The organism is Enterococcus sp. LJL98, assembly GCF_054871745.1.
In genome coordinates, this window is the sequence record NZ_JBTXLU010000005.1 from 1 (window position 1) to 57,671 (window position 57,671).

The window sequence follows — 57,671 nt, forward strand, 5'->3', positions numbered from 1 at the left end:
CGGGGATAGCTTGGTAAATAAGAGAAACCGCTGTTAGTGAAGAAATAAGCTATCAAGTATGCTCTATTCCCAAGAAGCTCCCACTTCAAGCGTTAAGAACCTTCAGGTTTAGCTAAGTGGTGAGTAGCTCACGTATGCAGGTACGACATACAGAGTTGCATATGAGATAAAAGAGAATACAGTCATACCGATATTACTTTGTGGTACTCACGAAAATTTTTATGAACAGCTAAAAGGAGCCGTGACATAAGTAGTCCCTTAAAGTAGAAATCAAAATAAAAAATGGTATGGATTTATAATTTCTTTCGAAATTTAGATCCATACCATTTTTTTCTGCCTCTTAGGTTATTCCTTTCTCGCTCTAACTGCTAATTTATGCATGTTCAGAGCCATAATTAGAATCCCTGTTTCTTTTCTTACCTTATCAATCCCTCGTAACATGAATCGATTGAACCCCAAAGAAGCTTTCATCCGTCCAAACACCGTTTCAACATCGATTTTTCGACGTGCGTAAATAGAAGCGGTCTCCTTGGATGAAAGAAGCCTCTTTTGTTTTGCTTTAAAATACTCAAGTTCTGGATTGACCTGTATCAATCGAACGTTTCCTGATTTCGTCAGTGATTGCGGGATCAACTCTTGTTCTTCATTATATTTTTCAGCTTTGTATTCTTTTAAGTATCGCATGAAGCCATTTTTATCTTTGCGTTCTCGGTAGGCATGAAATGTAAAACGCACACCTAGTGAATCAATATAAAAATCATCTTCGGGAAAGTAGTCCCAATTCATGACCTTCTTTTCATCCGTTTGCCATTTCTTACTTTTTTCTTTTAGCATGGTTGAATATGGAATGAGGGCCGTGTGCTTAGGAAGCATATCTTCCAGATAGCGATAATTACTTTCTGAACCATATCCTGCATCTGCGACAATATATTTAGGTGCTTGTTCTTTTAGTTTCATTCGCTCTAACAATGGGATAAGAGTACGAGTATCCGTCGGGTTTTGGTAAATATCATAGCCTAGAATGAATTGATTACAAGTAGCGATTTGTAAATTATACGCAGGTTTCAATTGACCATTCATCATCGGATCTTCTTTTACGCGCATAAAAGTGGCATCATGGTCTGTTTTGGAGTAACGATTACGAATGCCATAAATGGATGATTGTATCTTGTGTTCGACCATTTTATTTCGTCGTTCATTCAGTTTTCTTGTCTGTTCCTTGAGATAACGACGTTCTTGTTTCCAAGGGTTAGGAGAAATTTTATTTGTTTCTTCGACTTCTTTTTCTAAATCCTCTAGACGTAGTTCGAGACGTGTAATGATTTCATCTAGAAATTCTAAGGTTAGATTTGAGCCCTCTGGAATATGTGAAGCCTGATGGGCTTCCTTTAGCTCAGTTAAAAGTGCATAAATCTTTTCACGATTCATTTGATCAAAACGAATCGTATTTTTCTTCCATACGAAACTATATTTATTTGCATCCGCCAATATTTTTGTGCCATCAATGAACAGTGCATCATCAATTAACTGTTCTTTTCGTAGATAGGCTGTCAGATGGTCAAGTCCTTTATTAATGAGCATCTCTAAGTCATTCGATTCTCTGAAGCGAGCAATTGTCCGATAGGTTGGTTGGCTTTCTTGGGTTAACCATCGAGCAGGTAAGCTTTCTTCCGCTAGCTGTTCGATTTTCCGACTACTAAAAACACTTCGAGTGTAGGCGAAGAGCACCAATTTTAGCATCATACTCAAACTGTATTCTCTTGGACGGCCAAAAAGATAGGCTTCACTAATTTCTAAATTTTCCATGAGTTCATTGATGAACCAAGCGGTGTTTTCTTTTTTAGGTTCATCGCTCGTTGAAATTTCTAAAGTTATTTGATTTATGTTATAATTAAGTTTCATTTGTATCATCCTTTCGAGGGTGGTTAATTAGAGTGCGGGAGTAGTGATCCTGTGCTCTTTTTTATTGTACCAAAAAACCCAGAAAAGCGGATAAAATATCCTTTTTCTGGGTTTCTTCTGGGACTTATGTCACAGTCTCAATTTGACAAATCATATTATAAAAAATTAGTGTCAAATGAAATGAATTGTTGTATAATAGACATAAGGAATCCCCCCTGGAGTACGTGCCTGTTTGGGCAACCAAATTGTACCATATGGAGGGATTCTTTTTTTGTGGTTTCATTGGGATAACATCTGGGGCTAAGCAGCGGGTATTTCACAAATCGAGTCTTTTACTCACGTGAATATCCATTTTTGTTTCAATATTTTCATGAATAAAGTGATGTTTATCTAAACGTCTGATTGTTTCACTATAAACATCTTTTTCTTTTGAAGGATCAATTATAGAAATTATTAAACAATAGTCAGTGCTTAGATTTTCACCATTGTTTTGATAGTGTTTAGTTACAAAATCTCTATATTGTCCTTCTAAAAATAAATACCAATTTCTTTCAGCGCTTAAATATTTCTCATTCGCATCTCTTAATTCACTTAAGTCACAATCATATTTTTTTATAGGATAATATTTATCTCCAAACTTGATTTGTAACCGTTCAGTTCCATATGAGATGTTTTGCTTCATTTTATTTTTTGCGTACAGCTCAGTATTTAATAAATTCTTTGCATCTAGTCTCCCAATGGGGTTAAACAGGCGATACCTTCCTTCTCGATCGAACTTTTTTGAAAATGTCCCAAATTTTAAAGATAAATTTGATTGACAGTATTCATCACCTAATCCTGAACTTAAAATTGGATCGTATACTAATGTGGCTTTTATCCGACCAATAAACTTCCCATCTGAAACTAAGTTCCCAGGGAATGGAAAATCCATAATATCAATATTTCGACTTTTTTTAAGGTTTCCTCGAAGTAAAAGAGTTGCAGAATGGTCTTCTTCTCCAAGAATAAATTCTGCATTTTTAGGTTTTCCATACCCGAGTTTTTGTAATTTTTCTTCCCATTTAATCATGGGTGACTCATTGTATCCTGCGGAATGGACAAGTAAGGCTTTGATTAGAAGTGGATCAAACTTTTGTTCTAGCAGCATATCAATCTCAGCAGCTGTTTTTGCAATTTTTGGAGTAGAGAAGCTTGTGCCTACCTGCCTTTCTTCTATACAATCACCAGAAAAGCCAATCTCTCCAATCACTTCAAATTCATTTTTCGCTGATGGATTTTCTTTTAACGCAAATACATCGCCACCATAACCAACTACATCAGGTTTAATGATATTTGCTGGCCCTCGTCCTATTCTAGAATAGGGTGAGGGATATTCTGCCAATGTGTGACCAAAATCATCTGAAGTTCTATTAATAGAACCTACAGTAATCGCTCTAACGCTATCAGCACCAATGCTTAGTTTACCAGCTATTCCACCTGAATAAAACGAAGCGTCATTTCCTGCAGACTTAAAAATTAAAACTCGATATTCACCTTGAATACGATCTAATTCAACACCAAAATCTGAGAATTGATCATTTTGAATTTCACCAGCTAAACTAATCGATAAGTTCCAAATATTAACATCAGGGTTATTTTTAATTGCATCCTCAATATTTCTAATAAGTTCAGGACCAGATATGGGTGTACTAGGAACTACAGGAACATCCACAATTTTACATCCCATTACAACCGAATCACGATACCCATTCAATTTATCACCATGAATCAGTAAAGATGCGATATAAGTTCCATGATCTGTATTAAGATCGTGCTCCGGATAGTTTGAACCTTTTCCTTTGATTACCCATTCTTTTGTAAATTCATTTAGTTCAACACCTGAATCGAGTAAACCCACAATTGGATAAGTCTTATCATTTTCATAACTCACAAAATTGTCCTTTATCGAGAAATCAACGCTTAAAAGTGGAAAGGGAGGCAGCGTTTCTTCCAATGGTTCAATACTTTTAATGGGTAGATTTTTAATGAATTGAAGCTTATCTAAATTACTTTCTCTTATCAAAATGATTTCTGAACGACCGTATTTTTCTAAATTAAAGGGAATACTACTTTCTTTTAGCATTTTTAAAGTATAATTTTTTGCATTTAGGTTTAACTCTTTATTTCGAAAATCCAAGAACGACATTTTGTGTATTGCTTGTCTTGTAAGGACTTCCAAATGTGGTTTGTATTCTGAAATTGTATCAATAGCAGAGATGACAATATCATTTTTTTCGATATCCAAAATTCGAGAATGAATGACATCCATATCTTTTGAGTCTGGAACTTTCAAAATCATTGAATATTCAGAATTCATCCCTATTTGTACTAGGCTTCCCGTAACTGAGAATAAATCAATAATTTTAGATTGATGTGATTTTGCCTTAGCTTGCTTAATAAATTCGACTGTAACTACCTTAGGCACGCCCATCACTTCATTCAAATCCCATAAACGATTTATTGAAGCGATTTCTGAACTAAGTCCTTGACTATGAGCTTGTAGCTGTTCTCCTGACAATACCCACTTTGGTTTTTTTGTGTCTCCACCTCCCGGAGTTTTTCCGTTGTCTACTTCTCTTTGTTGAAAGCGGATGATTGGGTGTTTATCTGACATGTTATTCCTCCTTTAATACATTTCTTATTTTCCTTAATGAGACATTTAAGACACTTGCAACTTCTTTTTGTGATACTTTGTGTTGCAACAAGTACTTTATAGATTCATCTATCGATTCCTTTCCAATGCGTTCTCTAAGGAAGATTTCATAGAAAAGTTGTGAGTAGTTTAAAATGTCATCATTTCGTATTAATGTTTTTTTTGCAGCTGATAGAACGACATTTTTTATATCTGCTGGAGAGTATCCCTCTGTAACATATGCTAATTCTGTCACTTTTTTTTGATCATTAGAGAAATTAGTCTCCATAATACTTGAATATTCAAGTATTAAATCTTTTCTTAACTTGTCATCCGGTAAATCTAATTTGATAATTTTATCAAATCTTCGCCAAACCGCTTCATCAAGTAATTTCTCATGATTTGTGGCAGCTATCAAAATACTGTTTTCATTAAAACTATCCATATTTTGTAGTAAGCTGTTCACAACTCTTTTCAATTCTCCCAATTCATTCTTATCATCTCTAATTTTAGCTAAAACATCAAATTCATCTAAAAACAAAATACATGGACGTTGAGAAGCATAATCAAATACTTTACGGATGTTTTTTGCTGTATTACCTAAAAGTGATGAGACAATCCCGTCTAATCTTGCAGTAATAAGTGGTAATCCGGTTTGTAAACTTATGAATTTAGCCAATGAGGTTTTTCCAGTTCCTGGTTTTCCGTATAAGAGTAAGTGATTATTAAAATCAATGTCTGCCATTATAAGCTTATCTCTATTTAGATACGAAGCGATAAAATCTAGGACCTCATTTTCCACAATTTCATTAAATATCAAACTTTCTTTTGATTCAGTGGGCATAAAAATATCAACCATCTCTACCTTAGTGTCTTTATCAAAAGGTTTTGAATTTAACCCGTCCAAAGTTGACAAATGTGTGTTATTTTCGGCAAGAAGCCGATTAATTTTATTTCCAATATTTTTTTGACCATCTTCAATAAGATAATCAGCTAATCTTTTTGAATAGTTAATGACCTTTTGTTTGTCATTTGAGATGCCACCTTCAATAATTTTTAGAATTTCAGAATACATATCTATCCCCCTCCGATAGACCGTAATATACCATATTTGTTACTATTTATCAATATATCGAGTGGTTTAATCAGATATTCGTTATCTATAATTGTTTTTGTGTAATCCAAATCATGATAAGTGTGTTTTTTTGGTTTTGGATTTGATCGTTTTATGCTAGAATGAAAAAAAGGATAGAAAGAAGGGGATATTTTGTCCAATTTAATTAAAACAGCGATACCAACTGATCAAAAAGCAATTGCATTTCTAAAGTCAACTCCAGAGAAATACCCAAGCCTTGATATAACTCCTTTTGTTGCAAAAGAGTTGTATAATACTTATATTTTTAATAAACGTCATTTTAATTGCCCTACTGATGGGTGTGATGCACCAGTCACTTGTCGGTCAATTGACCCATCTAGCAAAAACAAACCTACATTTGTCAATCAATCACTTTTAATTAATAAACATTCATCTTGTTGTCCTTATCACCCAAATAATTATGAATCAAACGTGACCTACACAACTTTCTTAGGGGAGTCTCTTAAATCTTACAAAAGTGGTGAAACCATATTTGACTTATCTTTAACTCGTGGATTTCAACCATCAGATCATTCTACAATTAAAGGGATACACAATTCAGCTCAATCTATATTAACTACTAAGAAAAAAACAAACAAAACAGGAACGTCAAAAGCTACTAAAGAAGGAAAAAGCGTAAGAAAACACTTGAAATCTTTAGTAGAACATGTCGAAATGTATAAACATAATCCGGACTTTTCTATTCTTACTAACAAGTCTAGCCATCCAATTCCAATTAAATATATGTTTAAGTATTTAAAAGGAAATGTCGAATTTGAAGATTTAAGTGCAGTAAGATATACATATATTTACTATAGTCAAGCTTTTTTATCAAAAACTAGGAAACCTTCTGTGCTTAGACTATCTTTCAAATGTCCTATAGCTGTGGACGGTCTAATTATGTATCCATCTTTAATTATTTCTAAAAAACATATTGAGAATGAATATCCTGATATTTATTCTCAATTTGTTAGTGGCACAGAAACAGAGTTCACAGTTTTCACAACGTTACCTTTTTTTAAAAAATACCTTTCGCCTGATGAAGTATATATTAACTTTTCTTCTTTTCTCGAATCGACCGAGATTGATCCCTTTAGTGATGAACTATTTTATAATTTATCTATTCGTCGATTGTAAAATTAAGCGAGACAAATAAAAAAACATTTATATCACACTTAAATTGTTATGCCTGCTAAAAAATACAAGGAGAATGAACACAAATGATCGACACCCATCCTACGGCGATGATAGTGACCTATTTACATCCAGAAATACCCGCTGCTATTGTTACCAGAAAGATCAAGAGTGACAGACAAATGGTTTGCAATGCCTACGTTTTTTTAGTAATACAAAATAAAAAATGGTTGCTTTATTTGTGTTTAGAATTAAACAAACGATTGAAATACAGATAGAGATATAGCACGTACTCGATAGGAAAAATTTTGAAAGTAACTAGGTGTCAAGCCAAAAACGTTGAGAGATTGCTAGACGAAAACATTCCCTCGTCTTGGGAAAGTTATTACCAATCGTTGAAAGAACACTTAAGGTCAATTTGAGAAATAGGAACTTTTAAAAAAGACTCATCAAAATGAACGTCTGAAAGAATCTTTTACTGCAAATAAAAATAAATACGACTATAATAAAAGAAAAAAACAGGTAAAAGATGTCTACGATGACCCCAAAATATCAAGAGAGTATTTCGTCAGAAGTAAGAAGAGAGGCGCTCATGCGGATGTTGCCGCCAAATAAAGAAAGTGTGGCAAAAATCAGTCGAGAGTTAAATATTCCTGAAACCACACTTTTTAGGTGGTGTAAAGAAGAAGGAGGCGAGTTGTTTTTGGAAGTGGCATCGGAGTCGGAAAAGAAGTTTTAGATTATATACTGTCATTGGTAAATCTTTATGGTATGGTGTCTATGAACCGGGTCGTGAATACCTATAACAAACAAAACAAGCTCCCAATTGAAAAAGAAGCCGTTGCAAAATATCTGGAAGAGTTACCTAGTTACCTCTCGAACCATCATGTTTACGTTTATGAAGATTACTTCGTGATGGAGGCCATCTATCTGTTTGACCAAATGGAAGAAATGTTGGGTGAAAAAGCAGGGAAACCTTACTATTTGCCTCCGAAAGAAGAATTGTTGAAGTATTGTGACGATCAATATTTTGAAGAAAGTGAAGCCTATAAGCAATTTTCTTTGAAAATGCATCAGTTATTTCCTCGAATGCATCCGGTCAGACTCGACGAGATGATTTTGGAAGCACGTGATCTCTGCGCATTAAACGAAGAACTTTCACGTGTTCTAGATAGTCTGGAGATGCTAGGACTCTCGTTGTCGAACATGAAAGTCGTCAATCAGGTAGCTCAGGAGGTTACTGAGTTAGCGAACCATACACGGTTATGGGAAAATAATGGCTTTACACCGAATGAGCTTTTTGAAATTGTAGAGAAAAAATCATTGAAACCTTTGCCGGCGCAACCTTTTATTTTTGGTCAACCACCAGCTCAAAAAAAACATTCAAAAAACAAAAATAATTGGACGTGATGATCCTTGTTCTTGTGGCAGTGGGAAAAAATACAAAAAGTGCTGCTTGAAATGAAGGTACTGCTTGTCATCAATTCACCGAAGCCAAATCCCTGTCCTTAAAAAAGACATAAGAAAAGCATCCAAAAGCTTTCTTTCGATTGTAATCTTCTTTAAAGCATGCTATTCTATGTGAGTAGTATTTCTTGATATGTAAATGAAGCATTGGTCATTCAAAAGAGTCACCATTTACCCTTCCATTCACACTTAAGTTGGTATTGCAAAAAAATAAGCACACTTGGTGTGTCAATTGGAGGTAACGTTTATGAATAACGGTACAGTAAAATGGTTTAACGCAGACAAAGGTTTTGGATTTATCACAGCAGAAGATGGGAAAGATGTTTTCGCACATTTCTCAGCAATCCAAGGTGAAGGATTCAAATCATTAGACGAAGGTCAAGCAGTAACTTTTGATATCGAAGAAGGCCAACGCGGTTTACAAGCAGTAAACATCGTTAAAGCTTAATTAAATTTAAAAGTGAATCGGTCTTACGAGGGTCTCCCTCGTAAGGCTTTTTTTGTCATTCACAAAAAATGTAAGAGCAGCCACAAGTTTCTTTTAGCTGTTTTTTTCTTTCTTCTGACCAGGAAAGGAATTGAATCTTTTTAATTGATAATCATTCTCAATTAGGTTATATTATGAGGAACAATGAAAAGGATGGTGTCATATGGAAATTTATTGGACGGAGATTCAAAAGGTGATTGAAGAAACACCCGAGGTTCGAACGTATCACTTAGCGTGTCCCAAGGGCGTTACTTGGGAAGAAGGCGCACATATTCATCTGGCGTTGGCAGGGTTCAATGCAGGGGACAAGCCCAATCGTGCCCTTGTTCGTCATATGTCGATTTCAACAACCATGGCAGAAAAAACCATTGGAATTACGACCCGAATCAAGGAGGAGTGTTCCGAGTTCAAGTCGATTTTACGTCAACTTCCGCTTGGCGAAAAAGTCGCATTGTTTAAAATCAACAGCAACCTCGCCTTAAGAAAAGAAAACCGCCCGATTTATCTCCTGTCATCTGGTGTCGGACTGGCTTCTTTTCGTCCCTTAACCTTACAATATTTTGCCGATCAAACAGGCGTCCCAGCCGTGCATTCCCTGAACGTCTCGGTTCCTGGAGAAGACACCTTATTTGCAGACGTGTTTAGGACACAAGCAGACAAACATTTTCAATCGGAATTTGTCAACTCTCGCCAAGCTTACTATCAGGCGGCAGCTACCTTAGCCAACGATCAATCCGGATTGTTTTACTTAGTAGGTAGCGATGAATTTTTACAAGAAAACATTCTATTCTTACAAGAACGCGGCATCGCTTTCGACCAAATCGTTATCGACAAACATCCCGACCGTCGGACCGCTTTCTTCGAAGCAATGACGCCAACTGCGGCAATAAAATAAATGGGAATGATAGATAGAAAAAGCAAAAACCTCTTTCTCAAAGGTTTTTGCTTTTTTTGATGGGGGAATTGGACTCAATGAAGTCGTTTCCTAGTTGAACTTTAATTTGTTGATGTTTAGAAAGTTTTGAGCCGCTAATGCAACACCGCCAAAAACAATCGATTTCTCGCCTAAAGAGCTAGTTGTGATTTTGATGTTATTCGAAAATTTTCCTGAAAGATTTTGTTTAACAATTTCTATCAGATCAGGGATGTTTTCATAAATTTGGCTATTGATAATAATTGTTTGCGGACTTAAAATACTCGAAATATTATTAATACCGATACTTAGCAAATAGGCATTTTCCTGTAGCGTATTTACAATTCTTTCATTTTTTTGCTCGTACATTGTCTTGATTGTAAGATTGTCAAATGGCTTGTTGTGAAAGAGTGGCGTCAATTTATTATAAAGCGCGCTAGTCGATGCATATTGTTCTAAACATCCTTTGTTTCCGCAAGGACACTTTATTCCATTTGGGAAAAGAATTGAATGTCCAATTTCTCCGGCTTCACCGTTGACTCCTTTTTGCAATAGTCCATCAATGACAATTCCAGCACCAATTCCGCTATGAATGCTAATTCCCACTAAATTTTGGGTTTCTGGTCCGAAACAATAAGCACCGAGAGCGACCAAGTTGGCTTCATTTTCAATAAAAATGGGGCAAGGGTATATCTTTTTTAAGGTGTTGTAAAGGTAAAACCCAGTTAAATCATAGTATGGGGTGAAAAGAACCTCATTGTTATGAACGACACCATGGACTCCGATGGTAATCCCACGGAGTTCTTCGTAAGAGCCTTGCGTAATTTCGCTAATAAGTTGGTTGATTAGGTCGACAACGTTCTCTCGATGGATACGAATATTTTCTTTTTTTATCCATCGAATTTCTTTCCCATCCAAATAAGCGGAAATACCACTAATATAATTGATTCCTACATCAATTGAAATAACAGTAGCAATTTTAGGATTGAATTCTAATAGGACAGGCTTTCTCCCCCCCACAGAACTTGCATGACCAATGCCGGTTTCAAAAACGAATTGTTCTTCAATCATTTTTTTTATGATTGCCGAAACAGAGGCTTTGTTTAGACCAGTCAGTTTGGATAGGTCTGCTCGAGAGATATTTTTATGATCAATAATTGCTTTTAAAATAACGGATTCATTTTGTTGACGAATGTCAAACTTATCAGAAATCATTTTTTTCTCCAATCTTAAATTATTATTTATTATAAAAAATAACGCCACATTAAAGATGTATTGTTTGTAAGAATATGTAAAAAACAATCAATCTTTTTAATTATACGCGACAAATAATACTCTTGACAATGTGAAAGCGGTGTTTTATACTCAGGTACATAAGTTAGTTTAGCGAACAAACAAACTAAAAGCAAGAAGATTGTATCATGTTGATTGTATTTTTATCATTTTAGTGAAAGCGTTTCTAAAATGAAGGGAAAGAATCAAAACGTTACAGGAAATTATTAGCAAAATGTTTAATCAATCGATTGATTAGTAAGGGGGATAATAATGATTAGGATTCACGAAAGTTATATTGAAAAAAAATATGACAATGAATTATTAAGAATTGATGCATGGGGGAAAGACGGTTTTAGAGTTCGAGCTTTTGCTGACCGGAAATACAAAGATGAAAACTTTGCCCTATTAGATCCTGAAGAAATTCAAGGTCATAAGATCGAGGTGCTTCATCACAATGGTAATGAGATTACTGTTCAAAACGGTAAGATAAAAGCCGTGATCGACCACCGTGATCGTATTACTTTTTATGATGCGAAAGACAATATCTTATTGCGTGAGTACATCCGTTTACGTGCGGTAAAACACGATGATGGTGCTGAGGACGTTGGGACGATTGAAATTACCAAAGATTTTAACTCCACACTAAAATTAAAATCTAGGGAATTTAAAGCAAACTATGGTGGTTTGTTCGAAACAACGACGCGATTTGAATCTGACGAGAATGAAAAAATATTTGGCATGGGGCAATACCAGCATGAATTTTTAGATTTAAAGAATACGAAATTAGAATTAGCGCAAAGAAACTCACAAATGTCTATTCCGTTTTATATTTCGAGTTTAAATTATGGCTTTTTGTGGAATAATCCGGGATATGGTGAAGTAACATTTGCTAAAAACTTGACTGAATGGAATATGAAAGCGACAAGCTCGATTGATTACTGGATTACAACCGGCGATAGCTTAAAAGAAATCTCTAAAAACTATGCTGAAGTAACTGGTACGGTACCATTAATGCCTAAAGAAATGTTAGGGTTGTGGCAAAGTAAGTTAAGATATCGCACGCCAGATGAAGTGTTAGATGTCGTGAAAAAATACGATAGTAAAGGAATTCAATTATCAACCATTGCGATTGACTATTTCCATTGGCCAAAACAAGGGGAGTACCGCTTTGATGAAGATTTTTGGCCAGAACCAGAAAAATTAATTAAGGAATTAAAAGAAAAATACAAGGTAGAACCAATTCTTTCTATTTGGCCAACTGTACAGTCAGATGCAGCAAATTATGAAGATTATTTAGAAGGTGGCTACCTCATTAATGTGAATCGTGGTGTTCGACTCACAATGTTAATTCAGGGAACCACGGTATTCTTGGACACAACAAATCCTGAAGCAAGAGAATATGTATGGGATCGGATTAAGAAAAATTATAAAGATTTAGGAATTGATTATTACTGGATAGATGTTGCAGAGCCAGGCTATGCTGTTTACGATTTCGATAACTATCGATACGATAGTGGGTCTGCACTTGAAACAGCCAACCTTTACCCAATTGGTTTCCTCAAGATGGTTCATGATGGCATGAATACCAAGAATCACTCGGTTGTAACATTAGTTCGAGGAGCATGGGCTGGTGCACAAAAATATGGTGCATTAGGATGGTCAGGGGACATTGATTCAAGCTTTGAAGCCTTTAATCACCAAGTAAATACGGGACTAAACGTCGGAATGGCCGGTTTACCATGGTGGACGACTGATATCGGAGGATTTCATGGAGGGGATCCAGCTGATGTGGAATTTAGAGAGTTAATTGTTCGCTGGTTCCAATACTCAACATTTTCACCAGTATTACGAATGCATGGCGACCGCTTGCCACATAGTGCGCCGCTATCAAATAGTGGTGGTGGTTCAATGCCAACAGGTGCTCCGAATGAAATTTGGTCGTTTGGTTCAGAAGTAGAAGAAATCTTAGAAAAATATTTACAAGTAAGAGAATTACTTAAAGATTACATTCATGGATTAATGAAAGAAGCACATGAAGATGGCTTACCATTAATGAGAACATTGTTTTATGAGTATCCAAACGATAAAGAGGCTTGGGAAGTTGATAACACCTACCTCTTTGGTTCGGACTTATTAGTCGCACCAATTATGAATTATAAAGATCGAACAAGAAACGTTTATTTACCTGAAGGTGAAAATTGGATTCACATCTATAGCAATCAAGAATATTCAGGTGGTGCTTCTTATGAAATTGATGCGCCAATTAATCAAATTCCAATTTTTGTGAAAAAATCAAGTAAGGACGACTTTGCTGACTTGCTTACGTACACAACCAAAGCGTTTCAATAATTTAAACAAAGTGTAGGTGGGATTTGGATGTTTTTGAATAAAGATGTTGAAGTAACACAGAATTCATTTATTGTACGAGATGGCGATCAAAATTTGATTGTTCAAGAATGGGGTAAGAATACGGTTCGAATCACTTGTTCTCGAGATGAACTGAACAACATTCATAAAAGTCAAAGAATTGAAGAGTTGAACAAAAATATTGAATCAAGTTCTTCCATTTTGAAAGAAGAAAACCAAGTAACCTTGTTGAACAATGATTTAAAAGTAGTCTATGACGAAGAAAAATTAGTATTTTATTATAGAGAGAAACAAGTGTTAAAAGAATTCTCTCGAAAGCAAAGTCAGGTTAGGAGGACAATCGGTATTGATGATCATATACCGATTGTCGATGCACCATCTTCTTCACTGAACCTTTCTCCAAGAGAGTTTCGTTTTCGTTCCCCAAATACATATCAAGCGACACTAAGATTTGAAGGGGACGAACATGAAAAAATCTTTGGACTGGGGGGCTATCAAGAAGAAAACCTAGACAAAAATTTAGGTTCTTATGAGTTAATGCAAAGAAATTCTCAAACGTCGATCCCATTTTATTTATCGAATAAAAATTATGGATTTATTTGGAACGATGCTTCGGTTGGGGAAGTGAATTTTAGTAAAAACCAAAAAAAATGGACGAGCTTTTCGACAGATGCCATTGATTATTTGGTGACAGTGGGTGAAACACCTAAAGTGATTCTCGAGAGTTTTACTGAGATGACAGGAAGAACACCTGAAATGAATCGTGATTTATTGGGATTATGGCAAAGTAAACTAAGGTACCAAACGATTGATGAAGTAAAAGAAGTTTATGAGCAATACCGAAAAAGAAAAATCAACTTATCTGTTTTAGTCATTGACTATTTTCACTGGACTGCGGATGGTGATTTTGAGTTTGACTTCAATTACTGGCAAGGAATCAAAGAACTTTCAAAAATACTAAAAGAAACAAACACTCAGTTCATGGTTTCTTTATGGCCAACGGTAACCAAGGAGAGTAAACACTACAGAGAGTATGTCAATAATCAGATGATTATTCAAGCAAAGGAAGGATCGAGTGCCTTATTTGATGGAAAAGACATTTTAGATTTTTCGAACCCAAAGACCGCACTGAAGCTTCAATCTTTGCTTGATAAAAATTATCGCAAAAATGAGATTGATTTATTTTGGGCAGATCAAGCGGAACCTGAAATGGATCAGTATGAACATCATAGGTACTCAGTCTATGAAGGCGATTTCTCAAAAGTAGCCAGTCGTTACCCTTATCATTACTTAAAAGCTGTTCAATCAAGTCATTCGTCGGCTAAAAATATGAATCCAGTTTTAATTCGTTCTGCCTGGTTTAACTCTCAAAAATACGGTGCACTTGCTTGGTCAGGAGATATTGAAAGCTCTTTCGCTTCTTTAAGAAAGCAAATTCAGATTGGGCTTAATATGGGGATGAGTGGCATCTCGTGGTGGACTAGTGATATTGCCGGATTCCATAGTGGAAACAGTGAAAGTTCAAGTTTTCAAGAGCTAATGATTCGCTGGTTTCAATTTGCAGTCTTCAGTCCTATTTTACGAATGCACGGTGACCGTCAACCCCATACCCAACGTATTGGGGAAAGTGGTGGTGGCGTTCGAACAAGTGGTGGCCCGAATGAGATATGGTCATTTGGACCGCAAGTTGAGCGAATTTTAACGAAGTTTACTCAAATCCGGGAGAATTTAAAACCCTATATCGCGTCTGTCTACCAAGAAAGTACGGAATATGGCTACCCACTAATGAGAAGTTTGTTTTTTGAATTTCCTGAAGATAAAGAAACTTGGAGTGAAACGACAAATTATATGTTTGGAAGCTCGTTACTGATTGTTCCTATCGTTGAAGAAGCGTTAACAGAGGTTGAAGTTTATTTTCCTGAGGGGCAGACTTGGATTGATGTCTTTTCAAACGAACGTTTTAATGGGGGACAAACATACAATATTCGACTATCTTTAGAACAGATACCTGTTTTTTGTAAGTCTGGAACGCTATTGGAAAAAGAGTACATAGAGCTATTTGATGTGAAGTAATTTGATTTTATTTTATAGAAAGAAAGGATTGTTTTAAATGGGAGTAGTTATTGCAAGAATAGATCAAAGATTAGTACATGGGATTGTTGTCACACAATGGGCGAGTTCAACAAAAGCTAAACGAATTATGGTTGTCGATGATGCCGTTGCGAATGACGAGCCAAGAAAAGCCGCTATGCGAATGAGCAAGCCTGCTGGAACTGGAATGTCATTGATTGGTAAAGATACAGCAATTGCGAATTTTAATGAAGGAAAATATGATAATCATAATGTTTTATTGGTTGTAAATAATGTTGCGGTTTTATTAGATCTTGTAAAAAGTGGTGTAGTCATTCCAAAAGTAAACATCGGAATTATGTTAGATAGTGAAGAACGTACAAAATATGAAAAGAACTTTGCAGCAACCGATGAAGAACTACAACAATTAAAAGAATTATCTGATCTGGGCATTCCGGTATCTTACCAGTTCACACCATCAGATAAAGAAGAGCCATTATCTAAATACCTATAGGATAAGAGATCAAGAAAAGAGGGAGAAAAATGCCAGAATTTTTACAAAATATCTTAATTATATTATTACCAATGTATGCTTTAATTGATAATCGAGGAATTACGGTAATGAACCACTGGCCGGTGACAGTGGGATTGTTTGCTGGACTTATTATGGGAGACCTTCCTACAGCTTTAGCGATTGCCGGGACATTCCAATTGATGAGTTTAGGTGTCGCAGCACTTGGAGGATCATCGGTTCCAGACTACGCGTTAGCTACTGTTGTCGCAATTTATTTAAACGCACGTACTGGTTTAGACGTTGGTGCATCGGTTGCGATCGGCTTACCAGTAGGGATATTAGCGATTAATTTAGATGTATTGACTCGAACATTAAATTCATTGATTACTGAAAAATCAAAGAAATATTTAGAACAAAGAGAATTTAAAAAAATGCAAACAGTGAATTTTTTAAGTATTTTTTTAGTTGCGATGCAAGCTTTTATCCCGATGATTATTTTAGTCGCATTCGGACCAGCAGCGGTTCAATCAATTATTGAGTTTATTCCAGATTGGGTTACGGCTGGATTAAACGTGGCTGGTGGAATGCTTCCAGTAGTCGGTGTGGCGATGCTCATGCGTTATATGCCAACAGGTCGTTACATTTGGGCTTTATTAGTCGGCTTTGTGATGGCTGCCTACTCAGCAATGCCAATTTTAGCAATATCCATTATTGGTTTTGCACTCGCTATTTATACATACAATAAATTAGCAACTACAAAAGTAACTGCTGTAACCGATCAAAATTCAGAAATCGAGATGGGAGATGACTTTGATGAGTAATATCGATAGCCAATCAGTGAACTCTGTGACGAATAAATTATCAAAAAAAGAACGTAGAAATGCAGCGTGGCGCTGGTCCTTTATAGGTAGTAACAATGTCAACTATGGGACGTTACAAGGGACAGGTTATGCCTGGTCAATGGCTCGTTCTCTTCGTAAAATTTATCCGAATGATGATGATTACGTAGAAGCGATGAAAGTAGAGTATGAGTATTTTAATATTACGCCGTACATGGGTCCGCTAGTAATCGGTGCAGATTTAGCGATGCAAGAAAAAGAAGGAACAGAATCGTTGGAGGCTGTGCGCTCTATTAAAACCTCTCTAATGGGACCGTTATCAGGTATCGGGGACTCTTTACTTTGGGTTTTATATCCAACGATTATGGGATCAATTAGTGGCTATATGGCATTAGATGGCAATCCCATTGGTGCAATTATTTGGATGATTTTAAACTTAGGTTTAGTTTGGATGCGTTTGAAACTATTTGATTTAGGTTTTGAGTCCGGCACACGTTTGATTACGGATATGGCAGATAAATTATCTGCCATCACAGAAGCGGCTTCTGTGATGGGGTTGACAGTGGTCGGAAGTTTAATCGCAACCGTTGTAAAGGTTTATACTCCTTTAGAGTTTCGTTTTGGTGATGTTACTCTAGGTTTGCAAGAAGAAGTATTTAATAAAATCTTACCTTCTTTATTACCAGTATTGTTAACCGTACTCGTATATTGGTTAATGGAAAAGAAAAAATGGGGCTTCTTAAAAATCATTTTTTCAATCATTATTCTTTCGCTGATTGGTGCATTCTTTGGCGTACTTGGAGTAGCATAGAAATAATGATTAAAGCTTATTAAGGGAGAATTGAAATGAAGAAAATAATTATTGCGACACATCATTATTTAGCTAAAGGTATGAAGGATACATTAGAGTATATTGTACCGAATACCGTAGAAGTAATTGATATTAGTGCGTATATTGATAATGTTTCCGTTGAAAATCAAATTTTAGCTGAACTGGATAAATTTGATAAGAATGAACAAATTATCGTTTTTACCGATTTGCTCGGTGGTTCCGTAAACCAGGAATTTGTGAAGAAAATGAAAGATTACAACATCGAATTAATTACAGGTGCCAATCTCCCAGTCTTGATTACTATCGTTTTAGGTATGGGAGATGGAGAGTTATCCAAAGATACGATTCGTCTTGCAATTGAAGAAGCGAAAAATCAACTTGTTTATGTGAATGACTTTCTTGAAACGCAAGAAGTTGACGATGACGACGAGTGATTGCTTCATTCCTTAATGAAAAGAACATCTATTATTCTATGGAATAGTGGATGTTCTTTTTTGAACGCAGTATTTAACCAATTACAGAGAAACATTAGTAATCTATTTAATAGAATCCTTTCACTCCCCCCCAACTTGCAGCAGTTTTTTTCCCTTATCTATGCTATTCTTAAAGCAAGAAGAATGTCAGAAAGGATCAAGCGATGAAAAAAGTACGTGTTTTACTTTACCTAGAAGTGGCCGAACAAATCAAAAAAGATATTTTTACCGGGAAATATCCAGTCGGTTCCATGCTACCGACGGAAAATGAACTGGAAGAAATGTTTGGTGTAAGCAAGATTACCGTTCGCAAGGCGATTGAGCTCTTAGCAGCGGATGAATATGTTGAAAAGAAAAGTGGTCGAGGCACGACGGTTTTGAGCAACCGCCCGTATAATCGCTTGTCGAAGGCGGAGAGTTTTACGCAAATTTTACAAAATTCGCAACATGAAGTGCGTAAAGAAGTGCTTGATTTGCAAAAATTAGAGGTGAAAAAAGGGGAACTCTTATTTGATTTATTCGGCGAACAAGTTGTTCGTTTCGAACGCTTGTATTATTTGGATGAGCAACCTTATATTTATTTTGTGCACTATTTACCGCCAGCGATGTTTGACTTTCAGGTGGAAACTTTTGCGAAAGAATCCTTGTATCGCTTGCTAATGCAAAAAGATTATACGATTGACTCTTTTTCAGATGATTTCTTGGGTGTACGACTCACCACTCGAGAGCAAGCGATTTTACAAACGGAGGAAGTAATCGGTACGAAGCGTATTCGTCGCTCCACAACGGCGGAAGGCCAGATGGTTGAATATTCTGAAGCGATATACAATACAAATTTACATCCGTATCGGATTGATTATGAGGTTTAGATGAATTGTCCTTAGACGTTTAAAACGTGCTGTTTCTGGCATTTTTTAAACGTCTTTTTTTCTATCTCATTTTTCTTTCAGGCGGTTCAATAGAAAAAGAAGATGTGCTTTTACAGTTAACCGTTTACAAATAAAAAAGAGTGTGCTAATATCTTGGGTGTAAACATTATAATGTTATAATTAAAAAACGAGGAGGAAATAAAAAATGGAGAAGTTTGTTGGGTTGATTGAACAAAAAATTATGCCGGTTGCCAATCGAATCGGGACACAGCGACATATGACTGCGATTCGAAAGGGAATTATTGCGACGATGCCGTTAACAATTGTTGGTTCATTTTTTACCATATTGCTAAACATTCCTGTCGATTCTATTGCTGCATTGATTGAGCCGTATCGTGAAATTTTAGATATTCCATTTCGTTACACTGTCGGGATTTTAGCCTTATATGCGACTTTTGGAATCGCTTCGGCTTTAGCCAAGAGTTATAAGCTAGATGCGCTGACTGCGGGGATTTTGTCCTTGATGTCTTTCTTGATTGTTGCTGCGCCACCGCTTCGAGTCTTTGAAAATGTGGAGGAAGTAATTGGAGCAGGTCGCTACATTAATATCGCTAATCTGGGTTCTGGTTCACTCTTCGGTGCGATTGTAACGGCGATTGTTTCAGTGGAAATTTATCGTTTCTTTTTAGAAAAAGAAATTACGATCAAAATGCCCGATGGTGTTCCACCTGAAGTAACCAACTCTTTTGTCGCTCTAATTCCAGGAGCAGTCATTTTAGTTTTCTTCTGGGTCTTGCGTCACATGATTGGTTTTGATCTGAACGGTTTCTTGAGTCAATTATTAATGCCATTAAAAGGAGTACTAGCAGGAAACAGCTTATTCGGTGGCTTATTAACCGTCTTCTTAATTTGTTTCTTTTGGGTGCTTGGGATTCATGGTCCAGCAATTATGGGTCCTGTGATTCGTCCGTTTTGGGATATTTCCATTGCAGAAAACATTGACGCCTTTAATGCTGGAGTCAGCGCACACGAAATGCCGAATATCTTTACCGAACAATTTTTACAATGGTTTGTTTGGATTGGTGGTGCCGGGACTACGCTTGCACTGGTCGTTTTATTTATGTTTTCGAAGTCTCAGTATTTAAAGAGCTTGGGTCGCCTATCGTTTTTACCAGGTTTGTTTAATATTAATGAACCGATGATTTTTGGAGCACCGATTGTCATGAACCCAGTCTTAGGGATTCCCTTTATTGTTGCGCCTTTAATCACCACTACGATTTCTTATGTATTGACGGTGAGTGGTCTAATTCCAATGATGGTTGCTCGTTTGCCTTTTGCCATGCCTGCTCCAATTGCAGCTTGGATGAGTACAAATTGGAGTGTCGGTGCAGGGGTTTTAGTTGTCTTTAACTTTGCATTGACACTAGCGATTTATTATCCATTCTTCAAGGTTTTTGAAAAACAACAATTAACTAGAGAAGCGGAAGAACGGGCACTTGAAGAACAAGCTGCTGAGCAACTCAAGCAAGTCACTGCTTAAAACAAAAAGGGAAGTTGTGCTGGTGGCCTAGGAAAGTTTAGGTCACCACCCTTCCTTTTTTCAATGAAAGGAAACAGGAGGGAACAACATGCAATTAGTCAGTGCTATCATCTTTTTATTTATTAGTCATATATACTTAGAGAAAAGGGGATTACCTGATGTGTTAGAACAAATGAAGTTACGTTTTGTTTTTCTATTGACTCTGGGTTTCATTTTTCTTACGATTCTCTTAGGAAGATGGCTCCCTTTTGGTGACGTACTCGTTATGAGTGTGACGGTTAGTTGTTCCACAGCAATTGCTTTTAAGTATCGAAATAAAATCGAAAAAATCGAACGGAGAGTGCGAAAATGAAAAGAGCGTTAGGTGTGTCTGTCTATCCAGATCATAGTGATCCACAAGAGGATCGAAGCTATCTTGAATTAGCAAAAAAATATGGTTTTAGTCGAATTTTCATGAGTATGTTAGAGGTAGCAGAAGGAGCAGAAGTGGTAAAGAAGAAGTTCAAGGACTTAATTTCCTTTGCCAAGGATTTAGGGTTTGAAACGATTTTAGACGTCGCACCCGCTGTTTTTGAGCAATTAAATATTTCCTATGGCGATTTGACTTTTTTCCATGAAGTGGGGGCCGATGGAATTCGTTTGGATGTTGGGTTTGATGGCAATAAAGAGGCGATGCTGACTTACAATGATTTTCACTTAGCCATTGAGTTGAACATGAGTAACGATGTGGCTTATTTGGATAACATTTTGTCCTATCAAGCCAACAAGCCTTTCTTATACGGTTGCCATAATTTTTATCCGCAAGAAGGGACGGCTTTGCCCTATGATTTTTTTGAAAAATGTAGCATTCGTTTCAAAAAACAAGGCTTACGTACGGCCGCCTTCGTCAATTCTCAAGTTGGTAAGATTGGACCTTGGGATATTAATGATGGCTTGCCAACTTTAGAAATGCACCGACATTTACCGGTAGCGGTTGCCGGGAAACATTTGTTTGCGACCGGCTTGATAGATGACGTAATCATCGGAAATGCCTACGCTTCAGAGGCAGAATTGAAAGCGCTTGGTGGAATCAACCGTTATCAAACCGCCTTAACAATTGATTTTGTTCCAGGGGTCAATCCAGTGGAGAAGGCGATTGTACTTGACGAGCTGCATTTTCGTCGAGGCGATATTACCGCCCAAGTGGCTCGTTCGACAGAAGTTCGGAAAAAATATAAAGAGGAAGTCAATCCCGCGCATGATTCCGCTATTGAATTTCAAAGAGGCGATGTGGTGATTGGGAATGATGGTTTTGGAAAATATAAAAATGAATTACAAATTGTGCTTGAACCACATCGCGATTCACGAAAAAATAAGGTCGGACACATCGTACCGGAAGAGTTGATTTTATTACCATTTATTGAACCGTGGACAAAATATCGTTTCGTAGAAAAATAGGAGGAGTCTCATGAAAATTGGTGCGTATGGTGAAGTGATGTTACGAATGAACCCACCAGAATATTTAACTTTAGAACAAACGGATACCGTACGTTTGATGTATACCGGTACAGGAGTGAATATCCTAGGGAACTTGGCGCATTTTGAAATCGACAGTTTCTTGTTGACGGCTTTACCGGAAAACCGTCTGGGAGATGCCGCTATGGCAAAGCTTAGAAGTTTTGGCATTCAAACGACTTATACTCTTCAAGAGGGGCAGCATCTCGGTTCCTATTTTGCAGAAATGGGCTACGGGCCACGTCCAACTGAAGTTACCTATCAAAATCGATTAAACAGTTCCTTTTGCTTAACGGCAAAAGAAAGCTACGACTTGTCTGCTTTTGTCACAGAAATGGACGTGATTCACATTTGCGGCATTAATTTAAGTTTAACGAAACAGACGGTCGAAACAGCACTTACGCTAGCAAAAAAGGCTCACGAAGCGGGAAAAAAGGTATGTTTTGATTTTAATTTCCGTCCAAGTCTCAATCAAGAGCTTGGAAAAAAAGAAGAAATGCGAGCGCAATATGAACAGATTTTACCTTATTGTACGCTTGTCTTCGGTAGCCTACGTGATTTAACAGAATTGTTGGGGTGGAAGCAAGGGGAAGAATCGGAAATTGCCTTGATCCAAGCCTTTTTGAAACACTATGATATTGAGTGGTTTGCCGGAACGACACGGAGCCAAGTCGGCCATCAAAAACAGTTAAGTGGCTATCTTGTGACGCAAACCTCGGCGACTGAAACGGCTCCTTACCCTTTGGAGATTTTAGATCGTATCGGAGCCGGTGATGGCTACGCGGCAGGAGTTCTCCTTGGATTTGCAGAAAATTGGCCAATTGAAAAAACCGTGGCGTTTTCACTGGCAAATGCGCGTCTGGCGCATACGATTCAAGGCGATACCCCTTTAACCAATCGGCGACAAGTCGAACAATTACTCAACCATCCAACCACCGATTTGGTGCGTTGATGCCATTTTTTTGAAAGAGGAGAATGTTCATATGAAGGAGAAAGTACTCAAAGGCGGACGTTTCATTTCGGGAGCACCTTGTGAGTTGGCTTTTGTAAACGGGAAAATCGTGGAAGTAGCACCAGTGATTGATGCCAAGGGCCGTGAAGTGATTGATATTACGGGCAAGTTCCTTTCAGCTGGTTGGATTGATGACCATGTTCATTGTTACGAGGAAATGGATTTATATTATGATTACCCGGATGCAATCGGTGTGACGCAAGGCGTGACGACCGTCATTGACGCGGGAACGACGGGTGCAGAAAACATTCAACGTTTTTATGCGCTCGCGCAAAAGTCAAAAACAAACGTCTACGCCTTACTCAATATTTCGAAGTGGGGCATTGTCGAACAAGACGAGTTGGCAGACTTAACGAAAATCCAAGAACAGCTGATTCAGCAAGCAATCAAAGACTTGCCGGATTTCATTGTGGGGATAAAGGCGCGGATGAGTAAAACGGTGGTCGGAGACAATGGAGTGACGCCGCTAGATTTAGCCAAGAAAATCCAAAAAGAAAACGACAACCTGCCGTTAATGGTACACATTGGTTCTGCTCCACCGACCTTGGAAGAAGTACTCGCTCGGCTAGAAGCTGGTGATGTATTAACACACTGCTTTAATGGCAAGCCCAATGGGATTTTGGATCAAAGGGCCGGCTGGATCAAACCGATTGCGATTCGAGCTTATAAAAAAGGCCTCATTTTTGATATCGGGCATGGCACGGATAGTTTTAATTTTCATGTGGCAGAAACCGCCTTGAAATCAAATATTAAGGCGCAAACGATTAGTACCGATATTTATATCCGCAATCGTGAAAATGGACCCGTTTATAACTTAGCGACGACGATGGAAAAATTACATGTAGTTGGTTATACCTGGGAAGAAATTATTGAAAAGGTAACGAGTGCCCCAGCGAAAGCCTTTCATTTGAATGGCAAAGGGCAATTGGCTGTCGGGTATGACGCAGATATGACCGTCTTTGAATTCATCGATGGGGAAAAAGTCTTAACGGATTCGAATGGACAAAAACGAACAACTTCTGTACAAATTCGACCCGTGAAAACAATCATTGGAGGCAAAGTTTATGCAAACGAGTTATGAGAAATTTGGATTAAAAGAAGTCGTTAATGCTTCGGGGCGCATGACGATTTTAGGTGTGTCAAAAGTTTCTGAATCGGTTTTAGCCGCCCAGCGTTTTGGTGGGGAACACTTCTTTGAAATGGAAGATTTGGGCGTCAAGATTGGGGCGTATCTAGGCGAGTTACTGCAAGCAGAAGATGCCCAAGTCGTTTCTTCGGCTTCGGCAGGAATTGCGCTGTCTGTCGCTGGTGTCATCGGTCAAGGAGACTTGTACCACGTCTATCATCCTTACACCCCAAAAATAACGAGACGCGAAATCATTTTACCTAAAGGGCATAATGTCGATTACGGCACACCCGTCGAGGTCATGGTGGAACAAGGAGGCGGTGTCGTGGTTGAAGCGGGGTACGCCAATGGATGCACGCCGGAACACGTGGAAAGAATGATTACACCAGAAACGGCTGGGTTACTCTACATCAAGAGCCATCACACCGTTCAAAAAAGCATGCTAACGGTAGAAGAAATGGCTACGGTCGCTAAAAAACATGACTTGCCACTCATTGTCGACGCGGCAGCAGAAGAAGATTTGTTGCGGTACTATCAAGCTGGCGCGGACCTGGTCATTTATTCTGGCGCAAAGGCCATCGAAGGACCAAGTGCCGGTCTCGTTCTTGGAAAGAAAGCAGCCATCGCTTGGGTCCGTTTACAAGGAAAAGGCATTGGGCGCGCCATGAAGATTGGCAAGGACAATATTTTAGGTTTTGCACAAGCAGTGGAGGATTATGTCAAAAATGGCAGTGAAGCGGGCGAAGCGATGAAAGCGCGTTTGGTACCTTTTATTACGGCTTTAAATACGGTCCCTCATATACAAGCGGAAGTCGTGCGAGACAGTGCCGGTCGTGCCATTTATCGGGCAAGCATCAAAGTCACTGGTGACAAGACGGCCACACAAGTGATTGCGGAATTAAAAACCAAAAGCCCGGCAATCTACACCCGTGAGTACCAAGCCAATCAAGGGATCATTGAATTTGATATTCGATCGGTTAATCAAGCAGAAATGGAAAAAATCGTGCAACGTCTGCAAGAAATTTTAGGATAATGAGAAAGAAGGAAAAAAAGATGTCATTAACACCCAACTATTTAGCCAATCGTATTTGTTTAAACGTCTTAGCAAACTCCGTGGAAAATGCACAAGCCTGCTATGAAGCAGCGGAGGGACACGTGATTTTAGGTGTGTTGTCAAAAGCTTATGCAACCGATGAAGCGGCGATTGAAGACATGAAAAAATACCAAGCAGCAACTAACAACGCCTTATCCGTTGGTCTCGGTGCAGGAGACCCCAACCAAAGTGAAATGGTTTCACGAATTTCAGCAGTATTACAACCGCAACACGTCAACCAAGTCTTCACCGGCGCCCCCATTTCTCGTGCCTTGCTTGGACAAAAGGAAACGGTGGTCAATGCCTTAATTTCTCCGACTGGCAAAGTCGGTTACGTGAACATCGCTACGGGTCCTTTAAGCTCAGAAGCTGCTGCCGCAGAAGTCCCGATCGATACCGCCATTGCCTTATTAAAAGACATGGGGGCAAGTTCGGTGAAATACTTCCCAATGAAAGGACTCGCGCATAAAGACGAGTACGTGGAAGTTGCCAAAGCTTGCGCGCGCAACGATTTTTATTTAGAACCGACTGGCGGGATTGATTTAGCTAATTTTGAAGAAATTGTTCAAATCGCTGTCGATGCAGGTGTGAAAAAAATCATACCACACGTTTATAGTTCGATTATCGATCCAGAAACAGGCGACACACGCCCAGAAGACGTTAAGCAATTGCTAGCGCTGATGGTGAAGGTGTTGGGCTAGGGATTTGCATATGAATTCAAGAAAAAGGGATTGTGACCAAAAAAGTCACAATCCCTTGGTGTTTTATGAACGTTTGGCGGATGAATGGGCAACAAAAGGCGGTTCTTTCGGAAACTTCATGAAATTCGAGCAACTGAAAAAGCCAATTGTTTGAATTTCCCTCCAGTTTCTCAGAGTAAAACGACTTTTGTCACACCTCCTTACTTGCCTATTCCGTAAACGCAGGATATTCCATGGTTGCTTCATCACGAAAGAAAAAGGCATTCCAAAGTTCATTGATTCGGCGGTAATTTGGATTTTGAATGTGAAATTTCACGAGCTCCGGACGATCCGTCACAATGCCGTCAACGTCTAGATCAAGGGCAGTAGTGATGGTCTTTGAAGTATTCGGTGTCCATACATACAATTTTTTCTCTTGTTCCCGAATTCTTTGAATCACGCGGTTGGTTAATAAATCAAGTTGCAGACTATAGTGATCGATGTAGTCATCTGATAGGCGATCGCCAACCAAGGCAGTCGCAATATAGGTCGTTTCAATGGCCGGGTTCAAGGTTTTGATTTCTTTTAGTAAGCCTTTATCCATGGAAGCAAGTTGAATTTGGTCAAAAAGTTGATATTTTTCGATGATAGCCAAAATACCAGCCAAGAAATCATTGTCTTGCGGATTGGTTTTGACTTCAATCATTAGGTCGATTTGGTTTTTGGCAACTTGGGCGAATGCATCCAGTGTCGCAAATTGTTGTGCAGGTAAGTCTAATTGTGGATGCGTATAAAGGGGATCGAGTGGAAGCACTTCTTCATAACTTGCATCGACGACTTTTAAGTTGGATCCAGCCAGCCGTTTGAAATTGGTATCATGGACGACTAAGATTTCTTCATCTTTTAATTGTTGGACGTCAATTTCTACCATGTCATACGATTGTCGTATGGCTTCTTCTAGCGCCAAGAGTGAATTTTCTGGCAAGTCTAAGATACCCACGCGATGGCCCACAATTTCGATGTCATTGGTTTCCAATTGAACTTTTTGATTCATTGCAAATAATCCACTTAAAATCAAACTTAATAGAAGCAAATACTGACCGACCTTAAACAATTGGCGCCCTAAGCTTGCCTTTGGTTCACCAAGACTGAGGTCGGTTCTTTTTGTTTCCACAATCAACAAAGTGACGAGTGAGAGACTAACGATCGCGAGCATGGCTGAAAATAAAAACAAGAGCGTACTATGCACTTGGTTGAAAACCAACTTGCTCGCAACGGGCGAGAGGAATTGTTTGAGCACAAAACCGAGTGCGAAAGTGCTGACAAAGTAAATGGCAAATAAAAGGCTGGCTGTGAGGAAAATCCCAAGTAATTTTGTACGAATTGTACGTGCCTTTTCTTTTAAAAATCGAAAGTTCGTTCGATGAGCCGCTTCAAAGGTTTTGTTTTGGAGGAAAACATCATACAAAACAAAAAGTAAAAAAAGAGCATACAGATTAATGAAGAAAAAAAAGGCGATTGCAGCGAGATTGAAATATTTTGAATAACGAAAGGCATCTAGGACAAATTCAGGAATATGCAAAGGAATGATTGCTGAGTGCAAGAGTGCCAGTAAGGACATGGGAATGACGACGGCAACGGCGAAAGAAGTTTTCAAAAGTTCTTTTTTAGAATGGTGCCTGATTACTTGAAAAAACGTCTGAAGCTGTTTGCTGAGTGTCGGTTTCTTATTTTGAATGAAGTCGTTGGCGATGACGAGTGAGCTTGAAAGTAAAAAAATGGAATAGAAACCTAAGATTAAAAAGACCACGGAAAATAAAAGGACGTTTTCTAAGCTAAATTCAAAGCCTTGGACTTTGCTTAGCGTGATCTTTCCTTGGTATTGATAAGCGATCGTTAAAATTTTACTCGTGATGGGGTAAATGAAGAAAATACCAATTAGTTGATTGATAATTTGTAAGACGATTAATCGCTGAAAGTTGTTTAAAATCAAATCAAGTGTCCGATGAATGTTTGTTTTCATAGCACAATCCTTTTTCGTTTATTTGTATAATCAGAGTAATTGCTAGCTAAAAAGATAGAAAAAAACCTGAGAAAATGCTTGAGACACGTTCTCAGGAAACCGTTTAAGGCATAGGGATATCGAAGATTTCAACTAGAAGATTCGCAATTACGACGAGCGAGTTCATCCCTACGTGTGTAATAATGGACGTCCAAATGCTACCAGTGATGACATATTGGAGACTGAAGAAGGCTCCGAGCGCACTATAAAGCAAAAGATGGCCGTCTTGGTGCATCAAAGCAAATAAAAGCGAACTGACAATCACCCCAAGCCAAACATTTGTCTTGCGAGTCACCGCTCCCAAAATGGCGCGGCGGAAAACAAACTCTTCCATAATTGGTCCGCCGACCATTACGGCAAGCATCATTAAAGGATTCTTTAGTACGAGATTGATGATGCCATCGGTGTTTGCCGAGTCCATTTGACCGCCGAAAAACATCTCGATATTGATGGCAATATTTTGTAATAAAATCGCTAAGAAAATCCCAACAAAACCAAGTGCTGCAATCCGGCCTTTTGACATTTTGTCTTCTTCAAAAGAAAGAAGGACCGTTTGTTTTTGATAAAGAAAAATTAACGCGCCGGCTCCAAGTAAATAAGTAACGATAATCAGAACCATTTGAATGTCAAGCGTCCAACCAAAGGCGGGTAAGAAAAAAGCAAGTAAATAGATGAGTAAGGTCAAGCTGGTGTATTTTTTATAAGTCATAGCAACCTCCAATAAATTCGATAGTAAAAGTATACCAAAAAAATCGGAGGACACCAATGTGATTTTTTTTAACCAATTTTGACTTTTGTGAGAAGAATGCATCAAAAGGCTTGCAAAATGCATGAAAAATGAGTAAGATAAAAGATGTGATTAGCACTTAACTCTATCGAGTGCTAATGTAAAAACAAAGAAAACATCGGAGGGATTTATCGTGTTAAAACCATTAGGTGATCGCGTCCTAATTGAAGTGACGCAAGCAGAAGAACAAACAGTTAGCGGATTTGTGTTAGCTTCAGCCGCAAAAGAAAAACCTCAAACTGGTACGGTCGTAGCAGTTGGTGAAGGTCGCCTGTTAGATAGTGGCGATTTGGCACCTGTTCCTGTAAAAGTTGGGGAAACTGTTCTATTTGAAAAATATGCCGGCTCAGAAGTGAAATTTGAAGGCAAAGAATACATGATTTTTGCTGTAAAAGACTTGATTGCAGTCGTTGAATAAAAAAATACTTGATGAGGTGAAGAAAGAATGGCAAAAGAAATTAAATTTGCAGAAGACGCTCGAAGCGCAATGCTACGTGGTGTCGATCAATTAGCAGATACAGTGAAAGTAACATTAGGCCCGAAAGGTCGGAACGTTGTTTTAGAAAAATCATTTGGCTCACCATTAATTACAAATGATGGAGTAACCATTGCCAAAGAAATTGAATTAGAAGATCATTTTGAAAACATGGGAGCAAAACTTGTTTCTGAAGTCGCATCAAAAACCAACGATATCGCGGGTGACGGTACGACGACTGCAACTGTTTTAACCCAAGCCATCGTTCGCGAAGGAATGAAAAACGTCACAGCAGGTGCGAATCCATTAGGTGTTCGTCGTGGAATCGAGTTAGCAACGCAAGCAGCTGTGGAAGAATTACACGCGATTTCAGCAAAAGTTGATTCAAAAGATGCAATCGCTCAAGTTGGTGCAGTCTCTTCTGGTAGTGAACAAGTCGGCCAATACATTGCAGACGCGATGGAAAAAGTTGGAAACGACGGTGTCATCACGATTGAAGAATCAAAAGGAATCGAAACGGAATTAGACGTAGTTGAAGGAATGCAATTTGACCGTGGTTACTTATCACAATACATGGTAACTAACAATGATAAAATGGAAGCCGAACTAGAAGCACCTTACATTTTAATTACGGATAAAAAAATCTCGAACATTCAAGATATTTTACCCTTATTAGAGCAAATCTTACAAGCTTCCAAACCACTATTAATTATTGCAGACGACGTTGATGGAGAAGCATTGCCAACCTTAGTTCTAAACAAAATTCGTGGAACATTTAACGTTGTTGCAGTGAAAGCACCTGGCTTTGGGGATCGTCGCAAAGCGATGTTAGAAGATATCGCTATTTTAACAGGAGCGACTGTGATTACTGAAGATTTAGGCTTAGAATTAAAAGATGCAACGATTGATATGTTGGGTCAAGCAAGCAAAGTAGTCGTAGACAAAGACAACACAACCATCGTTGAAGGTGCAGGATCTGCCGATGCGATTGCTGCTCGTGTGTTATTAATTAAAAACCAAATTGGTGAAACTACTTCTGAGTTTGACCGTGAAAAATTACAAGAACGCTTAGCGAAATTAGCAGGCGGTGTCGCAGTGATTAAAGTCGGCGCGCCAACTGAAACAGAATTAAAAGAATTGAAATTACGTATCGAAGACGCATTAAACGCAACACGTGCGGCGGTTGAAGAAGGCATGGTTTCTGGTGGAGGAACGGCCCTTGTCAACGTCCTTGATAAAGTCGCTGCGATTGAAGCAGAAGGCGATGTCGCAACGGGTGTGAAAATCGTTTTACGCGCTTTAGAAGAACCGGTTCGTCAAATCGCTGAAAACGCAGGCTACGAAGGCTCCGTTATCGTTGATCAATTAAAACGTGCAGAACTAGGTACAGGTTTTAACGCAGCAACGGGAGAGTGGGTAAACATGCTTGAAGCTGGAATTGTTGACCCAACGAAAGTAACCCGTTCTGCTTTACAAAATGCAGCATCAATCTCTGCTTTATTATTAACAACCGAAGCAGTCGTGGCATCAAAACCAGAACCAGCAGCGCCAGCAATGCCGCCAATGGATCCATCTATGATGGGCGGAATGATGTAATTTAGGATTTAAAGGGCTGTTGATATAAACAAAACCACATGAGGATTTTTTCTCATGTGGTTTTTTGGTGTGGAGGTGGACACAACCTTTCAAATAAAAAGTCTTGCGCGTCGCGAGACTTTTTTTTGTCGTTTTTCGGATGGAATGGTTGCTAAAATAGTAGGGAGGACTGGTAGGAAATGATGGTAGGAGGGAAAAACATGAATAAACGTTTATTAAAACTCTATGAATCAGAAGCGGTGAAAACGTTGGTGATTTTGTCTTTTTTAGCGAGAAGCGAATCTTTTGTTTCAATGAAGGAGCTTTGCGATAAATCAGAATTATCGATAGCGAGTGTCTATAAATACTTGGCAATTATTGTAGAGGAAATCGTAGCTTTAGACGAGGTGGGGATGGGGTTATCAGTGACGGAAGAAGGGGTCCAGTTTTACGCTCAAAACATGCAGCAGTATTATCGCTTACGCAATCACTTTATTCATTCGTCCCTTAGTATTGAATTGGGGATGGCCTTGCTCTTAGGCGAAAAAATTCAAAGAGAGCCCTTTATCCAAAAAAAATACATTAGTGCAGCAACTTTTAAACGTAGGATGCGTTCACTCAAACATCTGTTTTTGGAATACCACTTGAATATTCAGTTTCGAAAAGGGGTTTTTCTTTTAAAGGGGGATGAAGCGCAAATTCGTAAGCTGGCATATGAAGTTTTGCACGACCTTTATCGTGAGGGGAGTTGGCCTTTTGCCACCATTGATGAGGCATTTGTCACGAGTAAAGTGGAAGCATATTTAGGATTAAAAGAAACGGCGACAAACGAAGGACTGTTTCGTCAGTTGAAGTTAGAGTATGGAATCATGATTTCCCGCTTACGCAATCAAGGAGATTTTAAAATTACACCTTTACGCTTGGAAGCATCCCTTGAGCAAGCAATGTTGCGTCTGATTCCGAATGAAGGCGCACGAGTTCCTGAAGTACCAACCGTTCATGCGCTTTATTTTGTGATGGCTCTTTTATCAAGAGAAGCATTCTATCAGACGCCTAGAGGAGAAGCTTGGCTTTTGTCGTTTGAACAGGAGCCGTCAAACATGACGTGCCTAGTCAGTCAGGCACAGGCTTCGTTTTGTCAAACGTTTGCGTTAGGACAAGAATCTGAAGGGATTCGAGCCTATTTGTATAGCATTCATTTTGAAAAATATTTTTATCGCTACTGGTGTGGTGCCATGCATAAAAAAAACATTGCGACGCCATACCCGATACTCAACCGTCGAATGATTCAATACGTCTTGACGTTACGAAAAAGCGCGCCTGAGTACATGCTAGGTCCTCTGTATTTTTTAATTCGCAAGTATGTCGTCTTGTATGGCCGCTACCATTATTTCTCCCATTACGAGTTGCCAATTGTGGTCTATCTTGAAGATGACGATTTTCCTTCACAAGGCGAATTGATTGCGAATATGTGTCGTGAAATGTTCCTTTATAAATACAAACTCGTTTTTGGTACCTACGAGGAAGCAGACGTTTTGCTACATACGACGACCGCCTTTCCGCCGCCCAGACTTTCCCATCAGATTGCGGAAGAAATACCGACCTATTATTTGAATTTGGCCAATCCTTATCGGCGTTTTTCTGAGTTGGATCAAATCTTCCAAAACATTGCCGATCAAAAGATTTTGGCTTACAACCAACAATTGTTTGGTGAAGAGTAAATGCATGTTGTTTCTCGCAACCAATCGATTTCCTTTTCGCTTTTCCTTGAAAATGTTCTTTTTGCTTTTCGAGGGGAGGTTTTTTTGACGGGGAAAAAAGTTTTTTTGAGGAATTCGTCGCTCGTTCGCCTCTTTTTCGGATTCTTTGTTATAATAGAGGGGTAAATTCAGAAGAGGAGTTATTTCACCATGGATAAATTATATACAGATGATAGCCTCACGCTACATACTGACTTGTATCAAATAAATATGATGTACACTTACTGGGCGCTGGGACGAGCAGAGACGCATGCCGTTTTTGAATGTTATTTCCGCGAAATGCCCTTTAAAAATGGGTACGCGATTTTTGCAGGTCTGGAGCGTTTGGTGCATTACTTGGAAAACTTAACTTTTACTGAAAGTGACTTAGATTATTTACGCGATTTAGGAGAATACCCAGAGGAATTTTTAACCTATTTAAGGAATTTCAAATTTGCTTGTAGCATCCGTTCGGCTAAAGAAGGCGAATTGGTTTTTGCGAATGAACCGATTATTCAAGTTGAAGGGCCGTTAGCACAAGCGCAGTTAATTGAAACAGCCTTATTGAACATCGTGAATTTTCAAACCTTAATTGCTACCAAGGCGGCGCGGATTAAGTCAGTGATTGGGAACGATCCTTTGCTTGAGTTTGGCTCTCGTCGTGCGCAAGAAATGGATGCCGCGATTTGGGGGACTCGTGCAGCCTTTATTGGAGGTGCCGGTGCAACGAGCAACGTTCGCGCTGGAAAAATCTTCGGTATCCCGGTGAGTGGGACGCATGCACATTCGCTCGTTCAATCGTATGGGAATGATTATGAAGCCTTTAAAGCATACGCGCAAACGCACCGAGATTGCGTCTTTTTAGTGGATACTTATGACACCTTAAAGCTAGGTGTCCCGACAGCCATTCGCGTGGCAAAAGAATTTGGCGATAAAATCAATTTCTTAGGCGTGCGAATTGATAGTGGCGACATGGCTTATATTTCTAAAAAAGTTCGCGAACAATTGGATGAAGCTGGTTTTACGGAAGCTAAAATTTACGCTTCGAATGATTTGGATGAGAGTACGATTTTAAGTTTAAAAATGCAAAAAGCCAAAATCGATGTTTGGGGTGTTGGGACCAAGTTAATCACGGCCTACGATCAACCTGCACTTGGCGCTGTCTATAAATTGGTGGCGATTGAAGATGAACAAGGTGAAATGATTGATACGATTAAGTTATCCAGTAACGCAGAAAAAGTTTCGACACCTGGTAAAAAACAAGTATGGCGCATTACGCGGAAAAAAGATGGCAAGTCAGAAGGGGACTACGTGACTTTATGGAATGAAGACCCGAGAAAAGAAGACAGCATCTTCATGTTCCACCCCGTGCATACGTATATTAGTAAGACCGTGACGGAGTTTGACGCGCGTCCAGTTTTACAAGAAATTTATCAAGCAGGAAAGCGTGTTTATGAACTGCCTTCGCTAGGTGAGATTAAGGCTTACTGCCATGACTGTCTTGATGCCTTATGGGACGAGTACAAACGTGATTTAAATCCACAACCATACCCGGTTGATTTATCAACGGAATGTTGGAATCACAAAATGAAAATTTTTGACAAGGTACGTAAAGAAGTACGAGAAATGCATGAATAGGAGTGAACTTCATGAGTTTACAACAAGAAATTATCGAGAAATTAGGCGTGCAAGCAAAGATTGACCCTGAGGTAGAAATTCGTCGTCGGATTGATTTTATGAAGGAATATTTACACGCGCATCCCTTTATTAAAACTTTTGTATTAGGGATTAGTGGGGGCCAAGACTCTACACTGGTCGGCCGTTTGGCACAAATGGCGATGGAAGAAATGCGCCAAGAAACCAATGATTCCGATTATTATTTTATCGGTGTCCGGCTGCCTTATGGGAAACAAAATGATGAGGAAGACGCTTTACTCGCGATGGACTTTGTTAATAGCGACAGCCAAATTGTCGTGGATATTCAGCCAGCGGTGGATGCTCAAGTCGCTGAACTCACGAAAATCGGGGTCGATGTTTCTGATTATAATAAAGGGAACATCAAGGCCCGTCAACGAATGGTGACCCAATATGCATTAGCCGGCGCTTTTCAAGGAGCGGTTTTAGGTACCGATCATGCGGCTGAAAATTTAACGGGCTTCTTCACAAAATATGGCGACGGCGCAGCGGATCTCGTTCCGATTGCTTCTTTAAACAAGCGTCAAGGGCAAGCCTTATTGGCAGCACTCGATGCACCTGAAGCTTTGTACTTAAAGACACCGGTTGCTGACCTCGAAGAAGACCGTCCAATGTTACCTGACGAAACAGCATTAGGTGTGACTTATGCAGATATTGATGATTATTTAGAAGGAAAAACAGTTGCAGCACAAGCACAGACGACGATTGAAAATTGGTGGAAAAAAGGCGAACATAAACGTCATTTACCGATTTCGATGAACGATGATTTCTGGAAATAAGGTGCTGTAAACAACCAAAAAATCGGACGGCGAGAGTGATTGCTATCCGATTTTTTTGTTCTAGGAGGGTATGATGCAAGATTATTTTTTTGAACAGTCGTTTTTTGAAGATTTTTATTTGCTTAATATTGGACATCAAGTGTGTCCTCCTGCTCATGCTTACGGACCGCATCGGCGATCTCATTTCCTTTTGCATTTTATTGCGAAAGGGCGAGGAACTTTTTCAGTTGATGGAAAGGACTACGCCTTAAGCCAAGGCGATTTCTTTTTGATTCAACCTGAAATTGAAACCTTTTATCAAGCAGATGAAGAGGAGCCGTGGGAGTATTACTGGATTGGCTTTCATGGAAAAAAAGTCAATGAAGTGTTGGCTTATTTACAGATTGATCCACAAAAGCATGTTGGGAAAGCGAAGAATGAAGCATTGGTCTTGCAACGTTTTGAGTCGATTTTACGTCCAGCAATTTTAGGCGATTCGAATCAATTGCTGATTCAACAGTATTTGTTTGAAATTCTAGGGGCTTTTTATCCACCAGATACGACCAAGCAAACCGTTGCCGAAGAAAAAAGACGCTATCGCTATGCATTTGTCGCGTATGTGCAACATCATTACCACAACCCCAATCTGCAAATTTCAGTGATTGCTGAAAACTTTGGTTTGAATAAGTCTTATTTTAGTCAGGTGATAAAAAGTGAAATGGGGATGACGCCGAATGAATATTTAAGCTTTTTTCGAATGGAGGAAAGCGGTCGTTTATTCATTCGCAGTGAGAAATCGGTGAAGGAAGTTGCTTTTTTAGTTGGATATGAAAATCCATTAACCTTTTCACGAGCCTTTAAAAACTTTCATGGGGTCAGTCCATTGGAATATCGAAAAAAACACCTAAAAAATAGTGATACGAATCAATAATCAAGTGATAGTCAACGGACGGTGCTTCCTTTATGATTGAAGTGTCAAGAAAATCAACGACGTAGGAGGAAGTAAAATGGTGAAAATTACCTTTATTGGAGCTGGAAGTACCGTCTTTGCTAAGAATGTTTTAGGTGACGCGATGTTAACCCCGAGTTTGCATCATGCCGAAATTGCTTTATATGATATTGATGCCGCACGCTTAAAAGAGTCGGAAATGATGTTAAAAACGATAAATAAAAACTGTAATGACCATCGTGCGACGATTCAAGCTTACGAGGATCGCAGAGCAGCCTTGCGAGATGCGGATTTTGTTGTGAATGCGATTCAAGTGGGTGGCTACGAGCCGTCAACGGTCATTGATTTTGAGATTCCTAAAAAATACGGATTGCAACAAACGATTGGCGATACGTTAGGCATTGGCGGGATTTTCCGGGCCTTACGTACGATTCCGGTGATGTTAGAATTTGCTAGAGAAATGGAAGAAGTGTGTCCAGATGCTTGGCTGTTAAATTACACGAATCCAATGGCGATGCTGACGATGGCTGTTTCAAAAGCGACGAAAATTAAAACAGTGGGGCTTTGTCATAGTGTGCAAGTTTGCGTTCCGGATTTGTTTCAGGGCTTGGGAATAACGGAAGAGTATGATTTAAACGATTTTCAATGGAAGATTGCAGGAATTAACCACATGGCTTGGTTGCTTGAAATTAATTATAAAGGAGAAGACTTCTATCCTAAGATTCGTGAGCAGGCCTTGAGAATTTCAAATCCACATCATGACTCCGTTCGTTATGAGTTGATGCGTAATTTTGGTTACTATATTACAGAATCGAGCGAACACAATGCCGAGTACCATCCCTACTTTATTAAAGCAAAATATCCAGAATTGATTGAAAAATTTGGTATTCCGATTGATGAATATTTGAAACGCTGTGTGGATCAAATTGCAGGTTGGGAAAAACAACGAGATGAAATCGTTCATAATGGGGATTTAACCCATACTCGCAGTAAAGAATATGCCTCGTACATTATGGATGCAATGGTAACAGGCAATCCAACAGTCATCGGCGGAAATGTGATGAATACTGGCTTGATTACGAATCTACCGACAGATAGTTGTGTGGAAGTCCCTTGTTTAGTCGATAAAAATGGCGTGCAACCCACTTATGTTGGGGATTTACCAACCCAACTGGCTGCTTTAAATCGAACAAATATTAACGTGCAACAATTAACTGTTGAAGCGGCGTTAACATTAAGTAGAGAGAAAATTTATCAAGCAGCTTTACTAGATCCCCATACGAATGCCGAGTTATCGATTGATGACATTCGCAATTTGGTGGATGATTTAATTGAAGCTCACGGCGATTACTTACCAGAATACCATTAATCAAAAAAACAAGACGACCAAGTATCGTCTTGTTTTTTTACTTTCGTACTTCGCCGCCGTGGCCGTAGTTTTCTTTTTTCATGTCACTAATAATAATTGTGACTGCTTCTTTTCTTGCACCAGTTGTTCGGACAACGGCTTCGGTCACTTCTTGAATTAAGTTTTCTTTTTGTTCAGGTGTCCGTCCTTCAAGCATTTGAATATTGACGATTGGCATGTGGCATTCCTCCTCTTTTACTGTCTTCATTTTAGCATATTCTGTCTTTTTCGCGTAGATGAATCCATGATTGCTGGATAAAATAGTCCATTGTGAAATCCTTTTCATCGTGCTAAGCTTAAAGGGAAATCATAAGTGCGAAAGGAAAATCAGGATGACATACAAAAATATTCTTTTTTTAGTTGCCGATGATCAACGTTTTGATACGATTGCAGCTTTAGGAAATCCAGACATTCAAACGCCGAATTTTGACCGCTTGGTTGAAAATGGCGTAGCTTTTGAAGAAGCCTATCTTCCAGGTGGAACAAGTGGGGCGGTGTGTATGCCGTCACGAGCGATGATTCATACCGGTCGTTATTTAACTTCGTGGGATCATTTTGGTGAAACCATCCCTCCGGAACAAGCATTGCTAGGAGAAACATTAAAAGAAAATGGCTATCAAACGTGTGGCATTGGCAAATGGCACAACGGCTTGGAAAGTTATACTCGGAGTTTTAGCGATGGCGGTCAGATTTTCTTTGGTGGCATGTGGGATCATTGGAACGTGCCAGTCAATAATTTCCATGCAGATGGCAATTATGGGGAGTTTAAAACGTTCACGCAAGATCCATTTTCGTCCAATCGTGTGACAAAAATGCCAGCTGAAAAAGTAGCGCTTGGCAAGCATTCGACGGATTTATTTACCGATGAAATCATCGACTATCTTCAAAATCGTCGCAAAAAAGACCAACCCTTCTTTATTTATGGGAGCTTCTTAGCGCCACACGATCCAAGGACGATGCCGGAAAAATATCAAAAAATGTACGACCCCGCGGCGTTAACGCTGCCAGATAACTTTTTGCCGCAACATCCTTTTGGTTTTGATATCCAAGGAGAGCGAGACGAAACCCTCGAGGCTTATCCACGGACGGAAGCAGCGGTTCGTCAACATTTAGCTGATTATTATGCGATGATTTCGCACATCGATGAACGTGTCGGTGACCTCATCGAAACGCTCGAAGCAGAAGGCCTGCTAGATGAAACGCTGATTGTCTTTACTGGCGACAATGGCTTATCTATTGGCCAACATGGCTTAATGGGGAAACAAAATCTCTACGATCACAGTATTCGCGTCCCTTTGCTGATTTCAGGTCCGGGCTTACCGAAAAACCAACAAATCAAAGAGAAGGTCTTGTTACTGGATATTATGCCAACCTTGCTTGATTATGTTGGCCTTCCTGTGCCTGAAGGCCTGTATGGGAAGAGTTTTTTACCGATAATTCAATCGGGTGCCAAGGGTCGTGAAGTTTTGTATCTGATGTTCACAACGAAAATTCGTGGCTTGGTGACAAAGGATTATAAATATTTGGAATATCGCACAAAGGACGGGCATTTCCAACAATTATTTGATCGAAAAAACGATCCATTTGAGAAGGAGAACTTGGCGAAACATCCAGCCAATCAACCCCTTGTTGCCAAATTACAGGCTCAGATGTTTGAGTTAGCCAAAGGGCATCAAGACCTTGATTTTCATCAGGGAAGAGAATATTGGGCTGAAGAAATCAGCCAGAAAGGGTAAAGGATGAAACATATTTCAGTTTTAGTAAAACCAGCGTCAGGGCTTTGTAATATTCGTTGCCAGTACTGTTTTTATGCAGATGTCACGTCTTTAAGAGAAGTCCAGTCATACGGCCGAATGAAACCAGAAACGACGGAAAAAATGATTGCCCAACTCTTTGTGGATTTGGTTGATGGCGATTCGTTGACCTTGGCTTTTCAAGGGGGGGAACCGACCCTCGCAGGCTTGCCTTATTTTAAAAATGTTCAACGACTGGTCGAAGAAGAACAAGAAAAAAAGAAAGTCACTGTGCATTATGCGATTCAAACCAATGGGATGGTTATCAATGATGCTTGGTGTCGATTTTTAAAAGCCAACAATTTTCTTGTCGGACTTTCAATTGATGGGCACCCGATGTACCATGATTTGCATCGCCTCGATACGAAAGGTCGCGGGACATTCCATCGGGTGATTGAAACAAAACGTTTATTTGACCAATATGAAATTGAGTACAATGTTTTGTGCGTCTTAACCAATCAACTGGCAAAAGAACCGAAAAAAATCTATCAATTTATGCAAAAAGAAAAGTTGGATTACATTCAATTTATACCTTGCTTAGATGAGTTAAATGCCGAAAAACGTAGCAGCTACGCGTTAACGCCAGAACGCTTTGCCAGTTTCTATCGTCAGATGTTACGGCTATGGTTAGCCGAACTTGAAGCGGGCACCTATCGGAGTATTAAATTTTTCGACGATGTCTTCAACCTATTTGTCAATCGCCAAGTCAATGCTTGTGGGCTAACGGGCAATTGTCAAATTCAATACATTATCGAAGCAGATGGTAGCGTCTATCCTTGTGATTTCTATGTATTGGATGAATATCGTCTAGGCTACATTCAAGAGCAATCGTTGCGAGAACTGTTCGAACAAGATGTTTCCAAGCTGTTTTTATGCGAAAAACCAAAGCCGTCTAAGCTTTGCCAAAGTTGTCCGTTTTTACAAATGTGTCACGGTGGTTGCAAGCGGATGCGCGATGCCATGTACATCAATCGAAAAGAAGATCTTTGTGGTTACCAAAGCTTTTTGCAAGAATTTTTACCGCAGATTCCAGCAATTCAACAAAAGCTCCAACGAATACCCGCACAGCGTTAAAAAGAGGTGTGACAAAAGTCGCTTTGTTCTGAGAAACTGGAGGGCGATTCGAACAATTGGCTTTTTCAATTGCTTGGATTTCGCGAAGTTCCCGAAAGCGCAGCCCTTTGTTGCCCGTTTATCCGCCAAACGTTCGTAAAAGACCAAGGGGCTGTGACATCTGTCACAGCCCCTTTCGATGGATGGCTCTACGTACATTTAATGAAACAAGGGCTACAAATGTACCTTGTTTTTCAATTCTTGTTGGATGAAGTTGGCAACTTCTGCCAGTAATTCAGAAATGACTTCTTCGCGAGTTAAGAAATAAAAGTTGCGTAAATTATCGATTTCCAAGGTTTCATAAGGGACCGATTCGTCTAAGGCTAGTTTCGAAATAATCGCACGACCGACGCCTTGGTTGAGTAAGTTTTTAATCATTTCAAAACTATTCGTTCGAATGAAAATCGGCGAAAGGTTGTTATCGCGTAAGTACTGGTCATTGATTTCTCGTAAGGGGTTCATCGAGTCGTTCATGAGCCAATACGGCGAGTGGCGGTGGCCAGCTAAGACGAGTTCATCTTGAGCAACGGTATAGCGTTTGAGTTGTTCGCTACGTTCCGCCCATTCAATCAAGCCAAAATCAAACTTGGCTTGTTCGATGCCATGCACGATTTTTTGGTGGCTCATAATTGGAAACTCAAAATCAATCATTGGGAATTTTTCCAATAATTTGGGAACGAAAGTCGGTAACAAGTACATGCCGCAACTTTGCGTACAAGCCAAAACACATCGTTCGCGAATCACTTCGTCCGAATGGATATGTGTGGATAAGTCATCCCATTCCTCAATAATTTTAATGATTCGAGGATACAAAAATTCGGCTTCTTTCGTGGGGATAATTTCTTGTTTTCCACTGCGAATAAAAAGGGAGACATTGAGTTGTTCTTCCAGTTTTTTTATTTGAGAAGAGACGGTCGGTTGTGATAGAAACAATTGGTCAGCCGTCCGTGTAAAATTATGTGTCTCGTACACCGAAATAAATGTTTTAAATATTTGAAACATCTTGCACCTCTTATTTTTCTGTTTTTGAAGCTTGCCAAGCTTGCGTGATAATCTGATAGATGGTTTCGATTTCTTTTGGATTTCCTCGCATTTCAAACTCGGCTAACAGCGGTAAATCGAATTGTTCCGTATATTGTTTAGCGGTCAAGCAATAGAGTTGAGCGAAATTTTTATTGCCACTCCCGATAATTCCTAGACAATTGCTTAAATCCGTTTGGTCTTCGAGGTATTCTCGTAGGCTCTCAGTCATGATTTCTTGATCTTCTTGCGTCGACCCTTGCCTAGCAATCAGGTAAGTTGGGACAACCACAACATAAGGATCGATTTCTTCCTCAACGTTCGAATTGTCATGGATTTCTTTTATCTGTATAATAGGGAAGTCAGCATGCTCTTGCTGCATCTTCTCTGAAAGTTGTTGGATACGCTTGGCAAAGGAACGAACATTGCCTGAAATGGACATGAAGAGTAAATTGATGGTCATGTGTGAAACCTCCTTTTACGCTAGTATAACAAATATCTGAGAAGGAAGGGAGCTTATTTTGTAGAAATGAAAGGAATGGATCAAATGATTCGCCCAGCGAAAATGGCAGATGCGCCGATAATTGCGCAACTCATCTTAGTGATTTTAAAAGATATGGAGGTCGAGTTTTTGACCGCTGTTGGAGAGGAACAAACCTTAGCCGTACTTGAAGAGGCGGTCGCATCGCCGACCTATCGTTATGGCTACCCCCGGGGAATTGTGAAAGAAATCGACGGGCAAGTGGCGGGGATTGCTTTTGGCTACTTGGCTGCAGACGAGCCGGTAATCGATCGTCCTTTGTCGGATGTCTTGCACCGTTTGGGCTTACCGGACCAACCAATTTTTGTTGATTTAGAAACTTACCCAGAAGAATGGTACTTGGATTCGATTGTTGTTGCGGAAGCTTTTCGTGGACAAGGAGTTGGCGGAGAGTTGTTGGCAGCTGTGGAACAAACAGCGAAAGCCGCTGGTGCGAAGAAGACAGGACTGTGTGTTGATTTAGCCAACCCTAAAGCCCAACAACTTTATGAACGTCAAGGCTATGAAGTGGTCGGCACCCAAGTCTTGAGTGGACATGATTACTACCACATGCAAAAGCAACTTGGATAGACCCTTGGTCATTTAAGGGCAACCAAAAAAGCATGTCAAGGAAAGGAAGTTGTGAGAACTTCCTCTTTGACACGCTTTTTTTTTACGCTAGATCGAGGGCTTCTTTGTAATAAGTCAGTGGCGGGCGTTCTCGCATATACAACCAGTAATCTAAAATACTCGCAATACACAGGCAAACGGGGGCGTCCTCATCTTTGTGGACGTGTAACAAGTAGTGATCGCCGTGCCAACGTTTGGTTTTATTCATGGTCATAATTTCTTTGTTGAAATGATGAATTTTGTACTGGTGTTGTTGGAGGTTGCCGTAAACCGTCCAGTGTAGTTGTTGCACGTAGTAAAAGTCACTGGGCCAGTTGAAAAAACGTTGCAAAACCCCGACTTTCTTACCCGCTTCAAAAATTTCGAATCGTCGAACGAAGGGCAAACTGACTTGTTTCACGCTAGCTGCCACTTGGCCATCCATTTGATAGAGGGTCAAACAGTCGCCGCGATTTCCCCAGTTTCCAATCAGTGTGTAAAGAGGATGGCCGTTTGCATCTTTGACGATCGTCTGAGTTGACTTTCCAAATGGCTTTTCTTGAATAAAGAAATCGGACATCCTTTTTCACCCTTTCTGTAAATCACAAACGCTCATCAATGGCACGTACAATTGCTTTTCCAACTCCTGAATGGACATTTTCTTGTGCTAGATATTTTGCTTCTTCCTTGAGTTCGTTTAAGGCGTTGCTCATCGCGAAGCTGACGCCGGCTGCTTGAATCATGCTCAAGTCGTTTAAGTTATCCCCAATCGTCATCACGTGATCTAAATGAATGTTGCGTTCTTTTGCAACATGCGCGACAGCGATGCCTTTTTGCGCAAATTTATGGTTAATTTCAATATTGTTATGACCAGAAGACGTCACGACACAATCTTCAAAGACGGCAATTTCTTTTCCTGCAGCCCCCAAGTGAGCGGGACCACGTTTATCAAAACAAATCACTTTTAGGACTTCTGTTTCTTCTTTTTTCGCTAATTCACGTAAATCATCCACTAGGTGAACGGGGAAAAATTCCAAGTGGGCAACGGTCATCGCGATCCCCATTTTATGGGTCAAATGAGGCATCGTTTCTGTAATATGTGCAGCAAATTGCTCAATCCGTGATTCTTTGCTATTCGTGTAAGTGCCATTTTGAGTCGAAAGTTCATAGTAAACACCGTGAGCATCTAAAATATCCATGATTTGGAAGACTTCCGTTTTGTTCATGGGTGTCGTAAATAAGGAGTTGCCTTCTTTGTCAAAAACATGGGCACCATTTAAGGTAATCATGGCACACTGAATGCCTGCTTCTTCTAAAGGCGGGAGTGCTTCAAAACGATTTCGTCCTGTCGCGATGATAAATTCCACCCCTTGTTCTTCTGCATAGCGAATCGCATCAATGTTTTCTTGAGAAATACGCATCTCAGCGTCAAGCAATGTACCATCCATATCTGAAGCAATTAATTTAATCATTTAAGTCGTCCTTTCATCCTCTATTCTTCCTTTAGTGTACCATAAAAAATAAGATTTTTCTTATTTTCAAAAGGGATTTGTTGAGTAAAAACCGAACTTCGATTAAGCTATTACAAAAGGAGACGATAGCGATGATGCCGATTATTCACAATCGTTGGCAAACGATTTTAGCAGCCGAGTTTCACCAACCTTATTTCCAAGAACTCGAGCAATTTTTAGCCACTGAGTATGCGACGCAAACGATTTTTCCACCACAAGAACAAATTTTTAATGCCCTCGAACATACCTCTTACGAAAAAGTCAAAGTGGTCATTTTAGGGCAAGACCCTTATCATGGAATCAACCAATCTCACGGCTTGGCTTTTTCTGTACAAAAAGGAGTCAAAATTCCACCGTCTTTACGAAACATTTATAAGGAATTGGCAAGTGATTTAGGGATTCCCCCAGCAAATCATGGCAACTTAACAAGCTGGGCAGACCAAGGAGTATTGTTGCTAAACACCGTCTTGACAGTACGTGAAGGCCAGGCTAACTCGCATCGCAAAAAAGGGTGGGAGCGATTCACGGATGCAATCATTCAAAAATTAAATGCCCGCGAGGAGCCGATGGTTTTTATTTTATGGGGGAAGCCAGCGCAACAAAAGGCGGCGATGATTGATACAGAAAAACATGTGATAATCCAATCATTCCATCCCAGTCCGCTTTCTGCCAGCCGAGGATTTTTTGGCTCGAAACCTTTTTCTAAAACGAATGAAGCGCTCATTCGATTTGGATTGGAACCGATTGATTGGCAAATTCCCGATGTGTTATAACAAGCATCCAGGGGAAGGATACAGGTCTTTTGTTAATCTGTGAACTCGTTAACAAATAACGAATTGTTTGATTAATACAGTGAAAAAAACTGTTCTTTTTTTGTGGAATGGTGTATGATGAGAATGAATAAAAAATCTGGAGGGTTTTACTGTGGAATTATTTGATAGCTTAAAATTTAAAATTGTTCGTCGTGGAATTCGGATTGCTTTCCCTGAAGCAACGGATACACGTATCTTAAGTGCGGTTGCACGCTTAAAAGGGGAAGAATTAGTTGACCCTGTTTTAATCGGAAAACGTGCGGAGATTGAACAAGCAGCAGCCGTTCGTGGAATTAACATCGACAGCATGACGATTTATGATCCTTACGATTGTGAACGTTGGGATGAAGTGGTGGATGCTTTTGTGGAAGTCCGTAAAGGCAAAGCGACACGCGAACAAGCAGAAGTTTTATTAAAAGACGAAAACTACTTTGGAACGATGTTAACACATATGGGCATTACCGACGGCCTTGTTTCAGGTGCGATTCATTCAACAGGTGACACCGTGCGTCCTGCACTTCAAATCATCAAAACAAAACCAGGAATTACACGGACAAGTGGTGCCTTCTTAATGATGCGCGGAAACGAGCAAGAAAAATACTTGTTCTCTGACTGTGCAATCAACGTGAGCCCATCGCCGCAAGAATTAGCAGAAATTGCTATTGCTTCTGCAGAAACAGCAAAAATGTTTGACATTGATCCGAAAATTGCCATGCTAAGCTTCTCAACGAAAGGTTCTGCGAAAGCACCACAAGCAGACGCAACGATTGAAGCAACACGTATCGCAAAAGAAATGGCTCCGAACCTCGTGATTGATGGGGAGTTACAATTTGATGCCGCTTATAACCAATCCGTGGCACAATTGAAAGCACCTGAATCAGACGTAGCGGGTAAAGCAAATGTTTATGTATTCCCAGATTTACAATCCGGAAACATTGGCTACAAATTGGCACAACGCCTAGGAAACTTTGAAGCGATTGGCCCAATCTTACAAGGCTTAAACAAACCAATTTCCGATTTATCTCGGGGTTGTAATGAAGAAGATGTTTACAAATTATCGATTATTACAGCAGCTCAAACGTTAATGGACTAAGTAGGATAAAAAGACAAAAAGCGTGTCGAATGTGTTCGACACGCTTTTTGTCGTCTTCGATTTGAAAGAAGTGAACACTTGATCGGGCTATATGGGCCGATCAGGTGTTTTTTTCTGTTCCTTTTTCTTCGATTTCAAACCAAGCCTTGTAGTATTCAAAACGACCAGTCTCTTCGTTGATGGTCGCAAGGTAACGAGCGACGATAGCAACGACGTGGTAACCGAGTTGTTCCAGTCGTGTTCGATGGGGGGCAAGGTCGGCTTGCTGAATGAGTGTATCCGCGGGGATTTTTAGACGGGCCGTTCGAAATTTTTTGGTGGTTGTTGCGTATTGCCAGATCAGCTGCGTTTGTTTTTCAGGTTGTGGAATCACTAAGCCGTCTTGGACTTGCATTTCTGGTTCGAAAGTAATCGAAAGAACAAAATGATAGGGATCATTTTCTTGGATGGCTTCATGATTGAAGGGTTCCTTGTAGATGTATGGGACTAAGTAATCGAAATCAGGCCTTTCCTCAAGGTAGGTTGTCTCAGATAAATGGGTCGCCCAAGAGAGTTTTTCCTGACGATCGTTTAAGACGTTTTGAATCATTTGGAGTTTTTCCAACTGACTTCTCACATCTTTTTCGGCATTTGTTAGAAGTTCTTCTAAGGCCCGAGCGTCCATTTGGCGATACCCTTGCAAACGAGCAATCGATAATCCTAAACTACGATAAAAGACAATGTCCCCGACGTGAATCAGTTCTTTCAAATCATACATGCGATAATCGTTTTCTTGGTTGCGTTCTGGTTGAATCAATCCTTTTTCCTCCCAAAATCGTAAAGTTGATTTGGGTGTATTGAAAATTTCGGCAATTTCATTAATTGAAAAAAGCTCACGCATACGCATTTTCTCCTTTTTGAAAAATTATAGCAATCTTTTGATTGACCTTCAAGTTGGTTGATGGTTTATAGTACGTACTTGGAATGAAGATTGAAATCGAAATAGGAGAGAAGATGAATGACTGTTCAAAAAATATTGACCCATTTTTTAGCCAGAAATAAAAGCTTAATCGGCTTGTTGCTGGCGTCTTTAGGGTTGCAAGTTACCGGAACTTTGATGGTTCCTTTTTTAGTCGCACGTTTAATCGATCAAGGGATAGCGAGTCGTGAGTTATCTGTCGTTTGGTCAATTGGCGGACAAATGCTGTTCGTGGCACTTTTAACTGGCGTTGCCGGAGTACTAGGTAGTTATTTTTCTGCAAAAGTCGCGGCTCGCTTTAGTTATTTTGCTCGCGAAGCGGTTTTTCGGAAAGTCCAAGAGTTAACCATTGATGAAGTGAATCAATTGGGTGTCGCTTCATTGTTGGCTCGTACGATAAATGATGTTGAAAACATTTCAGAATCACTTGTTTTATTTAGCCAATTGATTTTGCCAGCGCCAATGATTGGTTTGATTGCAATTTATTTAACGGGTAAGGTATCGACCGTCCTTGTGTGGATACCGCTTGCTGTGGTTGTTCTTTTTCTGCTGTTAACTGGACTGCTCGTCTATAAGGGGAATCGTTACTCGGTGATGATTCAAGAGAAGATGGATCGGATGGTTCGTTCTGTTCGCGAATTTTATACGGGTGCTCGTGTCATTCGTGCGTTCAATAAGCAAGCTGTTGAAAAAGATAAGACTCATACTGCTTTTCATGAGTATGCCCAAAACATGATTCAATTGAATTATTTATTTGCCACTTTGACGCCGGTTGTTTCAGCCTTATTGGGCGGCGCTTTAACTGCGATTTTATGGTTTGGTGCTTTTGAAGTAGCGAATCAAACGATGCAAATTGGTAGCATTACAGCTGTGGTAGAATACGTCACCTTAGCGATTATGTATGTATTGATGGCGGCGATGGTTTTTATCACGTTGCCAGGGGCTTATGCTTCGCTTGAACGATTAAAAGAAGTACTTGAAAAAGAAAGTCCAATTCAAGATCCAATCGAAAAAGACACACAGCTGCCGTCTCAAAAAGAGGTGGTCGTTCAGTTCAAGGAGGTTTCATTCACCTATCCAGATGCGGAAGAAAGTGTCTTAAACCAAATTAGTTTTGAAGTGAAACGTGGCGAGACGCTCGCCATTGTAGGCAGTACCGGATCGGGGAAAAGTACGATTGCCAAACTGCTCTTTCGTTTGAATGAAGTGAGCCAAGGAGCAGTTTTGGTGAACGGAGTCGATGTGCGGCTGCAAAACCAAATTGCTTTAAGAAATCAAATGAGTTACGTGCCACAAAAGTCCTTTTTGTTTCACGGGACCATTTTAGAAAATTTACAGTTCGCTGAGGAGACGGCGAGCCGTCAGCGAATTGAAGCAGCCGCTCAAATCGCCCAAGCGGCACCTTTCATTGAGAAATTGCCGCAACAATACGAGTCCTTTGTGGCTCAAGGTGGCTCCAACTACTCTGGTGGACAAAAACAACGCTTGTCGATTGCACGTGCATTAGTGAAGCACGCGGACCTGTATGTCTTTGACGATAGTTTTTCAGCGTTAGATTATCAAACGGATAAAATCGTTCGTCAAGGAATCAAACAGTCCTTAAGGGATGTGGCTACGATTATCGTTGCGCAACGTCTAAGCACGGTAGTTGACGCCGATAGGATTTTACTGCTCGATGAAGGGCGCATTGTCGCTCAAGGAACCCATCAAGACCTGCTTGTGCAAAGTTCTTTGTATCGAGCTTTTGCACAGTCGCAGCAACTAATAGAAGAAGGAGACGTGCACAGTGGATAAGAAAAGAAAATTCGTGAAGGAAAGGCAGAATCTGCGTCATTTTTGGGCCTTGCTGAAGACTGAAAAGTTGAGTTTTTTCGTGATTCTCTTCGCGAGTACCTTAAGCAATGTTTTGTTGACGGCGATTCCCTTTTTAATGGGGCTTGCCATTGATCGATTGTTACAAGTGCTTCAACTCGATGTGTCTGGGGATACGCGTCTTTTGTTCGTAAAAGAGGCGGTGTGGGGGCCAGTCATGGGCTTGATACTAATTGTTCCTGCCTTAAGCCTGCTTTCGTATACGTCTGAATTTGTCATGGCGCGCGTCAGCGAATCTTTGGTCGTAACGTTACGGGAAAAAGTTACGGACAAATTGACAAGGTTGCCCATGGCCTTTTTTGATACGTATCAAATTGGTGAAATCATTAGCCGAACGACTTCAGACGCAAAAAAAGTTTCTGATTTTCTAGTGATGAACGTCACGCAGATGCTATCTTCCATCGTCAGCTTGACTTTAGGCCTCGTGATGATGTTTTATTTGAATGGCTATTTGACGCTGTTTGTTTTGTTGATCCTATTGTTTAGTGTATTTACGACACGATGGATTGCCAATAAAAATAAACTTTATGCCGAGGAGAGCCAAGCGTCACTGGGTGAATTAAGCAATATCGTGGAAGAGTTATACGCAGGAAACGGCATTATCAAGACATTTAACTTGCAAGAGCAAATGCAAGGAAAAGTAGCCCAAGCGAATCAGGCATATGCACAACAATATTTGAAATCACGTTTCATTAATTTTTCGATTTATCCAGCGATTCGCTTTTTAAATCAGCTGTCGTTTGTTTTTAGCGCGCTGGCTGGTGCGGTGTTGGTTCTTCGTGGCAGTTTATCAATTGGTACGATTCAAGCCTATTTGCAATACGTTAACCAAATTTCTGAGCCGATTACAAACTCGTCTTATGTGGTCAATGCTGCTCAAAATGCGTTAACTGGTATTGAACGTATTTTTGAAATTCTTGAACAACCTGAAGAAATGGAAGAACCTTTGTCTGGAGCAGAATTGGTCGACCCTAAAGGAGCGATTGCCTTTCAGCAAGTATCGTTTGGCTACACGCCAGAAAAAACCTTAATGAAGGCCGTTGATTTTACCGTACAGCCACAACAGATGGTTGCGATTGTTGGGCCAACAGGGGCTGGAAAGACAACGTTAGTGAATTTATTGATGCGCTTTTATGAAGTGAATCAAGGAACGATTACCTTTGATGGTATCCCTATTCAATCATTGACCAGGGAACGTTTACGCCGCTTGTTTGGAATGGTGCTTCAAGATACCTGGCTTTTTGAAGGGACGATACAAGAAAACATTGCTTACGGCAAACCAGAAGCGACGTTAGAAGAAGTCATGGCTGCTGCCAAAGCGGCTCAATGCGACCACTTTATCCGTACGCTTCCCGAAGGCTATCAAACGGTCATTACGGGAGAAGGTAGTGAACTTTCGCAAGGCGAACAACAATTGCTGACAATCGCCCGTGTCCTACTCGTTGACCCAAGCGTGGTAATTTTAGATGAAGCCACTTCCAGCGTGGATACGCGAACAGAAATGGCTGTTCAAAAAGCGATGCAAGCGATGTTAACCGGACGGACCAGTTTTGTGATTGCGCATCGACTCTCCACCATTGTTTCGGCAGATCGAATTTTCGTAATGAATGAAGGGGATATCGTCGAACAAGGAACGCACCTCGAATTACTCGCTCGCAAGGGGATGTACGCCCAATTGTATCACAGTCAATTTTAGCTTGAATAAACCAACAAAAGGGGGCTGTGACAGATATCACAGCCCCTTTTTTAGGTTGTTTGTCCTTGTAATAAGCGGACGGGTAAGCGGTAAGCCGCTTCGAGTGGTTTCTCTGGATAGGTAATTCGTTGAATCAAAAGTTCTACTAAAAGCTCGGCTAAATCATCAATTGGCTGAACGATGGTCGTTAGATGTGGGAAATAATCTTGAATAAAACGAGTACCATCATAGCCAATCAGTTTGAAGTCTTCAGGCACGGCAATCCCTTGTTCGCGACAATGGTTCATCACCAGTAAGGCCGTTAAATCGTCCGTGCAAAACAAACTGTCAAGCGCTTCTTCTTCTAAAATCCGTTTAATTTTCATGTTTTTTAAAGCCAGTGAATGTTCAAACGCTTCAAAACGATAGACGTAGGGGGTCAGTCCTTTTGACTCAATGAAATCTAGATAGCCTTTTAAGCGATCATTCGTTGGGGAATTCGAAGCATGGCTACCAGTCATAATCCCGATTTTTTTTCCACCTTGTGCAAAGAGGTTCTCTGTTGCTATCCAACCGCCTTGATAGTTATCACTGCCAACAATTGGAATGCTTGAAGCTAGCGCGCGATCGAAAGAAAGAATCGGCAAGGTTAATTCTTCATACTCTTGAATGCCAAGGTTGTGAGCGCCAGCGATGACGCCATCGACTTTGTTGGCAGCCAACATGTTTAAGTAGCTACGTTCTTTTTCGCGGTTGTTGGCACTGTCGCAAAGAATTGATTTGTAGCCTCGTTCAAAAAGTTTGGTTTCAATTTTTTCAATCAGTTCCCCAAAAAAAGGATTGGCAACTGTTGGGAAAATCAAACCAATGAGTTGGGTGTTTTTTCCTTGCAAGGAACGGGCGAAGGAGTTGGGTTGGTAATTGAGCTCTTTCATAGCTGCTTGCACTTTATCAATCGTTTTTTGGCTAAGTGAGCCGTAATTGTTAATGACTCGTGAAACGGTTGTTGGTGAAACACCAGCTTTTTTTGCGACATCTGTTAGTTTAATTGCCATAATTTAGACTCCTTATTGAGTAAATGATGACCGTAATTGCCAATGACTTCCCCGGTAAGTTCCTGAGTGCCCTTCAATTAAGAGTTGTGTTTCGCCTTCGGAAGGGAAGACGCGTGAAGTCAGCACGTGTTGCCCACCGTTAACGAAAATCTCACAAATGGACTGATCCACAAAAATTTGTAAATCAATGGCCTGCTTAGGCTCAAGTGAGAGGCTTCTAGTCGTACCGAAGTCTTCATTTAGGCGATGGCTCACGCGCGAGCGGTCTATGCTCATTTTACCATTAATTCCGTCAAAATGAAGGGTGAAACCCTGTTGATTTTGCGCATCAGCAAAAAGATGTAACTGGCCTTGGCAGTTTTCGTCTAAATGAAGCTGTAACTCATAACGGTTGATCGTATTCGTTGGCACTAAAGGTTTGATAGCTGTTAAAGTACCTGCCAGCGTGGTTTGCTCTTGACGTAAGCTGGTGAGTTCAGCGACAGGAGTTTGGTAAAGTTGATTGTCTTTTATCGTCAATTCTTTGACGAGGCTTAGGCAATGCGCCCAATTTTCTGCATCCGTTGGGTACGTTAATTCAGGAAGCCCAGCCCAACCAACGCTTAATACTCGTCCGTCAGGTGCTTGCATTACTTGGCTGGCATACAAATCAAAACCGGCATCTAAATTTTGAATCGGCTGGGGATTTTCAATCGTTAAGGTATCTAAATTGAAGCGATCGCCAATCACAAAAGCATTCGGAAAGATATTTTGATAATCCAATGTTTCTTTGGCGATGCCTTGCGGACAAAAAATTAAAACCGGTCGTTCGTCAATAAAGACCAAGTTCGGACATTCAACCATAAAGCCTGCAGAAGCAGCTAAATAATCGAGTTCTCCAAGTAACTGCCAATCAAAAAGGGTGCGACCTTGATAAATTAACACCTTGCCTTCTTCTTTTTCTGTTTGCGCCCCTATCACCATTAAATAACCATCGCCATAGGGGATCACTTGGGGGTCACGAAAATGATCGGTATAACCCGTTGGGTGGTTGGGCAAAAGGGGTGTTTCGATTTTCGTCACTTGCTTGTCTTGATTCATCATCGCGCCCATTTGAAAAGCAAAACGATTCCAATTCTCATCACGCACGTTCCCAGTATAAGCGAGGAAAAGTTGGTCTCCCATAGGCAATGCTGTTCCTGAATAAACGCCATGGCTGTCGTAGGCATTGCTAGGTTCTAACTTCACGCCCTCGTTTTTCCAATCAACCAAATTATCAGAAGTCAAATGATACCAAGATTTTAGACCATGAACGGGACCATAAGGATAGCATTGGTAAAATAAATGCCACTGACCATTAAAATAAGCAAAGCCATTGGGATCATTTAAGAGGCCGCTCGTTGGCTGAATATGGTAATCCAGCTTCCAAGACGATTGTTGAACCATGGATTCAAGCGAGGTCAAGTATTCTTTGTCCCACATTTGATAGGGCTGGTAACGCATTTTTGTTGTCCATTCATTGAGATTCATGAAGATAACTCCTTTATTATTCAATCTTTCTTTTGCCTTAAAGATAGTGTAAATAAGGAACATTGTCAAGCGTATAACATTTAGATTCTAGTTGTTATACGAAGATGAATGACTGATTTTAGAATGATTATTAAATATAAATGTCAAACGATTGACAATTGAGAAAGCTGCGCTATAATAAATGAAAAACGATTACATTTCTAGGAGGAAATAAAATGAATCATCATCAAGTGGCCCTAGCCATTATTGAGGCATTAGGGGAAGGGAATTTAGTCGCTGCGGCACATTGTGCGACGCGTCTTCGTTTAGTTTTAAAAGATTCGAGTCTCGTTGATCAAGCGGCATTAGACGACAATCCAGCCATCAAAGGAACGTTTGAGACAAACGGTCAGTACCAAATTATTATTGGCCCAGGGGATGTCAATAAGGTTTATGAAGAATTGCTAAAATTAACGAAGGTTGAAGGCACGTCAACGGAAACCTTAAAAGAAGTAGCAAGTAACGGAAAAAAACAAAATCCTGTCATGGCGCTGGTGAAAGTATTATCCGATATCTTTGTTCCTTTAATTCCCGCTTTAGTCGCGGGTGGTCTATTAATGGCGATTAACAACGTCTTAACCTCACCAGATTTATTTGGGCCCTTGTCTGTAGTTGAAATGTTCCCAGCCATTAAAGATTTTGCCGGAATTATTAACTTATTAGCTTCTGCGCCTTTTGCCTTTTTACCTATTTTAGTTGGTTTTTCAGCCACAAAACGTTTTGGTGGGAATGGCTATTTAGGAGCAGCGATGGCCATGGCGATGGTTATGCCTGATCTAGTCAATGGTTACGGAGTCGCCAATGCCTTAGCAGAAGGCACCATGCCTTATTGGAATATCTTTGGCTTACAAGTCGCTCAAGCAGGCTATCAAGGCTCTGTTTTACCGGTTTTAGCCGTTGCCTTTATTTTAGCGAATTTAGAAAAGTTTTTTCATAAACGAATTCCGCAAGTGTTTGATTTCACCTTTACGCCAATGCTGGCAATTATTATTACCGGCTTACTGACCTTCACCATTGTTGGTCCTTTCATGCGCATGGTGTCTGATGGATTGACCGACAGTCTCGTTTGGTTGTATCAAACAACCGGTGCGATTGGTTTGGGTGTCTTTGGGACCTTCTATTCTGCCATCGTCATTACGGGCTTGCACCAAAGTTTCCCGGCAATCGAAACCACTTTGTTAGCTGAAGTGGCCAAAACAGGCGGTTCTTTCATCTTCCCGATTGCCTCCATGGCAAATATCGCGCAAGGAGCGGCTACATTAGCTGTCTTCTTGATTAGTAAAAATGAAAAAGAAAAAAGTCTGGCCTCTTCTGCTAGTATTTCTGCCTTACTCGGAATTACCGAACCGGCAATCTTTGGGATCAACTTAAAATTAAAGTATCCTTTCATTTGTGCCATGATTGCATCAGGCATCGCAAGTATTTTTATCGGTTTATTTCACGTACTCGCTGTTTCAATGGGGCCAGCAAGTGTCATCGGCTTTATTTCAATCGCTGCCCCTTCAGTCAAAGGCTTTCTAATTAGTGGAACCATTAGTTTTGTTTTGGCGTTTACTCTAACCTATTTTTATGGGAAGAAACAACAGGCAAACATCGAAGGAGAAAAAGAGCGCGTCGGCAAAGAAACAAGAATTGACGCAGACACGCAGCAAACAAGGATTGGTGCTCCTGTCAGTGGACAAACCCTTGCATTAAAAAACGTCAACGACCCTGTTTTTTTTTCAGAAATGATGGGCAAAGGAATCGGCATTCAACCAGAAACCGATGAAGTTTATGCACCGGCGGATGGCACATTAGCAGTCGTATATGAAACAAAACATGCATACGGTTTGCAGACGGAAACCGGTGTGGAAGTTCTAATCCATATTGGGATTGATACCGTCAATCTAGCAGGGGAACACTTTACAACGAATAAAAAGAGTGGAGACAAGATCAAAAAAGGGGAACTCTTAGGAACCTTTGATCGAAAAGCCATTCAAGCAGCAGGCTATGACGCCACCGTCATACTTGTTGTAACCAACACGAATGATTTCGCAGAAGTCCAACCGAAAGAAGCGGACGCAGTGACAGCTGGAGAAACGGTCCTTTCCATTCGAGCATAGAAACAAGAACAACGAAGTAGGCTGCATTTGGCAGTCTGTTTCGTTGTTTTTTTGTCTCTAGCATAAACGAACGGGAAAGTCAAATCGACAAATGGCCAAAAGTGCGAAAAAAGGGTCAAAAATCCCCTTCTTTGTGAAGTCGGAAAGCAAAAGAAGGTTGACTTTTGGATGTTTCGGGAAATCCATTTCACAAACTTTGGCCAATACTGGCCCTTAAAAGCCAAAACGTAACAGGCGCTTGTTCTGGAATTTTGTTAACTTAGAGTCACCTCGAGGAATACAAATTAAAAGGACAAACAAATGGAAGAAGAAGCATTGAATCAACTCATTCAAGACTACGAAGGCTTGTTTTACAAAGTCTTGCAACGCTGTGGTATTTTTCCCGGACAAGCCGACTATGAAGATCACTTACAAGAATTACGACTGGCTTTTTACCTACGAGCAAAAACCTATCCTAGTCGTGGGCATTTTGAAATGGCCAATGAGATTACCTACTTGTTTCGCCATCTGCTTTGGCGCATGGTTGATTTGAAACGTAAAAAAGCCATCGTCATCGAAGAAACTTCGGAGGAACGGTTAAACTATCTTCCTGACGAAGGTACTGAGTGGGAAGAACTCGCCATTCAAGACCAATTTCAACGTTTCTACGGACAACTTTCTCCAAAAGATCAAAAGAAATGTCAGGACCTCATCGAAGAAGAAAGCTTGTCACGTCAGGCTCGGAGTCGTTATCGACAATATTTTCGAAAACATTTTCAAACTTTTTTTTGAAAAAGTGTGACATTTTCGAGCAAACTCTCGTTTATAGAAGTGTAAGGCGCGCAACTTACAAAACAAAATGAGGAGGAACCAAAATGAAAACACACAACCAAACAAAACTAACCGTTCAATTAAGCGTCGAAGGAGAAGAGAAGCTACAAAAACAAAGCTTTAGCAATGTCAAAGCAGATGCCTCAGAAGAAGCAATTCTCGCACTAGGTGAAGTGGTCGCAAGCTTTGATCCAGAAAATAGTTCCCTTGATAGCATGTTGGAAACCGTTGAATTTGAATACAGAAAATAATAATAACTAGGAGGAAAAAAACATGAAAAAATTACATTTAACATTTTTAAACGAAGAAGGAAAAAAACATAAACTCATTCCGAAAGTTGCTTCAACTGAACTTTCTGCCGAGGCAGTCGAAGCTGCGATGACGCAGTTCACAACGCTCGATTTATTCGAAAAAGAAGGCGTGGCACTCTTCCAAGGGGTGGATAGTGCGAAATACGTCGAAACGATTGAGACACCCCTTTTTAATAAATAATCATAGATGGAGCCTTTTTCGTAAGAGGCTCCATTTTTTAGGAGGGAAAGAATGAAACCCAAACCAATCATCCTCGATATCAGCGAGTGGCAAGTCCCCACTCAAATCGATTACGACCGCTTAAGCGCCCAAATTGACGGTGTCATCGTGCGCGTACAATACGGATCAAGTTACGAAGACAAACATTATCAAACCCATCTCAAAGCCTTCCAAAAAAGAGGCATCCCAACGGCAGTCTATGCATGGGTTCGTGGGCGAACACTCGCAGAGATGGAACAAGAAGCGGCCGATTTTTATCGCCGAGCCAAAGTTTTTCAACCAACTTTTTGGTGGCTCGACGTAGAAGAACTCTCGATGACTCCCATGCGGCAAGGTGTCGAAGCCTACCGAAAAAAACTCAAAAGCTTAGGTGCGAAAAAAATTGGTGCCTACATCGCCAATCACTTGTATCAGCAATTGAATCTAGCCGTCGAGCAGTTTGATGCCATCTGGCTACCAACATACGGACAAAATACAGGTGAGTACCATGGCAGTAATCCAACCGCAACCAATCAGTATCATTTACATCAATACACCGATAAAGGTCGCTTGCCAGGCTATTCGAGCGATTTAGATCTTAATCGCCTCGCCAAAGGGCAACTCAAAGATTATTTTAGTCAAGTCCCCTCTATCGAAAAGGAGGAAAACATGCCAACCACTTACCAATTACTTTACGACGTGTATTTAAGAAAATCCCCATCGACCAAATCACCAAGCATCGCCTTACTAAAAAAAGGCGCGCACGTCTTAATCCAAAAAGTCGAAATAAACGACGGTTTTTTATGGGGTCAACAAAAAAGAAACGATCAAACAGTCGCCTATCTCGCCCTTGGAATGTTACAGGAGTATGTCAAACAGATTAAGTGAGGTTAACAAAGCATCCGTCAAGGGTGCTTTTTCTTATTTTTAGATTAAAATATACGATAGTTCAAATGAACAGTCTTTCTTTTTGACCTTGAAAAACGTATACTATTTCTATAGGTTTTTGAAAAGGTCAAAAACAATGGAGTTTGTGAAATATTAGATACATAAAAGAAACATGAAAAGTCCAATCTACAAATAATTGGGGGAAATGAAATGTCAAAATTACAAAAGTTTTTCATCGGTTTTTTAGTGGTCCTTTTAATCTTAGTTGTTGGTGTAACCGGCGTCGTCGCAAAAGTCTACTTTGATGTCAAAGGAAGCATGGACAATACGTATGAAACAGTCCAACGAAGCGACACAGGAGTGAAACGGAAAAAAGAAGTTGACTTGAATAAGAAAGAATCTTTTTCAATGCTCTTACTTGGAGTTGATACGGGCGATTTA

General features: G+C 39.9%; 53 protein-coding genes and 2 pseudogenes (1 of these 55 running past the window's edge). 41 read left to right on the top strand and 14 right to left on the bottom strand.

Annotation, left to right across the window (positions count from 1 at the left end; translation table 11 throughout):
* Positions 1-133 precede the first annotated feature (133 nt).
* Positions 134-250: pseudogene (locus ACYSNO_RS05335) on the top strand (type II toxin-antitoxin system RelE/ParE family toxin); the annotation flags it as partial.
* Positions 251-369: 119 nt separating this feature from the next.
* On the opposite strand, the pseudogene ACYSNO_RS05340 reads toward ACYSNO_RS05335, so the two are convergent.
* From ACYSNO_RS05340 to ACYSNO_RS05350, 3 genes and pseudogenes are all read right to left on the bottom strand, one after another.
* A pseudogene (locus ACYSNO_RS05340) lies at positions 370-1,902 on the bottom strand (IS1182 family transposase); the annotation flags it as partial.
* A gap of 316 nt (positions 1,903-2,218) precedes the next feature.
* The gene (locus ACYSNO_RS05345) at positions 2,219-4,555 is read right to left on the bottom strand and encodes a S8 family peptidase (protein WP_461730049.1); all 2,337 of its coding nucleotides are present in this window, start codon (positions 4,553-4,555) and stop codon (positions 2,219-2,221) included.
* Between the two features lies 1 nt (position 4,556).
* Positions 4,557-5,648 (bottom strand): AAA family ATPase, encoded by a 1,092-nt coding sequence (locus tag ACYSNO_RS05350; RefSeq protein WP_461730050.1) that lies wholly within the window; start codon positions 5,646-5,648, stop codon positions 4,557-4,559.
* Positions 5,649-5,840: 192 nt separating this feature from the next.
* Between ACYSNO_RS05350 and ACYSNO_RS05355 the strand changes: the two genes are divergently transcribed.
* The 6 genes from ACYSNO_RS05355 to ACYSNO_RS05380 all read left to right on the top strand — a co-directional run bounded on the left by ACYSNO_RS05355 (position 5,841) and on the right by ACYSNO_RS05380 (position 9,691).
* A complete protein-coding gene (locus ACYSNO_RS05355; RefSeq protein ID WP_461730051.1) occupies positions 5,841-6,845 on the top strand; it encodes a hypothetical protein in 1,005 nt (334 codons plus the stop codon).
* 535 nt (positions 6,846-7,380) lie between these two features.
* On the top strand, positions 7,381-7,581 hold the full coding sequence (locus ACYSNO_RS05360) for a helix-turn-helix domain-containing protein (RefSeq protein WP_461730052.1): 201 nt from the start codon (positions 7,381-7,383) through the stop codon (positions 7,579-7,581).
* Between the two features lie 53 nt (positions 7,582-7,634).
* Positions 7,635-8,252 carry a hypothetical protein gene (locus tag ACYSNO_RS05365; RefSeq protein WP_461730053.1) on the top strand — a complete coding sequence of 206 codons (618 nt, stop codon included), beginning with the start codon at positions 7,635-7,637 and terminating at the stop codon, positions 8,250-8,252.
* The gene (locus ACYSNO_RS05370) at positions 8,242-8,307 is read left to right on the top strand and encodes an SEC-C metal-binding domain-containing protein (protein WP_461730175.1); all 66 of its coding nucleotides are present in this window, start codon (positions 8,242-8,244) and stop codon (positions 8,305-8,307) included. The genes ACYSNO_RS05365 and ACYSNO_RS05370 overlap by 11 nt, the downstream gene beginning before the upstream one ends.
* A gap of 249 nt (positions 8,308-8,556) precedes the next feature.
* Positions 8,557-8,757, top strand: a complete 201-nt coding sequence (locus ACYSNO_RS05375) for a cold-shock protein (protein WP_379964948.1) — start codon at positions 8,557-8,559, stop codon at positions 8,755-8,757.
* A gap of 202 nt (positions 8,758-8,959) precedes the next feature.
* Positions 8,960-9,691 (top strand): dihydropteridine reductase, encoded by a 732-nt coding sequence (locus ACYSNO_RS05380; RefSeq protein WP_461730054.1) that lies wholly within the window; start codon positions 8,960-8,962, stop codon positions 9,689-9,691.
* Between the two features lie 90 nt (positions 9,692-9,781).
* On the opposite strand, the gene ACYSNO_RS05385 is transcribed toward ACYSNO_RS05380, so the two are convergent.
* The gene (locus ACYSNO_RS05385) at positions 9,782-10,924 is read right to left on the bottom strand and encodes an ROK family protein (RefSeq protein WP_461730055.1); all 1,143 of its coding nucleotides are present in this window, start codon (positions 10,922-10,924) and stop codon (positions 9,782-9,784) included.
* 330 nt (positions 10,925-11,254) lie between these two features.
* Here ACYSNO_RS05385 and ACYSNO_RS05390 point away from each other — a divergent pair, with 330 nt between their 5' ends.
* The 14 genes from ACYSNO_RS05390 (at position 11,255) to dagF (ending at position 25,914) form a co-directional block, all read left to right on the top strand.
* A complete protein-coding gene (locus ACYSNO_RS05390) occupies positions 11,255-13,333 on the top strand; it encodes a glycoside hydrolase family 31 protein (protein ID WP_461730056.1) in 2,079 nt (692 codons plus the stop codon).
* A 27-nt stretch (positions 13,334-13,360) separates the two neighbouring features.
* Positions 13,361-15,424, top strand: coding sequence for a TIM-barrel domain-containing protein (locus ACYSNO_RS05395; RefSeq protein ID WP_461730057.1), 2,064 nt, complete (start codon positions 13,361-13,363; stop codon positions 15,422-15,424).
* A gap of 37 nt (positions 15,425-15,461) precedes the next feature.
* Positions 15,462-15,935 carry a PTS system mannose/fructose/N-acetylgalactosamine-transporter subunit IIB gene (locus ACYSNO_RS05400; protein ID WP_461730058.1) on the top strand — a complete coding sequence of 158 codons (474 nt, stop codon included), beginning with the start codon at positions 15,462-15,464 and terminating at the stop codon, positions 15,933-15,935.
* A gap of 29 nt (positions 15,936-15,964) precedes the next feature.
* Positions 15,965-16,756, top strand: coding sequence for a PTS mannose/fructose/sorbose/N-acetylgalactosamine transporter subunit IIC (locus tag ACYSNO_RS05405; RefSeq protein WP_461730059.1), 792 nt, complete (start codon positions 15,965-15,967; stop codon positions 16,754-16,756).
* Entirely contained in the window at positions 16,749-17,585 is an 837-nt protein-coding gene (locus ACYSNO_RS05410) for a PTS system mannose/fructose/sorbose family transporter subunit IID (protein ID WP_461730060.1), read from the top strand. The genes ACYSNO_RS05405 and ACYSNO_RS05410 overlap by 8 nt, the downstream gene beginning before the upstream one ends.
* 35 nt (positions 17,586-17,620) lie before the next feature.
* Complete coding sequence (locus ACYSNO_RS05415; RefSeq protein WP_461730061.1) at positions 17,621-18,040, top strand: PTS sugar transporter subunit IIA; 420 nt, start codon at positions 17,621-17,623, stop codon at positions 18,038-18,040.
* Positions 18,041-18,243: 203 nt separating this feature from the next.
* A complete protein-coding gene (locus ACYSNO_RS05420; protein WP_461730062.1) occupies positions 18,244-18,948 on the top strand; it encodes a GntR family transcriptional regulator in 705 nt (234 codons plus the stop codon).
* A gap of 205 nt (positions 18,949-19,153) precedes the next feature.
* Positions 19,154-20,488, top strand: a complete 1,335-nt coding sequence (locus ACYSNO_RS05425; RefSeq protein ID WP_461730063.1) for a PTS sugar transporter subunit IIC — start codon at positions 19,154-19,156, stop codon at positions 20,486-20,488.
* Positions 20,489-20,576: 88 nt separating this feature from the next.
* The gene (locus ACYSNO_RS05430; RefSeq protein ID WP_461730064.1) at positions 20,577-20,840 is read left to right on the top strand and encodes a hypothetical protein; all 264 of its coding nucleotides are present in this window, start codon (positions 20,577-20,579) and stop codon (positions 20,838-20,840) included.
* A complete protein-coding gene (locus ACYSNO_RS05435) occupies positions 20,837-21,925 on the top strand; it encodes a DUF871 domain-containing protein (RefSeq protein ID WP_461730065.1) in 1,089 nt (362 codons plus the stop codon). Before ACYSNO_RS05430 ends, ACYSNO_RS05435 begins: the two co-directional genes overlap by 4 nt.
* Positions 21,926-21,935: 10 nt before the next feature.
* Complete coding sequence (locus tag ACYSNO_RS05440; protein ID WP_461730066.1) at positions 21,936-22,934, top strand: sugar kinase; 999 nt, start codon at positions 21,936-21,938, stop codon at positions 22,932-22,934.
* 31 nt (positions 22,935-22,965) lie between these two features.
* Positions 22,966-24,075: an amidohydrolase/deacetylase family metallohydrolase gene (locus ACYSNO_RS05445; protein WP_461730067.1), complete on the top strand. Its 1,110-nt coding sequence runs from the start codon at positions 22,966-22,968 to the stop codon at positions 24,073-24,075.
* On the top strand, positions 24,059-25,153 hold the full coding sequence (locus ACYSNO_RS05450; RefSeq protein WP_461730068.1) for a DgaE family pyridoxal phosphate-dependent ammonia lyase: 1,095 nt from the start codon (positions 24,059-24,061) through the stop codon (positions 25,151-25,153). Before ACYSNO_RS05445 ends, ACYSNO_RS05450 begins: the two co-directional genes overlap by 17 nt.
* A gap of 20 nt (positions 25,154-25,173) precedes the next feature.
* Positions 25,174-25,914, top strand: a complete 741-nt coding sequence (gene dagF / locus ACYSNO_RS05455; protein ID WP_461730069.1) for a 2-dehydro-3-deoxy-phosphogluconate aldolase — start codon at positions 25,174-25,176, stop codon at positions 25,912-25,914.
* A gap of 208 nt (positions 25,915-26,122) precedes the next feature.
* Here the strand turns inward: dagF and ACYSNO_RS05460 are convergent, their stop codons facing one another.
* Entirely contained in the window at positions 26,123-27,916 is a 1,794-nt protein-coding gene (locus tag ACYSNO_RS05460) for a glycerophosphodiester phosphodiesterase family protein (RefSeq protein WP_461730070.1), read from the bottom strand.
* Between the two features lie 103 nt (positions 27,917-28,019).
* The gene (locus tag ACYSNO_RS05465; protein WP_461730071.1) at positions 28,020-28,664 is read right to left on the bottom strand and encodes a lysostaphin resistance A-like protein; all 645 of its coding nucleotides are present in this window, start codon (positions 28,662-28,664) and stop codon (positions 28,020-28,022) included.
* A 211-nt stretch (positions 28,665-28,875) separates the two neighbouring features.
* On the opposite strand from ACYSNO_RS05465, the gene groES reads away from it, so the two are divergent.
* From groES to melA, 7 genes are all read left to right on the top strand, one after another.
* Complete coding sequence (gene groES / locus ACYSNO_RS05470; protein WP_461730072.1) at positions 28,876-29,160, top strand: co-chaperone GroES; 285 nt, start codon at positions 28,876-28,878, stop codon at positions 29,158-29,160.
* 27 nt (positions 29,161-29,187) lie between these two features.
* Complete coding sequence (groL, locus tag ACYSNO_RS05475; protein ID WP_461730073.1) at positions 29,188-30,813, top strand: chaperonin GroEL; 1,626 nt, start codon at positions 29,188-29,190, stop codon at positions 30,811-30,813.
* 200 nt (positions 30,814-31,013) lie between these two features.
* Positions 31,014-32,513: a helix-turn-helix domain-containing protein gene (locus tag ACYSNO_RS05480; protein WP_461730074.1), complete on the top strand. Its 1,500-nt coding sequence runs from the start codon at positions 31,014-31,016 to the stop codon at positions 32,511-32,513.
* Between the two features lie 189 nt (positions 32,514-32,702).
* Positions 32,703-34,169: a nicotinate phosphoribosyltransferase gene (locus tag ACYSNO_RS05485; protein ID WP_461730075.1), complete on the top strand. Its 1,467-nt coding sequence runs from the start codon at positions 32,703-32,705 to the stop codon at positions 34,167-34,169.
* An 11-nt stretch (positions 34,170-34,180) separates the two neighbouring features.
* Entirely contained in the window at positions 34,181-35,005 is an 825-nt protein-coding gene (gene nadE, locus ACYSNO_RS05490; RefSeq protein WP_461730076.1) for an ammonia-dependent NAD(+) synthetase, read from the top strand.
* Between the two features lie 73 nt (positions 35,006-35,078).
* Positions 35,079-35,915: an AraC family transcriptional regulator gene (locus ACYSNO_RS05495; protein WP_461730077.1), complete on the top strand. Its 837-nt coding sequence runs from the start codon at positions 35,079-35,081 to the stop codon at positions 35,913-35,915.
* Positions 35,916-35,991: 76 nt separating this feature from the next.
* On the top strand, positions 35,992-37,302 hold the full coding sequence (gene melA, locus ACYSNO_RS05500; RefSeq protein ID WP_461730078.1) for an alpha-galactosidase: 1,311 nt from the start codon (positions 35,992-35,994) through the stop codon (positions 37,300-37,302).
* A gap of 37 nt (positions 37,303-37,339) precedes the next feature.
* Here melA and ACYSNO_RS05505 read toward each other — a convergent pair whose 3' ends face one another.
* Positions 37,340-37,519 carry a 2-hydroxymuconate tautomerase gene (locus ACYSNO_RS05505; RefSeq protein ID WP_461730079.1) on the bottom strand — a complete coding sequence of 60 codons (180 nt, stop codon included), beginning with the start codon at positions 37,517-37,519 and terminating at the stop codon, positions 37,340-37,342.
* 154 nt (positions 37,520-37,673) lie between these two features.
* Between ACYSNO_RS05505 and ACYSNO_RS05510 the strand changes: the two genes are divergently transcribed.
* Together ACYSNO_RS05510 and ACYSNO_RS05515 are read left to right on the top strand one after the other, a co-directional pair.
* Complete coding sequence (locus ACYSNO_RS05510) at positions 37,674-39,077, top strand: sulfatase-like hydrolase/transferase (protein WP_461730080.1); 1,404 nt, start codon at positions 37,674-37,676, stop codon at positions 39,075-39,077.
* Positions 39,078-39,080: 3 nt separating this feature from the next.
* Entirely contained in the window at positions 39,081-40,208 is a 1,128-nt protein-coding gene (locus ACYSNO_RS05515) for an SPASM domain-containing protein (RefSeq protein ID WP_461730081.1), read from the top strand.
* A 213-nt stretch (positions 40,209-40,421) separates the two neighbouring features.
* Here the strand turns inward: ACYSNO_RS05515 and ACYSNO_RS05520 are convergent, their stop codons facing one another.
* The gene (locus tag ACYSNO_RS05520) at positions 40,422-41,249 is read right to left on the bottom strand and encodes a LysR family transcriptional regulator (RefSeq protein ID WP_461730082.1); all 828 of its coding nucleotides are present in this window, start codon (positions 41,247-41,249) and stop codon (positions 40,422-40,424) included.
* A 10-nt stretch (positions 41,250-41,259) separates the two neighbouring features.
* Positions 41,260-41,730, bottom strand: a complete 471-nt coding sequence (locus ACYSNO_RS05525) for a class Ib ribonucleoside-diphosphate reductase assembly flavoprotein NrdI (RefSeq protein WP_461730083.1) — start codon at positions 41,728-41,730, stop codon at positions 41,260-41,262.
* An 84-nt stretch (positions 41,731-41,814) separates the two neighbouring features.
* On the opposite strand from ACYSNO_RS05525, the gene ACYSNO_RS05530 reads away from it, so the two are divergent.
* Complete coding sequence (locus ACYSNO_RS05530; RefSeq protein WP_461730176.1) at positions 41,815-42,378, top strand: GNAT family N-acetyltransferase; 564 nt, start codon at positions 41,815-41,817, stop codon at positions 42,376-42,378.
* An 82-nt stretch (positions 42,379-42,460) separates the two neighbouring features.
* Here the strand turns inward: ACYSNO_RS05530 and ACYSNO_RS05535 are convergent, their stop codons facing one another.
* Both ACYSNO_RS05535 and ACYSNO_RS05540 read right to left on the bottom strand, forming a co-directional pair.
* Positions 42,461-42,976 (bottom strand): LURP-one-related/scramblase family protein, encoded by a 516-nt coding sequence (locus ACYSNO_RS05535; protein WP_461730084.1) that lies wholly within the window; start codon positions 42,974-42,976, stop codon positions 42,461-42,463.
* Between the two features lie 22 nt (positions 42,977-42,998).
* Positions 42,999-43,868 carry a Cof-type HAD-IIB family hydrolase gene (locus ACYSNO_RS05540; protein WP_461730085.1) on the bottom strand — a complete coding sequence of 290 codons (870 nt, stop codon included), beginning with the start codon at positions 43,866-43,868 and terminating at the stop codon, positions 42,999-43,001.
* A gap of 131 nt (positions 43,869-43,999) precedes the next feature.
* On the opposite strand from ACYSNO_RS05540, the gene ACYSNO_RS05545 reads away from it, so the two are divergent.
* Both ACYSNO_RS05545 and pta read left to right on the top strand, forming a co-directional pair.
* Positions 44,000-44,680, top strand: coding sequence for a uracil-DNA glycosylase (locus tag ACYSNO_RS05545; RefSeq protein ID WP_461730086.1), 681 nt, complete (start codon positions 44,000-44,002; stop codon positions 44,678-44,680).
* Between the two features lie 151 nt (positions 44,681-44,831).
* A complete protein-coding gene (gene pta, locus ACYSNO_RS05550) occupies positions 44,832-45,812 on the top strand; it encodes a phosphate acetyltransferase (RefSeq protein WP_461730087.1) in 981 nt (326 codons plus the stop codon).
* A 100-nt stretch (positions 45,813-45,912) separates the two neighbouring features.
* Here the strand turns inward: pta and ACYSNO_RS05555 are convergent, their stop codons facing one another.
* The gene (locus ACYSNO_RS05555) at positions 45,913-46,692 is read right to left on the bottom strand and encodes a MerR family transcriptional regulator (protein ID WP_461730088.1); all 780 of its coding nucleotides are present in this window, start codon (positions 46,690-46,692) and stop codon (positions 45,913-45,915) included.
* Between the two features lie 117 nt (positions 46,693-46,809).
* Between ACYSNO_RS05555 and ACYSNO_RS05560 the strand changes: the two genes are divergently transcribed.
* Together ACYSNO_RS05560 and ACYSNO_RS05565 are read left to right on the top strand one after the other, a co-directional pair.
* Positions 46,810-48,564, top strand: coding sequence for an ABC transporter ATP-binding protein (locus tag ACYSNO_RS05560; protein ID WP_461730089.1), 1,755 nt, complete (start codon positions 46,810-46,812; stop codon positions 48,562-48,564).
* Positions 48,557-50,338 (top strand): ABC transporter ATP-binding protein, encoded by a 1,782-nt coding sequence (locus ACYSNO_RS05565; RefSeq protein WP_461730090.1) that lies wholly within the window; start codon positions 48,557-48,559, stop codon positions 50,336-50,338. Before ACYSNO_RS05560 ends, ACYSNO_RS05565 begins: the two co-directional genes overlap by 8 nt.
* Before the next feature lie 50 nt (positions 50,339-50,388).
* Here the strand turns inward: ACYSNO_RS05565 and ACYSNO_RS05570 are convergent, their stop codons facing one another.
* Positions 50,389-51,372 (bottom strand): LacI family DNA-binding transcriptional regulator, encoded by a 984-nt coding sequence (locus tag ACYSNO_RS05570; protein WP_461730091.1) that lies wholly within the window; start codon positions 51,370-51,372, stop codon positions 50,389-50,391.
* A gap of 12 nt (positions 51,373-51,384) precedes the next feature.
* Positions 51,385-52,881, bottom strand: a complete 1,497-nt coding sequence (locus ACYSNO_RS05575; RefSeq protein ID WP_461730092.1) for a sucrose-6-phosphate hydrolase — start codon at positions 52,879-52,881, stop codon at positions 51,385-51,387.
* 215 nt (positions 52,882-53,096) lie between these two features.
* Here ACYSNO_RS05575 and ACYSNO_RS05580 point away from each other — a divergent pair, with 215 nt between their 5' ends.
* From ACYSNO_RS05580 to ACYSNO_RS05605, 6 genes are all read left to right on the top strand, one after another.
* Complete coding sequence (locus tag ACYSNO_RS05580) at positions 53,097-55,022, top strand: sucrose-specific PTS transporter subunit IIBC (protein ID WP_461730093.1); 1,926 nt, start codon at positions 53,097-53,099, stop codon at positions 55,020-55,022.
* A gap of 300 nt (positions 55,023-55,322) precedes the next feature.
* Positions 55,323-55,793, top strand: coding sequence for an RNA polymerase sigma factor (locus ACYSNO_RS05585; protein ID WP_461730094.1), 471 nt, complete (start codon positions 55,323-55,325; stop codon positions 55,791-55,793).
* Between the two features lie 83 nt (positions 55,794-55,876).
* Positions 55,877-56,083 (top strand): DUF1659 domain-containing protein, encoded by a 207-nt coding sequence (locus tag ACYSNO_RS05590; RefSeq protein WP_461730095.1) that lies wholly within the window; start codon positions 55,877-55,879, stop codon positions 56,081-56,083.
* Between the two features lie 22 nt (positions 56,084-56,105).
* Positions 56,106-56,324, top strand: coding sequence for a DUF2922 domain-containing protein (locus ACYSNO_RS05595; protein ID WP_461730096.1), 219 nt, complete (start codon positions 56,106-56,108; stop codon positions 56,322-56,324).
* Positions 56,325-56,375: 51 nt separating this feature from the next.
* Entirely contained in the window at positions 56,376-57,230 is an 855-nt protein-coding gene (locus ACYSNO_RS05600) for a glycoside hydrolase family 25 protein (protein WP_461730097.1), read from the top strand.
* A gap of 210 nt (positions 57,231-57,440) precedes the next feature.
* On the top strand, positions 57,441-57,671 hold the beginning of the coding sequence (locus ACYSNO_RS05605) for an LCP family glycopolymer transferase (protein ID WP_461730098.1). It continues 696 nt past the right edge of the window; 231 of the gene's 927 nt are visible here — the first part of the coding sequence; it begins with the start codon at positions 57,441-57,443; its stop codon lies beyond the right edge, outside the window.

What these genes read in the sequence shown, in the direction of transcription:
- ACYSNO_RS05345 (WP_461730049.1), bottom strand. Translation starts at nt 4,555, where the DNA reads ATGTCAGATAAACACCCAATCATCCGCTTTCAACAAAGAGAAGTAGAC.
- ACYSNO_RS05350 (WP_461730050.1), bottom strand. Translation starts at nt 5,648, where the DNA reads ATGTATTCTGAAATTCTAAAAATTATTGAAGGTGGCATCTCAAATGAC.
- ACYSNO_RS05360 (WP_461730052.1), top strand. Translation starts at nt 7,381, where the DNA reads ATGACCCCAAAATATCAAGAGAGTATTTCGTCAGAAGTAAGAAGAGAG.
- ACYSNO_RS05375 (WP_379964948.1), top strand. Translation starts at nt 8,557, where the DNA reads ATGAATAACGGTACAGTAAAATGGTTTAACGCAGACAAAGGTTTTGGA.
- ACYSNO_RS05380 (WP_461730054.1), top strand. Translation starts at nt 8,960, where the DNA reads ATGGAAATTTATTGGACGGAGATTCAAAAGGTGATTGAAGAAACACCC.
- ACYSNO_RS05385 (WP_461730055.1), bottom strand. Translation starts at nt 10,924, where the DNA reads ATGATTTCTGATAAGTTTGACATTCGTCAACAAAATGAATCCGTTATT.
- ACYSNO_RS05390 (WP_461730056.1), top strand. Translation starts at nt 11,255, where the DNA reads ATGATTAGGATTCACGAAAGTTATATTGAAAAAAAATATGACAATGAA.
- ACYSNO_RS05395 (WP_461730057.1), top strand. Translation starts at nt 13,361, where the DNA reads ATGTTTTTGAATAAAGATGTTGAAGTAACACAGAATTCATTTATTGTA.
- ACYSNO_RS05400 (WP_461730058.1), top strand. Translation starts at nt 15,462, where the DNA reads ATGGGAGTAGTTATTGCAAGAATAGATCAAAGATTAGTACATGGGATT.
- ACYSNO_RS05405 (WP_461730059.1), top strand. Translation starts at nt 15,965, where the DNA reads ATGCCAGAATTTTTACAAAATATCTTAATTATATTATTACCAATGTAT.
- ACYSNO_RS05410 (WP_461730060.1), top strand. Translation starts at nt 16,749, where the DNA reads ATGAGTAATATCGATAGCCAATCAGTGAACTCTGTGACGAATAAATTA.
- ACYSNO_RS05415 (WP_461730061.1), top strand. Translation starts at nt 17,621, where the DNA reads ATGAAGAAAATAATTATTGCGACACATCATTATTTAGCTAAAGGTATG.
- ACYSNO_RS05420 (WP_461730062.1), top strand. Translation starts at nt 18,244, where the DNA reads ATGAAAAAAGTACGTGTTTTACTTTACCTAGAAGTGGCCGAACAAATC.
- ACYSNO_RS05425 (WP_461730063.1), top strand. Translation starts at nt 19,154, where the DNA reads ATGGAGAAGTTTGTTGGGTTGATTGAACAAAAAATTATGCCGGTTGCC.
- ACYSNO_RS05430 (WP_461730064.1), top strand. Translation starts at nt 20,577, where the DNA reads ATGCAATTAGTCAGTGCTATCATCTTTTTATTTATTAGTCATATATAC.
- ACYSNO_RS05435 (WP_461730065.1), top strand. Translation starts at nt 20,837, where the DNA reads ATGAAAAGAGCGTTAGGTGTGTCTGTCTATCCAGATCATAGTGATCCA.
- ACYSNO_RS05440 (WP_461730066.1), top strand. Translation starts at nt 21,936, where the DNA reads ATGAAAATTGGTGCGTATGGTGAAGTGATGTTACGAATGAACCCACCA.
- ACYSNO_RS05445 (WP_461730067.1), top strand. Translation starts at nt 22,966, where the DNA reads ATGAAGGAGAAAGTACTCAAAGGCGGACGTTTCATTTCGGGAGCACCT.
- ACYSNO_RS05450 (WP_461730068.1), top strand. Translation starts at nt 24,059, where the DNA reads ATGCAAACGAGTTATGAGAAATTTGGATTAAAAGAAGTCGTTAATGCT.
- dagF (WP_461730069.1), top strand. Translation starts at nt 25,174, where the DNA reads ATGTCATTAACACCCAACTATTTAGCCAATCGTATTTGTTTAAACGTC.
- ACYSNO_RS05460 (WP_461730070.1), bottom strand. Translation starts at nt 27,916, where the DNA reads ATGAAAACAAACATTCATCGGACACTTGATTTGATTTTAAACAACTTT.
- ACYSNO_RS05465 (WP_461730071.1), bottom strand. Translation starts at nt 28,664, where the DNA reads ATGACTTATAAAAAATACACCAGCTTGACCTTACTCATCTATTTACTT.
- groL (WP_461730073.1), top strand. Translation starts at nt 29,188, where the DNA reads ATGGCAAAAGAAATTAAATTTGCAGAAGACGCTCGAAGCGCAATGCTA.
- ACYSNO_RS05480 (WP_461730074.1), top strand. Translation starts at nt 31,014, where the DNA reads ATGAATAAACGTTTATTAAAACTCTATGAATCAGAAGCGGTGAAAACG.
- ACYSNO_RS05485 (WP_461730075.1), top strand. Translation starts at nt 32,703, where the DNA reads ATGGATAAATTATATACAGATGATAGCCTCACGCTACATACTGACTTG.
- nadE (WP_461730076.1), top strand. Translation starts at nt 34,181, where the DNA reads ATGAGTTTACAACAAGAAATTATCGAGAAATTAGGCGTGCAAGCAAAG.
- ACYSNO_RS05495 (WP_461730077.1), top strand. Translation starts at nt 35,079, where the DNA reads ATGCAAGATTATTTTTTTGAACAGTCGTTTTTTGAAGATTTTTATTTG.
- melA (WP_461730078.1), top strand. Translation starts at nt 35,992, where the DNA reads ATGGTGAAAATTACCTTTATTGGAGCTGGAAGTACCGTCTTTGCTAAG.
- ACYSNO_RS05505 (WP_461730079.1), bottom strand. Translation starts at nt 37,519, where the DNA reads ATGCCAATCGTCAATATTCAAATGCTTGAAGGACGGACACCTGAACAA.
- ACYSNO_RS05510 (WP_461730080.1), top strand. Translation starts at nt 37,674, where the DNA reads ATGACATACAAAAATATTCTTTTTTTAGTTGCCGATGATCAACGTTTT.
- ACYSNO_RS05515 (WP_461730081.1), top strand. Translation starts at nt 39,081, where the DNA reads ATGAAACATATTTCAGTTTTAGTAAAACCAGCGTCAGGGCTTTGTAAT.
- ACYSNO_RS05520 (WP_461730082.1), bottom strand. Translation starts at nt 41,249, where the DNA reads ATGTTTCAAATATTTAAAACATTTATTTCGGTGTACGAGACACATAAT.
- ACYSNO_RS05525 (WP_461730083.1), bottom strand. Translation starts at nt 41,730, where the DNA reads ATGACCATCAATTTACTCTTCATGTCCATTTCAGGCAATGTTCGTTCC.
- ACYSNO_RS05530 (WP_461730176.1), top strand. Translation starts at nt 41,815, where the DNA reads ATGATTCGCCCAGCGAAAATGGCAGATGCGCCGATAATTGCGCAACTC.
- ACYSNO_RS05535 (WP_461730084.1), bottom strand. Translation starts at nt 42,976, where the DNA reads ATGTCCGATTTCTTTATTCAAGAAAAGCCATTTGGAAAGTCAACTCAG.
- ACYSNO_RS05540 (WP_461730085.1), bottom strand. Translation starts at nt 43,868, where the DNA reads ATGATTAAATTAATTGCTTCAGATATGGATGGTACATTGCTTGACGCT.
- ACYSNO_RS05545 (WP_461730086.1), top strand. Translation starts at nt 44,000, where the DNA reads ATGATGCCGATTATTCACAATCGTTGGCAAACGATTTTAGCAGCCGAG.
- ACYSNO_RS05555 (WP_461730088.1), bottom strand. Translation starts at nt 46,692, where the DNA reads ATGCGTGAGCTTTTTTCAATTAATGAAATTGCCGAAATTTTCAATACA.
- ACYSNO_RS05560 (WP_461730089.1), top strand. Translation starts at nt 46,810, where the DNA reads ATGACTGTTCAAAAAATATTGACCCATTTTTTAGCCAGAAATAAAAGC.
- ACYSNO_RS05570 (WP_461730091.1), bottom strand. Translation starts at nt 51,372, where the DNA reads ATGGCAATTAAACTAACAGATGTCGCAAAAAAAGCTGGTGTTTCACCA.
- ACYSNO_RS05575 (WP_461730092.1), bottom strand. Translation starts at nt 52,881, where the DNA reads ATGAATCTCAATGAATGGACAACAAAAATGCGTTACCAGCCCTATCAA.
- ACYSNO_RS05580 (WP_461730093.1), top strand. Translation starts at nt 53,097, where the DNA reads ATGAATCATCATCAAGTGGCCCTAGCCATTATTGAGGCATTAGGGGAA.
- ACYSNO_RS05585 (WP_461730094.1), top strand. Translation starts at nt 55,323, where the DNA reads ATGGAAGAAGAAGCATTGAATCAACTCATTCAAGACTACGAAGGCTTG.
- ACYSNO_RS05590 (WP_461730095.1), top strand. Translation starts at nt 55,877, where the DNA reads ATGAAAACACACAACCAAACAAAACTAACCGTTCAATTAAGCGTCGAA.
- ACYSNO_RS05595 (WP_461730096.1), top strand. Translation starts at nt 56,106, where the DNA reads ATGAAAAAATTACATTTAACATTTTTAAACGAAGAAGGAAAAAAACAT.
- ACYSNO_RS05600 (WP_461730097.1), top strand. Translation starts at nt 56,376, where the DNA reads ATGAAACCCAAACCAATCATCCTCGATATCAGCGAGTGGCAAGTCCCC.